General features: G+C 71.2%; 51 protein-coding genes and 1 pseudogene (1 of these 52 cut by a window edge). 37 read left to right on the top strand and 15 right to left on the bottom strand.

Features of this window, described 5'->3' with window-relative positions; all coding sequences use genetic code 11:
* The 3 genes from dprA to BFF76_RS03145 all read left to right on the top strand — a co-directional run.
* Positions 1-487: the end of a DNA-processing protein DprA gene (dprA, locus tag BFF76_RS30890; protein ID WP_079122295.1), read on the top strand. It extends 686 nt beyond the left edge of the window; 487 of the gene's 1,173 nt are visible here — the last part of the coding sequence; the start codon falls outside the window, past its left edge; its stop codon occupies positions 485-487.
* A gap of 261 nt (positions 488-748) precedes the next feature.
* Positions 749-1,585 (top strand): RNA polymerase sigma factor WhiG, encoded by an 837-nt coding sequence (whiG, locus tag BFF76_RS03150; protein ID WP_053929028.1) that lies wholly within the window; start codon positions 749-751, stop codon positions 1,583-1,585.
* Between the two features lie 96 nt (positions 1,586-1,681).
* A complete protein-coding gene (locus tag BFF76_RS03145) occupies positions 1,682-2,239 on the top strand; it encodes a TetR/AcrR family transcriptional regulator (RefSeq protein WP_031100539.1) in 558 nt (185 codons plus the stop codon).
* A gap of 155 nt (positions 2,240-2,394) precedes the next feature.
* Here the strand turns inward: BFF76_RS03145 and BFF76_RS30885 are convergent.
* Positions 2,395-2,757, bottom strand: a pseudogene (locus BFF76_RS30885) (peptidoglycan DD-metalloendopeptidase family protein); the annotation flags it as partial.
* A gap of 434 nt (positions 2,758-3,191) precedes the next feature.
* On the opposite strand from BFF76_RS30885, the gene rpsB reads away from it, so the two are divergent.
* The 10 genes from rpsB (at position 3,192) to BFF76_RS03095 (ending at position 13,740) form a co-directional block, all read left to right on the top strand.
* On the top strand, positions 3,192-4,148 hold the full coding sequence (gene rpsB, locus BFF76_RS03140; protein WP_031100536.1) for a 30S ribosomal protein S2: 957 nt from the start codon (positions 3,192-3,194) through the stop codon (positions 4,146-4,148).
* A gap of 100 nt (positions 4,149-4,248) precedes the next feature.
* Positions 4,249-5,085 carry a translation elongation factor Ts gene (gene tsf / locus BFF76_RS03135; RefSeq protein ID WP_031100535.1) on the top strand — a complete coding sequence of 279 codons (837 nt, stop codon included), beginning with the start codon at positions 4,249-4,251 and terminating at the stop codon, positions 5,083-5,085.
* A 157-nt stretch (positions 5,086-5,242) separates the two neighbouring features.
* Positions 5,243-6,019 (top strand): UMP kinase, encoded by a 777-nt coding sequence (gene pyrH / locus BFF76_RS03130; RefSeq protein WP_031100533.1) that lies wholly within the window; start codon positions 5,243-5,245, stop codon positions 6,017-6,019.
* Positions 6,020-6,133: 114 nt separating this feature from the next.
* A complete protein-coding gene (gene frr / locus BFF76_RS03125; protein ID WP_031100531.1) occupies positions 6,134-6,691 on the top strand; it encodes a ribosome recycling factor in 558 nt (185 codons plus the stop codon).
* The gene (locus tag BFF76_RS03120) at positions 6,691-7,776 is read left to right on the top strand and encodes a phosphatidate cytidylyltransferase (protein ID WP_031100529.1); all 1,086 of its coding nucleotides are present in this window, start codon (positions 6,691-6,693) and stop codon (positions 7,774-7,776) included. The genes frr and BFF76_RS03120 overlap by 1 nt, the downstream gene beginning before the upstream one ends.
* A 239-nt stretch (positions 7,777-8,015) precedes the next feature.
* Positions 8,016-9,122, top strand: a complete 1,107-nt coding sequence (rlmN, locus tag BFF76_RS03115; RefSeq protein ID WP_031100527.1) for a dual-specificity RNA methyltransferase RlmN — start codon at positions 8,016-8,018, stop codon at positions 9,120-9,122.
* 265 nt (positions 9,123-9,387) lie between these two features.
* Positions 9,388-10,485, top strand: a complete 1,098-nt coding sequence (locus BFF76_RS03110) for a thiamine ABC transporter substrate-binding protein (protein WP_053929029.1) — start codon at positions 9,388-9,390, stop codon at positions 10,483-10,485.
* 74 nt (positions 10,486-10,559) lie between these two features.
* Positions 10,560-12,176: an ABC transporter permease gene (locus BFF76_RS03105; protein ID WP_065847130.1), complete on the top strand. Its 1,617-nt coding sequence runs from the start codon at positions 10,560-10,562 to the stop codon at positions 12,174-12,176.
* A gap of 2 nt (positions 12,177-12,178) precedes the next feature.
* Positions 12,179-13,204 (top strand): ABC transporter ATP-binding protein, encoded by a 1,026-nt coding sequence (locus BFF76_RS03100; protein ID WP_053929031.1) that lies wholly within the window; start codon positions 12,179-12,181, stop codon positions 13,202-13,204.
* 83 nt (positions 13,205-13,287) lie between these two features.
* Positions 13,288-13,740 (top strand): SRPBCC family protein, encoded by a 453-nt coding sequence (locus BFF76_RS03095; protein WP_065847103.1) that lies wholly within the window; start codon positions 13,288-13,290, stop codon positions 13,738-13,740.
* Between the two features lie 15 nt (positions 13,741-13,755).
* Here the strand turns inward: BFF76_RS03095 and BFF76_RS03090 are convergent, their stop codons facing one another.
* The 5 genes from BFF76_RS03090 to BFF76_RS03070 form a co-directional block, all read right to left on the bottom strand.
* Positions 13,756-14,874 carry an LOG family protein gene (locus BFF76_RS03090; RefSeq protein WP_065847101.1) on the bottom strand — a complete coding sequence of 373 codons (1,119 nt, stop codon included), beginning with the start codon at positions 14,872-14,874 and terminating at the stop codon, positions 13,756-13,758.
* Between the two features lie 34 nt (positions 14,875-14,908).
* Positions 14,909-16,072: a hypothetical protein gene (locus tag BFF76_RS03085; RefSeq protein WP_078958789.1), complete on the bottom strand. Its 1,164-nt coding sequence runs from the start codon at positions 16,070-16,072 to the stop codon at positions 14,909-14,911.
* On the bottom strand, positions 16,054-16,791 hold the full coding sequence (locus tag BFF76_RS03080; protein ID WP_031100514.1) for an ABC transporter ATP-binding protein: 738 nt from the start codon (positions 16,789-16,791) through the stop codon (positions 16,054-16,056). The genes BFF76_RS03085 and BFF76_RS03080 overlap by 19 nt, the downstream gene beginning before the upstream one ends.
* A gap of 217 nt (positions 16,792-17,008) precedes the next feature.
* Complete coding sequence (locus BFF76_RS03075) at positions 17,009-18,388, bottom strand: aspartate aminotransferase family protein (protein WP_031100512.1); 1,380 nt, start codon at positions 18,386-18,388, stop codon at positions 17,009-17,011.
* Positions 18,373-18,864, bottom strand: coding sequence for an Lrp/AsnC family transcriptional regulator (locus BFF76_RS03070; protein ID WP_031100511.1), 492 nt, complete (start codon positions 18,862-18,864; stop codon positions 18,373-18,375). Before BFF76_RS03070 ends, BFF76_RS03075 begins: the two co-directional genes overlap by 16 nt.
* Positions 18,865-19,041: 177 nt before the next feature.
* Between BFF76_RS03070 and BFF76_RS03065 the strand changes: the two genes are divergently transcribed.
* The gene (locus BFF76_RS03065) at positions 19,042-20,481 is read left to right on the top strand and encodes a gamma-aminobutyraldehyde dehydrogenase (protein ID WP_031100509.1); all 1,440 of its coding nucleotides are present in this window, start codon (positions 19,042-19,044) and stop codon (positions 20,479-20,481) included.
* Positions 20,482-20,705: 224 nt separating this feature from the next.
* On the opposite strand, the gene BFF76_RS03060 is transcribed toward BFF76_RS03065, so the two are convergent.
* Genes BFF76_RS03060 through BFF76_RS03050 form a run of 3 tightly spaced genes read right to left on the bottom strand, consistent with a single transcriptional unit; the run spans position 20,706 to position 23,326 of the window.
* Positions 20,706-21,512 carry an SAM-dependent methyltransferase gene (locus BFF76_RS03060; protein ID WP_031100507.1) on the bottom strand — a complete coding sequence of 269 codons (807 nt, stop codon included), beginning with the start codon at positions 21,510-21,512 and terminating at the stop codon, positions 20,706-20,708.
* Positions 21,513-21,564: 52 nt separating this feature from the next.
* Positions 21,565-22,269 carry a glycerophosphodiester phosphodiesterase gene (locus BFF76_RS03055; RefSeq protein WP_031100504.1) on the bottom strand — a complete coding sequence of 235 codons (705 nt, stop codon included), beginning with the start codon at positions 22,267-22,269 and terminating at the stop codon, positions 21,565-21,567.
* A 22-nt stretch (positions 22,270-22,291) separates the two neighbouring features.
* Entirely contained in the window at positions 22,292-23,326 is a 1,035-nt protein-coding gene (locus BFF76_RS03050; RefSeq protein ID WP_031100502.1) for an adenosine deaminase, read from the bottom strand.
* A gap of 118 nt (positions 23,327-23,444) precedes the next feature.
* Between BFF76_RS03050 and BFF76_RS03045 the strand changes: the two genes are divergently transcribed.
* Complete coding sequence (locus tag BFF76_RS03045) at positions 23,445-24,185, top strand: DUF4190 domain-containing protein (protein WP_031100500.1); 741 nt, start codon at positions 23,445-23,447, stop codon at positions 24,183-24,185.
* Between the two features lie 66 nt (positions 24,186-24,251).
* Here BFF76_RS03045 and BFF76_RS03040 read toward each other — a convergent pair whose 3' ends face one another.
* Positions 24,252-24,791, bottom strand: a complete 540-nt coding sequence (locus BFF76_RS03040; RefSeq protein WP_053929033.1) for an NADAR family protein — start codon at positions 24,789-24,791, stop codon at positions 24,252-24,254.
* 217 nt (positions 24,792-25,008) lie between these two features.
* On the opposite strand from BFF76_RS03040, the gene BFF76_RS03035 reads away from it, so the two are divergent.
* From BFF76_RS03035 to BFF76_RS03005, 7 genes are all read left to right on the top strand, one after another.
* Entirely contained in the window at positions 25,009-26,523 is a 1,515-nt protein-coding gene (locus BFF76_RS03035) for a gamma-aminobutyraldehyde dehydrogenase (protein ID WP_065847099.1), read from the top strand.
* Positions 26,524-26,571: 48 nt separating this feature from the next.
* Positions 26,572-27,819: a polyamine ABC transporter substrate-binding protein gene (locus BFF76_RS03030; protein ID WP_065847097.1), complete on the top strand. Its 1,248-nt coding sequence runs from the start codon at positions 26,572-26,574 to the stop codon at positions 27,817-27,819.
* Between the two features lie 50 nt (positions 27,820-27,869).
* A complete protein-coding gene (locus BFF76_RS03025; RefSeq protein WP_065847096.1) occupies positions 27,870-29,021 on the top strand; it encodes an ABC transporter ATP-binding protein in 1,152 nt (383 codons plus the stop codon).
* Positions 29,018-29,941, top strand: coding sequence for an ABC transporter permease (locus tag BFF76_RS03020; protein ID WP_065847094.1), 924 nt, complete (start codon positions 29,018-29,020; stop codon positions 29,939-29,941). Before BFF76_RS03025 ends, BFF76_RS03020 begins: the two co-directional genes overlap by 4 nt.
* Positions 29,941-30,744: an ABC transporter permease gene (locus BFF76_RS03015; RefSeq protein ID WP_031100314.1), complete on the top strand. Its 804-nt coding sequence runs from the start codon at positions 29,941-29,943 to the stop codon at positions 30,742-30,744. Before BFF76_RS03020 ends, BFF76_RS03015 begins: the two co-directional genes overlap by 1 nt.
* A gap of 21 nt (positions 30,745-30,765) precedes the next feature.
* Positions 30,766-32,181 carry an NAD(P)/FAD-dependent oxidoreductase gene (locus tag BFF76_RS03010; RefSeq protein WP_031100315.1) on the top strand — a complete coding sequence of 472 codons (1,416 nt, stop codon included), beginning with the start codon at positions 30,766-30,768 and terminating at the stop codon, positions 32,179-32,181.
* Positions 32,182-32,346: 165 nt separating this feature from the next.
* On the top strand, positions 32,347-32,808 hold the full coding sequence (locus tag BFF76_RS03005; protein ID WP_031100317.1) for a hypothetical protein: 462 nt from the start codon (positions 32,347-32,349) through the stop codon (positions 32,806-32,808).
* Between the two features lie 76 nt (positions 32,809-32,884).
* On the opposite strand, the gene BFF76_RS34530 is transcribed toward BFF76_RS03005, so the two are convergent.
* Positions 32,885-33,682: a phosphatase PAP2 family protein gene (locus BFF76_RS34530; protein WP_078958790.1), complete on the bottom strand. Its 798-nt coding sequence runs from the start codon at positions 33,680-33,682 to the stop codon at positions 32,885-32,887.
* Positions 33,683-33,831: 149 nt separating this feature from the next.
* Entirely contained in the window at positions 33,832-35,172 is a 1,341-nt protein-coding gene (gene gabT, locus BFF76_RS02995) for a 4-aminobutyrate--2-oxoglutarate transaminase (protein ID WP_053929036.1), read from the bottom strand.
* A 246-nt stretch (positions 35,173-35,418) separates the two neighbouring features.
* On the opposite strand from gabT, the gene BFF76_RS02990 reads away from it, so the two are divergent.
* The 11 genes from BFF76_RS02990 to BFF76_RS02940 all read left to right on the top strand — a co-directional run bounded on the left by BFF76_RS02990 (position 35,419) and on the right by BFF76_RS02940 (position 51,975).
* Positions 35,419-37,788 carry a hypothetical protein gene (locus tag BFF76_RS02990; protein WP_053929037.1) on the top strand — a complete coding sequence of 790 codons (2,370 nt, stop codon included), beginning with the start codon at positions 35,419-35,421 and terminating at the stop codon, positions 37,786-37,788.
* A gap of 120 nt (positions 37,789-37,908) precedes the next feature.
* Positions 37,909-39,483 (top strand): PucR family transcriptional regulator, encoded by a 1,575-nt coding sequence (locus BFF76_RS02985; protein ID WP_065847092.1) that lies wholly within the window; start codon positions 37,909-37,911, stop codon positions 39,481-39,483.
* A gap of 156 nt (positions 39,484-39,639) precedes the next feature.
* Complete coding sequence (locus BFF76_RS02980; protein WP_065847090.1) at positions 39,640-41,085, top strand: aldehyde dehydrogenase family protein; 1,446 nt, start codon at positions 39,640-39,642, stop codon at positions 41,083-41,085.
* A gap of 186 nt (positions 41,086-41,271) precedes the next feature.
* Positions 41,272-43,218 (top strand): acyl-CoA dehydrogenase family protein, encoded by a 1,947-nt coding sequence (locus BFF76_RS02975; protein WP_031100331.1) that lies wholly within the window; start codon positions 41,272-41,274, stop codon positions 43,216-43,218.
* 78 nt (positions 43,219-43,296) lie between these two features.
* The gene (aroA, locus tag BFF76_RS02970; RefSeq protein WP_031100333.1) at positions 43,297-44,541 is read left to right on the top strand and encodes a 3-phosphoshikimate 1-carboxyvinyltransferase; all 1,245 of its coding nucleotides are present in this window, start codon (positions 43,297-43,299) and stop codon (positions 44,539-44,541) included.
* Positions 44,542-44,694: 153 nt separating this feature from the next.
* Complete coding sequence (gene dxr, locus BFF76_RS02965) at positions 44,695-45,948, top strand: 1-deoxy-D-xylulose-5-phosphate reductoisomerase (RefSeq protein WP_042837365.1); 1,254 nt, start codon at positions 44,695-44,697, stop codon at positions 45,946-45,948.
* Positions 45,945-47,255, top strand: coding sequence for a M50 family metallopeptidase (locus BFF76_RS02960; protein WP_031100337.1), 1,311 nt, complete (start codon positions 45,945-45,947; stop codon positions 47,253-47,255). Before dxr ends, BFF76_RS02960 begins: the two co-directional genes overlap by 4 nt.
* Positions 47,256-47,435: 180 nt before the next feature.
* Complete coding sequence (ispG, locus tag BFF76_RS02955) at positions 47,436-48,593, top strand: flavodoxin-dependent (E)-4-hydroxy-3-methylbut-2-enyl-diphosphate synthase (RefSeq protein ID WP_031100339.1); 1,158 nt, start codon at positions 47,436-47,438, stop codon at positions 48,591-48,593.
* A 152-nt stretch (positions 48,594-48,745) separates the two neighbouring features.
* Entirely contained in the window at positions 48,746-49,591 is an 846-nt protein-coding gene (locus BFF76_RS02950) for a GNAT family N-acetyltransferase (protein WP_031100341.1), read from the top strand.
* A 29-nt stretch (positions 49,592-49,620) separates the two neighbouring features.
* The gene (locus BFF76_RS02945; protein WP_031100342.1) at positions 49,621-50,199 is read left to right on the top strand and encodes a GNAT family N-acetyltransferase; all 579 of its coding nucleotides are present in this window, start codon (positions 49,621-49,623) and stop codon (positions 50,197-50,199) included.
* A 72-nt stretch (positions 50,200-50,271) separates the two neighbouring features.
* Positions 50,272-51,975 carry a proline--tRNA ligase gene (locus BFF76_RS02940; RefSeq protein ID WP_031100344.1) on the top strand — a complete coding sequence of 568 codons (1,704 nt, stop codon included), beginning with the start codon at positions 50,272-50,274 and terminating at the stop codon, positions 51,973-51,975.
* Positions 51,976-52,036: 61 nt separating this feature from the next.
* Here the strand turns inward: BFF76_RS02940 and BFF76_RS02935 are convergent, their stop codons facing one another.
* The 3 genes from BFF76_RS02935 to BFF76_RS02925 form a co-directional block, all read right to left on the bottom strand.
* Positions 52,037-52,951, bottom strand: coding sequence for an aminoglycoside phosphotransferase family protein (locus tag BFF76_RS02935; RefSeq protein WP_065847088.1), 915 nt, complete (start codon positions 52,949-52,951; stop codon positions 52,037-52,039).
* Positions 52,952-53,018: 67 nt separating this feature from the next.
* Complete coding sequence (locus tag BFF76_RS02930; RefSeq protein ID WP_031100350.1) at positions 53,019-53,513, bottom strand: ferritin-like domain-containing protein; 495 nt, start codon at positions 53,511-53,513, stop codon at positions 53,019-53,021.
* The gene (locus BFF76_RS02925) at positions 53,510-54,031 is read right to left on the bottom strand and encodes a hypothetical protein (RefSeq protein WP_065847086.1); all 522 of its coding nucleotides are present in this window, start codon (positions 54,029-54,031) and stop codon (positions 53,510-53,512) included. Before BFF76_RS02925 ends, BFF76_RS02930 begins: the two co-directional genes overlap by 4 nt.
* Positions 54,032-54,202: 171 nt before the next feature.
* Between BFF76_RS02925 and rimP the strand changes: the two genes are divergently transcribed.
* From rimP to BFF76_RS02910, 4 genes are all read left to right on the top strand, one after another.
* Complete coding sequence (rimP, locus tag BFF76_RS02920; RefSeq protein ID WP_031100354.1) at positions 54,203-54,700, top strand: ribosome maturation factor RimP; 498 nt, start codon at positions 54,203-54,205, stop codon at positions 54,698-54,700.
* A 2-nt stretch (positions 54,701-54,702) separates the two neighbouring features.
* Complete coding sequence (gene nusA, locus BFF76_RS02915) at positions 54,703-55,743, top strand: transcription termination factor NusA (protein WP_031100357.1); 1,041 nt, start codon at positions 54,703-54,705, stop codon at positions 55,741-55,743.
* 151 nt (positions 55,744-55,894) lie between these two features.
* On the top strand, positions 55,895-56,173 hold the full coding sequence (locus BFF76_RS30880) for a YlxR family protein (RefSeq protein ID WP_078850801.1): 279 nt from the start codon (positions 55,895-55,897) through the stop codon (positions 56,171-56,173).
* Positions 56,174-56,321: 148 nt separating this feature from the next.
* Positions 56,322-56,794 (top strand): translation initiation factor IF-2 N-terminal domain-containing protein (locus BFF76_RS02910; protein ID WP_208604809.1); only part of this gene is annotated, 473 nt, incomplete at its 3' end.

Genomic DNA, 56,794 nt, shown 5'->3' with positions numbered 1-56,794 from the left:
CAGGGTGATCGCGGCGCTCACGCGAGGCACCGTGGTGGTGGAGGCGGAATACCGCAGCGGCTCACTGGCCACCGCGAGGAACGCGGAACGGCTGGGCCGCTTCGTCATGGGGGTGCCGGGCCCCGCCACCAGCGGTCTCTCTTCCGGGGTCCATGAACTCCTGCGCGGAGAGGGCGTCCTGGTCACCGACGCCGCTGAAGTCGTCGAGCTGGTGGGGGAGATGGGCGAACTCGCCCCGGCCAGAACCGGCCCCGTCCTGCCCCGGGACCTGCTCGACGCCGCCTCCGCACGGGTGCTGGACGCACTGCCCGGCACAGGGGTCATGGACGGGCGTGACGTGGCCCGGAGCGCCGGAGCGTCAATGGACGAAGCCCTCGGGAGGTTGTACGAACTGCACTCACTGGGGTTCGTCGAACGCCAGGGCGATGGATGGCGGTTGACGCCGGGACGCACACGCAACGGGGACGCGCGGCGAGCCGTTACTTGACCCGGAGCATTCGGGTGAAAAGGTGATGCCGACGACCTCGGCGGCACCCGTCCGGGCGTCAGGGGGCGGTGCGAGTGGTGACGGCCCCCGTCGTCGGCCCTGCCCGACGGCAGGAGGACGACGAGAGATTTGGAACGTAATCGCACAGCACGGCTCCCTTGTCCTGCGCGCACCGCAACAGCTCAGTCACGCTACGCTCACGAGGAATCCGCCCCAGAGACACGTCCCAGCACTTCACAGCAGAACGGCTCAAGGCACCACATGCCCCAGCACACCTCCGGGTCTGACCGCGCGGCAGCGCCACCGGCTGCGCGTGGCACTGTGCGCCCTCCCGCCCCCTCCTCGCTCGACGAGTTGTGGCGTTCGTACAAGGCCACCGGCGACGAGAGGCTGCGGGAGCAGCTGATCCTGCACTACTCGCCGCTCGTGAAATACGTCGCTGGCCGGGTCAGTGTGGGGCTGCCGTCCAACGTGGAGCAGGCGGACTTCGTCTCGTCCGGCGTCTTCGGGCTGATCGACGCCATCGAGAAGTTCGACATCGAGCGGGCCATCAAGTTCGAGACCTACGCGATCACCAGGATCCGCGGCGCGATGATCGACGAACTCCGGGCGCTGGACTGGATTCCCCGGTCCGTGCGGCAGAAGGCGCGCAACGTCGAGCGTGCGTACGCCACGCTGGAGGCGAGGCTGCGGCGCACACCCTCGGAGCCCGAGGTCGCCGCCGAGCTGGGCATCGCGCTGGAAGAACTGCACGCTGTTTTCAGCCAGTTGTCGCTCGCCAACGTGGTGGCGCTGGAGGAGCTGCTCCATGTCGGCGGCGAGGGCGGCGACCGGCTGAGCCTCATGGACACCCTGGAGGACACCGCGGCCGACAACCCGGTCGAGGTCGCCGAGGACCGCGAGCTCAGACGGCTGCTCGCCCGCGCCATCAACACCCTCCCGGAGCGGGAGAAGACCGTGGTCACGCTCTACTACTACGAAGGCCTCACCCTCGCGGAGATCGGCAATGTCCTCGGGGTCACCGAGAGCAGGGTCAGCCAGATCCACACCAAGTCGGTGCTGCAGCTCCGGGCGAAACTGGCCGACGCCGGGCGCTGAGCGGGAGCGGCTTCGGCCAAGGGGCGGCAGACGCGACCCCGCTCCGCCCCGATGCCGCCGTAGAGTGGACGGGTGCCCAGGATTCGAGCGGCCTCCGTGGCCGAGCACCGGACCATGCAGCGCGGCGCCCTCCTGGACGCCGCACGCTCCCTGCTGTCCGAGGGCGGTACGGAGGCGCTGACCTTCCCCGCCCTCGCCGAGCGCACCGGCCTCGCCAGGTCCTCCGTCTACGAGTACTTCCGTTCCCGCGCGGCCGTGGTCGAGGAACTCTGCGCCGTCGACTTCCCCGTCTGGGCCGCCGAGGTCGAGAACGCGATGGAGCGGGCCGGCGCACCCGAGGCGAAGATCGAGGCCTATGTGCGCAGGCAGCTGGATCTCGTCGGAGACCGGCGGCACCGCGCGGTGGTGGCGATCTCGGCGAGCGAGCTCGACGCGGGCGCGCGGGAGAAGATCCGCGCCGCGCACGGCGGGCTGATCGCGATGATCGTCGAGGCCCTCGCCGACCTGGGCCACACCGAGCCGAGGCTCGCGGCCATGCTGCTGCAGGGCTCCGTGGACGCCGCGGTGCGCAGGATCGAGCTCGGCGCGGCCGAGGAACCGGGCATCGTCGCGGACACGGCCGTCGCCATGGTCCTGCGGGGCGTGCGCGGCTGAGCGGGACTCCGGACCGTCCCGGCGAGCGGTACGCCGAACACCGGCAGCAGCCGGGAGGGCCCCCGTCGCAGCAGCGCCGGAGGAAGCAGCGACAGCGGATCCAGATAGACGCCACCGCGCCGCAGCCCCCAGTGCAGACAGCCCGGGGCGCAGTGGGACGGCTCGGGCCCGACCACTCCCACCACCTGCCCGGCGGCCACCTCGTCGCCCTCGGTGACCTGTGACCGCACCGGTTCGTAGGTGAAGCGGAGCGGGGGTTCCCCGCTCCCGGTCACGTCGACGGAGACCACCCCGCGCCCCGCCACAGGACCGGCGAAGGCGACCCGGCCGGGGGCGGCCGCGCGCACCGGGGTGCCCGGCGGGGCTGCCAGGTCGACTCCGCGGTGGCCCGCTCCATAGGGGCCGGGGGGCGGCTGCCAGCCCCGCACGACCAGGGGGCGGTCCGCGAGCGGCCAGACCCGGTCGCCGTCCGGCGCTCCCGTCGCGGCCTCGGCGGTGGCGGGGCCCAGCAGGACCATGAGCAGTCCGGCCACCAGCCCGGCCACCAATGCAGCCACCAGTGCGGCCGGCAGGGGCGGCGTCCGCGCGGACGGCCGGGGTCCGGGCGCGGGGGCCGCCGCCGGACGGGCGTGGCGGAGCCGGGCGGCGAGCGGGTTCTCGGGTGAGCGGCACATGAGGGGAACGATCCTCCGACGGCCCGTTTCCCGGGGATCATGGTCCGCATCTGTGGACGGCCGGGGCCTTGTGGACATCGCCGTCACCCGGGACCCGACGGGTCCCGTACACTTCTTCTGGCGATCCGGGTCACCGGGTCGACTTCGCACGCCCCTCCACCTCCCTCTCTGCGGACGGTGGCCGCGCTCCTCGGTCCCTCGTGGCACGGCGCGTCGGGGCGTCAGGCGCGACAGCAAACCTGCGGTCGCGACAACCGAGTACCTCAAGGAGTACGGCCATGGCCGTCGTCACGATGCGGGAGCTGCTGGAAAGCGGCGTCCACTTCGGTCACCAGACCCGTCGCTGGAACCCGAAGATGAAGCGCTTCATCTTCACCGAGCGCAACGGCATCTACATCATCGACCTGCTCCAGTCGCTGTCGTACATCGACCGCGCCTACGAGTTCGTCAAGGAGACCGTCGCCCACGGCGGCTCCGTCATGTTCGTGGGTACGAAGAAGCAGGCCCAGGAGGCCATCGCCGAGCAGGCGACGCGCGTCGGCATGCCGTACGTCAACCAGCGTTGGCTCGGTGGCATGCTCACCAACTTCTCCACCGTCTACAAGCGCCTTCAGCGTCTGAAGGAGCTCGAGCTCGTCGACTTCGAGGACGTGGCCGCCTCCGGCCTCACCAAGAAGGAGCTCCTGGTCCTCTCCCGCGAGAAGGCCAAGCTGGAGAAGACCCTCGGTGGTATCCGCGAGATGCAGAAGGTGCCCAGCGCCGTCTGGATCGTCGACACCAAGAAGGAGCACATCGCCGTCGGTGAGGCGCGCAAGCTCCACATCCCGGTCGTCGCGATCCTCGACACCAACTGCGACCCCGACGAGGTCGACTACAAGATTCCGGGCAACGACGACGCGATCCGCTCCGTCACCCTGCTCACCCGCGTGATCGCCGACGCCGTCGCCGAGGGCCTCATCGCCCGTTCCGGTGCCGCGACCGGTGACTCGAAGCCGGGCGAGAAGGCCGCCGGCGAGCCCCTCGCCGAGTGGGAGCGCGACCTGCTCACGGGCGAGAAGAAGGACGACGCAGAGGTCCAGTCCTCCGCCGAGACCGAGAAGGCCGCCGACGCCGAGCCGGCCGCCGCCGCCGACGAGCAGGCTGCCGAGCAGGCTGAGACCCCGGCCGCTGCCGAGGCCCCCGCCGCCGAGGCCCCCGCTGCCGAGGCTCCGGCCGCGGACGCCGAGCAGGCCTGACACCCGTCAGTCACGGCTGAATGACGGCGGGGGCCGGTGCACCGGCACCGTCCCCCGCCGTTCACCCGTATCTTTCAGACTTCGAGAGAGAAACAGACTCATGGCGAACTACACCGCCGCTGACGTCAAGAAGCTCCGCGAGCTCACCGGCGCCGGCATGATGGACTGCAAGAAGGCCCTCGACGAGGCCGACGGCAACGTCGACGGCGCCGTCGAGGCGCTCCGCATCAAGGGCCAGAAGGGCGTCGCCAAGCGCGAAGGCCGTTCTGCCGAGAACGGTGCCGTCGTCTCCCTCATCTCCGAGGACAAGACGTCGGGCGTCCTGCTCGAGCTGAAGTGCGAGACGGACTTCGTCGCCAAGGGCGAGAAGTTCCAGAACGTCGCCAACACGCTCGCCGCGCACGTCGCCGCGACGTCCCCGGCCGACATCGAGGCGCTTCTCGCCTCGGAGATCGAGCCCGGCAAGACCGTCCAGGCGTTCGTGGACGAGGCCAACGCCAACCTCGGCGAGAAGATCGTCCTGGACCGCTTCGCGCAGTTCACCGGCGGTTACGTGGCTGCGTACATGCACCGCACCATGCCCGACCTCCCGCCCCAGGTCGGCGTCCTCGTCGAGCTGGACAAGGAGAACGCCGAGGTCGCCAAGGACGTCGCGCAGCACATCACCGCCTTCGCCCCGAAGTACCTCAACCGCGACGAGGTCCCGGCCGAGACGGTCGAGAACGAGCGCCGCGTCGCCGAGGCCACCTCGCGCGAGGAGGGCAAGCCCGAGGCCGCCCTCCCGAAGATCGTCGAGGGTCGGGTCAACGGCTTCTTCAAGGAAGTCGTCGTCCTCGAGCAGGCCTTCGCGAAGGACAACAAGAAGTCGGTCCAGAAGGTACTGGACGAGGCCGGAGTCAGCCTAAAGCGCTTCGCGCGCATCAAGGTCGGCATCTGAGTCCGTCCGCGAACAACGGTGGACCCGATAGGGTCTGGTGCAGTCGTCGGCCGCACTCAGCCGTACGACCGCAGATCTGACGAGGAGGCCATTGCCGCTGAGGGACATCAGACCCACCGGCAATGGCCTTCTTCGTATGCGCACGAGGAGAATTCCCATGAACAAGGGCGCGGACGCCACACACGGTGACCACAAGCGCGACGACGGCACGATTTCCGGGCGCTTCATGCTGAAGCTCTCCGGCGAGGCCTTCGCCGGCGGCGGAGGCCTCGGCGTCGACCCCGACGTCGTGCACAAGATCGCCCGCGAGATCGCCGCGGTCGTGCGCGACGGCGCGGAGATCGCGGTCGTCATCGGCGGCGGGAACTTCTTCCGTGGCGCCGAGCTCCAGCAGCGCGGCATGGACCGGGCGCGGTCCGACTACATGGGCATGCTCGGCACGGTCATGAACTGCCTTGCGCTGCAGGACTTCCTGGAGAAGGAAGGCATCGACTCACGCGTCCAGACCGCCATCACCATGGGTCAGGTCGCGGAGCCGTACATCCCGCTCCGTGCCGTGCGGCACCTGGAGAAGGGACGCGTCGTGATCTTCGGTGCCGGCATGGGCATGCCGTACTTCTCCACCGACACGACCGCGGCCCAGCGCGCCCTGGAGATCGACGCCGAGGCGCTGCTGATGGGGAAGAACGGCGTGGACGGGGTCTACGACTCCGACCCGAGGGCCAACCCCGACGCGGTGAAGTTCGACGCACTGGAGTACGGCGAGGTGATCGCCCGCGACCTCAAGGTCGCCGACGCCACCGCCATCACACTCTGCCGCGACAACCAGCTCCCCATCCTGGTCTTCGAGCTGACCGCGGAGGGCAATATCGCCCGCGCGGTCAAGGGTGAGAAGATCGGCACGCTGGTGAGCGACCGGAGCACCCGGGCCTGACGGCCCGAACGACGGAAACGGCCTGCCGGTCGGACACCGGGCAGGTGAGGACGCGACGCAGGATCCGCAGGGCCCGGTGATGCCGGGTCCGCTCAAGACACGCAGGAGCACGTGGTGATCGAAGAAATCCTCCTCGAGGCCGAGGAGAAGATGGAGAAGGCCGTCGTCGTGGCGAAAGAGGACTTCGCCGCGATCCGCACGGGCCGTGCGCACCCGGCGATGTTCAACAAGATCGTCGCGGACTACTACGGCGCGCTGACCCCGATCAACCAGCTGGCCTCCTTCTCGGTTCCCGAGCCGCGGATGGCCGTGGTGACCCCGTTCGACAAGACCGCGCTGCGCAACATCGAACAGGCGATCCGTGACTCCGACCTCGGCGTCAACCCGAGCAACGACGGCAACATCATCCGTGTGACGTTCCCCGAGCTCACGCAGGACCGCCGCAAGGAGTACATCAAGGTCGCCAAGACCAAGGCCGAGGACTCCAAGATCTCGATCCGCTCCATCCGCCGCAAGGCCAAGGAGTCGCTGGACAAGCTCGTCAAGGACAAGGAGTCCGGCGAGGACGAGGTCCGCCGCGCGGAGAAGGAGCTCGACGACACCACCGCGAAGTACGTCGCGCAGGTGGACGAGCTGCTCAAGCACAAGGAAGCCGAGCTGCTCGAAGTCTGATGAACGACTCTTCCTGGGGCGCCCCGCAGGGAGCCGGTTACCGGGGCGCGCCCGAGATGCGGGCCGCTCCGGCGGGTCCTGCATACGATGTGCACGGCGCCCAGCAGACTCGGCCCATGCCCATCGTGCCGGACGTTCCCGACGCAGGTAGAGACGCTGACGACAGCGACAACCGGAACGGGGACGCCGCGCGGGCCGGCGGCCCCCTGTTCCGTGACGAGAAGCCGCAGGAGCCCATGTCCACCCCGCTGCCGTCCCCGCCGCCCAAGAAGCGTGCGGGGCGTGATCTGCGCGCCGCCATAGGCGTCGGGGTCGCGCTCGGTGCCCTCGTCGCCGGCTCGCTCTTCGTCGTCAAGGCGGTCTTCGTCGGCGTGGTCGTGCTGGCGGTGGTGGTCGGTCTCTGGGAGCTCACCTCCCGGCTCAAGGAACGCAAGGGCATCAACGCCCCCCTCGTTCCACTCGCCGTCGGCGGCGCCGCGATGGTCGTCGCCGGCTATGCGCGGGAGGCGGAGGGCGCCTGGGTCGCCATGGCGCTCACGACCCTCGCGGTGCTCGTGTGGCGGATGACGGAGCCTCCCGAGGGTTACCTCAAGGACGTCACGGCGGGTGTGTTCGCCGTGTTCTACGTGCCGTTCCTGGCCACGTTCGTCGCGATGATGCTCACGGCGGACGACGGCGCGTGGCGTGTGCTGACCTTCCTCCTTCTGACCGTGGTCAGTGACACCGGCGCGTACGCCGTCGGCTGGCGCTTCGGCACGCACAAGCTGGCTCCCCGCATCAGCCCCGGCAAGACACGCGAGGGTCTGCTCGGCGCGGTCGGCTTCGCGATGGTGGCCGGTGCCCTGTGCATGGAGTTCCTCATCGACGGCGGGACCTGGTGGCAGGGCCTGCTGATGGGCCTCGCCGTCGCCGCCAGCGCCACGCTGGGCGACCTGGGCGAGTCCATGATCAAGCGGGACCTGGGGATCAAGGACATGGGCACGCTGCTCCCCGGCCACGGCGGCATCATGGACCGGCTGGACTCGCTGCTGCCGAGCGCCCCGGTCGTGTGGCTGCTGCTGGTGCTGTTCGTGGGGTCCGGCTGAGTCCTGCGCGTCGCGGATTCACCAAGGGGCGGGTCGTCCATCTGGACGGCCCGCCCCTTCGCCGTATGCCGACGCGTACCTCGTGCGATCGGTCACCGTGTCCGCGCACCCCTGGGCCGTCCGTGGGCCGTGATACCCCCGCCGGCCTGGGCCGGAGCGGGCCGCGCGTGTTCCTCCCGTCCAGCCCGGTCCCTCGGCGGACCTGAGTACCACGGCGTGTCTGCGACACTGGACGAACCATGCCTAAGCCCGGAGAACTCACTTTCGTCGCGCCCCGCGGAGCCAAGCTGCCGCCGCGGCACCTCGCCGACCTCACGCCCGACGAGCGCAAGGAAGCAGTCGCCGCCACCGGCGAGAAGCCCTTCCGTGCCAAGCAGCTGTCGCAGCACTACTTCACGCGGTTCGCGCACGACCCGGCGGAGTGGACCAACATCCCCGCCGCCTCGCGGGACAAGCTCGCCGAGGCGATGTTCCCCGAGCTGATGTCGGTCGTCCGCCACATCAGCTGCGACGACGACACCACCCGTAAGACGCTCTGGAAGCTGCACGACGGGACGCTCGTCGAGTCCGTCCTCATGCGGTATCCGGACCGGGTGACCATGTGCATCTCGTCCCAGGCCGGCTGCGGCATGAACTGCCCGTTCTGTGCGACCGGGCAGGCGGGACTCGACCGCAACCTGTCCACCGCCGAGATCGTGCACCAGATCGTGGACGGCATGCGCGCCCTGCGCGACGGCGAGGTCCCGGGCGGGCCGGCGCGGCTGTCCAACATCGTCTTCATGGGCATGGGCGAGCCGCTGGCCAACTACAAGCGCGTGGTCGGTGCGATCCGCCGGCTGACGGACCCGGAGCCGGACGGCCTCGGTCTCTCGCAGCGCGGGATCACCGTGTCCACGGTGGGTCTGGTGCCGGCGATGCTGCGCTTCGCCGACGAGGGCTTCAAGTGCCGCCTCGCGGTCTCCCTGCACGCCCCGGACGACGAACTGCGCGACACGCTCGTGCCCGTCAACACCCGCTGGAAGGTCCGTGAGGTCCTGGACGCCGCGTGGGAGTACGCGGAGAAGTCCGGCCGCCGTATCTCCATCGAGTACGCGCTGATCCGCGACATCAACGACCAGGCATGGCGCGGCGACCGGCTGGGCCGGCTGCTCAAGGGCAAGCGGGTCCACGTCAACCTCATCCCGCTGAACCCCACCCCGGGCTCGAAGTGGACCGCATCGCGTCCCGAGGACGAGAAGGCGTTCGTCGAGGCGATCGCCGCCCACGGCGTGCCGGTCACCGTCCGGGACACCCGCGGTCAGGAGATCGACGGGGCCTGCGGGCAGCTGGCGGCATCCGAGCGCTGAGGCGGTCCGGCCGACGGGCGCGATCCGGCCGGTCCGACGGGTTCCGGCCGGTGTAGCCTGGCCGGGAAATCAACTTCATATTCCGACAGGGGAGCGCCACAGCGCTGAGAGTGCGGCACCGATTAAAGGTCGGCCGCAGACCCTCTGAACCTCGCCCGGGTCATTCCGGGTAGGAAGTTCGGACCTTACTCAAGCTGTTGCGCCCTGCCCGCTCGCCGAGCGGGCAGGGCCGCGTCTCTTCCTGGTCATCTCCAGGAGGAATCAGATGAACACCACCACGAAGTACGTGGCGACGGCGCTCGCCGCCGCGCTCGGCATAGGCGCGCTCGCCGGCTGCGGCGGGGCCGACGACGAGTCCGCGGGCGGTGACGGTTCCAGGAGTTCCAAGACCGTCACGCTGGTCAGCCACGACTCGTTCAGCGCCTCGGACGAAGTCCTGAAGGCGTTCACCGAGGAGACCGGCTACAAGATCAAGGTACTCAAGAGCGGTGACGCCGGAGCGGCGCTCAACCAGGAGATCCTGACCAAGGGGTCCCCGCGGGGCGACGTGTTCTTCGGCGCCGACAACACGCTGCTCTCCCGTGCCCTCGACAACGGCCTGTTCACGCCGTACGAGGCGAAGGGCCTCGACCGTGTCGCCGCCGACACCCGGCTCGACGCCGAGAAGCACCGGGTCACGCCCGTCGACACCGGTGACATCTGCGTCAACTACGACAAGAAGTACTTCGCCGACAGGAAGCTCGAGCCGCCGAAGACCTTCGACGACCTGCTGAAGCCCGCGTACCGGAACCTCCTCGTCACCGAGAACGCCGCCACCTCCTCGCCCGGCCTCGGTTTCCTGCTGGGCACCGTCGCCGCCCACGGGGAGACCGGCTACGAGGACTACTGGAAGAAGCTGAAGGCCAACGGCGTCAAGGTCGTGGACGGCTGGGAGCAGGCATACAACGAGGAGTTCTCCGGCTCCGCGGGCGGCAGGAAGGCCAAGGCCGACCGCCCGCTCGTCGTCTCGTACGCCTCCAGCCCGCCCGTCGAGGTGCTGTACGCCGATCCGCAGCCCACCGAGGCCCCGACCGGTGTGGCCACCGGCACGTGCTTCCGCCAGATCGAGTTCGCCGGTCTGCTGGACGGCGCGAGGAACGAGGCGGGCGGCAAGGCGCTGCTGGACTTCCTGATCAGCAAGAAGTTCCAGGAGGACATGCCGCTGAACATGTTCGTGAACCCGGTCGTGAAGGACGCGAAGCTGCCGGAGCTGTTCACGAAGTTCGGTGCGACCGTCGACAAGCCGGCGACCCTGGCCCCGGAGGAGATCGCCGAGAACCGTGAGCAGTGGGTCCAGTCGTGGTCCTCGCTCGTCGTGAAGTAACCGCGCGGCCCTCGGGCAAGGGCGGGCGCACCGGCAAGGGTGACGCGCGCGGGAACGCGGTGCGGCTCGGCCTCATGGCCGTGCCCGTCGCGTTCTTCGCGCTGTTCTTCGCCTACCCGGTCGTCGCGATCGTCGGCCGGGGTCTGAAGGCGGACGGCCACTGGCAGTTCGGCCGGATCGGCACGGTGCTGAGCCGGCCGGACATCCTCGACGTCCTCTGGTTCACCACCTGGCAGGCCCTCGCCTCGACCGTGCTCACCCTGCTGATCGCGCTGCCCGGTGCCTATGTCCTCGCGCGGTTCGACTTCCCCGGCAAGCAGTTGCTGCGTGCCGTGGTGACCGTGCCGTTCGTCCTGCCGACGGTCGTGGTGGGTACGGCGTTCCTGGCGCTGCTGGGGCGTGGCGGGTTCCTCGACGAGCTCTGGGGCGTACGCCTCGACACCACGGTGTGGGCGATCCTGCTCGCCCATGTGTTCTTCAACTACGCGGTCGTCGTACGCACCGTGGGCGGACTCTGGTCCCAGCTCGACCCCCGCCAGGAGGAGGCCGCACGGGTCCTCGGGGCCGGCCGCCTCGCCGCCTGGCGGCGGGTGACCCTGCCCGCCCTGGCCCCGGCCGTCGCCGCCGCGGCGCTCATGGTCTTCCTCTTCACCTTCACCTCCTTCGGCGTCGTCCAGATCCTCGGCGGTCCGGCCTACTCCACGCTGGAGGTGGAGATCTACCGGCAGACCGCGCAGCTCCTCGACCTGCCGACGGCCGCCGTCCTGACCCTGGTGCAGTTCGCGGCGGTCGCCGGAATCCTCGCCGTCCACGCCTGGACGGTGCGGCGCCGGGAGACGGCGTTGAAGCTCGTCGACCCGGCGCAGACGTCCCGGCCTCCACGCGGTGCGGGGCAACGGGCGCTGCTCGGCGGCGTCCTGCTGACGGTGCTGCTGCTCATCCTGCTGCCGCTCGGCGTGCTGGTGGAACGTTCCCTGGACACCTCCGGCGGCTACGGATTCGGCTTCTACCGCGCGCTGCAGTCCGCGGACTCCAACGGCTCCACCTTCCTGGTGCCGCCGCTCGACGCCATCGGCAACTCCCTGCGCTACGCGCTGGTCGCGACACTCATCGCCCTCGTGATCGGCGGCCTGGCCGCCGCCGCGCTGACCAGGCGGCGCGCGGGACGGCTCGTACGAGGCTTCGACGCCCTGCTGATGCTGCCGCTCGGGGTGTCGGCGGTGACCGTCGGCTTCGGCTTCCTCATCACGCTCGACAAGCCGCCGCTCGACCTGCGCACCTCCTGGATCCTCGTGCCGCTCGCCCAGGCACTGGTGGGCGTCCCCTTCGTCGTACGCACCATGCTGCCCGTCCTGCGCGCGGTGGACGACCGGCTGCGTGAGGCCGCCGCGGTCCTCGGTGCCTCGCCGCTGCGGGCCTGGCGCGAGGTCGACCTGCCGCTGGTCCGGCGGGCGGTGCTGGTGGCCGCGGGGTTCGCCTTCGCCGTGTCGCTCGGTGAGTTCGGGGCGACCGTGTTCATCGCCCGCCCGGACAACCCCACGCTGCCCGTCGCGGTCGCCAGACTGCTGGGGCGCTCCGGAGAGCTCAACTACGGCCAGGCGATGGCACTCAGCACGATTCTGATGCTCGTCTGCGCGGTGTCGCTGCTCCTGCTCGAACGTATCCGCACCGACCGATCCGGGGAGTTCTGAAGATGCTGGCAGTGGAGTCGGCCACGGTCCGGTTCGGCCGGCGGACCGCCCTGGACGCGGTGGACCTGGAGGTCGCGGACCACGAGATCGTCTGTGTTCTGGGTCCCAGCGGCAGCGGAAAGTCGACGCTGCTGCGGGCCGTGGCCGGGCTGCAGCCCCTGGACGGCGGGCGGGTGTTCCTGGACGGTGTGGACCAGGCGTCCCTGCCCGTGCACCGTCGCGGGCTCGGCCTGATGTTCCAGGACCACCAGCTGTTCCCGCACCGGGACGTCGGCGCCAACGTCGCCTTCGGACTGCGGATGCACGGTGTCCCCCGCGCCGAGCGCGACCGCAGGGCCGGTGAACTCCTGGACATGGTCGGCCTGCCGGGAGCGGGCCGGCGAGCCGTCGCCGCGCTGTCCGGCGGCGAACAGCAGCGGGTGGCACTCGCCCGTGCCCTGGCGCCCCGGCCCAAGCTGCTGATGCTCGACGAACCGCTCGGCCAGCTGGACCGGAGCCTGCGCGAACGCCTCGTCGTCGAACTGCGCACCCTCTTCGGCCGGCTGGGCACCACGGTGCTCGCCGTGACCCACGACCAGGGCGAGGCCTTCGCGCTCGCCGACCGGGTCGTGGTCATGCGCGACGGCCGGATCGCTCAGCAGGGCACCCCGCTGGAGGTCTGGCAGCAGCCCGCGTCGGCCTTCGTCGCCCGTTTCCTCGGCTTCGACAACCTGGTGGACGCCACGGTCACCGGTTCGGCCGCCGACACGGTCTGGGGCAAGGTACCGGTGCCCGAGGACTCGTCCCAGGGCGAGTGCGAGCTGCTCGTGCGGCCGGGCGGTGTGCGGATCGGCGGCCCGAAGGAGGGCCTGCGCTGCACGGTGGGCGTCCGTACCTTCCGCGGCCACCATGTCACCGTCGCCCTGCACCCCGGAGACGGGCCGTCCCTGCAGGCGGAGTGCGGTCTGCGGGACACCCCGGAGGAGGGGGACGTCGTGGGCGTGACGTTCGACCCGGCGGAGACGGTGGTGCTTCCCCCGGCCGGCTGACGCAGGCAACGGCACACCGGCTGGCGGCGCCCGTCGGACCGTGGTGCCCTTGGAACCGGAAACATCCGGAAGGGGCAGGCACCATGACGCGGTCGGCGCGCGAGGGCATCGACATCACCCGTCGCGTCGCGGCGCCGCGGGAGCGGGTCTTCGAAGCCTGGACGGTCCCCGAGGACTTCGCCGCCTGGTACGGAGGCGACGCCGACGTGCCGCTCGACCGGGTGTCGATGGACGTCACGCCCGGCGGTGGGTGGAGCCTGGTCATCGTCGTACCCGGCGCGGAGATGCCCTTCCACGGCGTCTACCGGGAGGTGGCCGCCCCCGAGCGGCTCGTGTTCACGCTGAAGGACCGGAGCGCGCCCCCCGACGCGGAGGGCGAGACCGTCACGGTGACCTTCACCGAGAAGAGCCGGAAGTCCACCGAGATGGCCTTCCGGCAGCGCGGCGGCAACCTCACGCCCGAGCAGTACGCCGCGGCCGAGGACGGCTGGGAGGCGTTCTTCGACGCCCTCGACGCGCGGCTCGCCGCCCGCTGAGTCCGTCCCGCCCGGTCAGCCCGTCAGCCGGGCGAGCGCCGGGGCCGCCTCCTCCACCGTGTCGACGAGTGCGATACGGGACTCCATCGCCCGGCCCGCCGCCAGTGCGCCGAGCAGCGGCCAGGCGGGGAGTTTCTCGGTCCAGTGCGCGCGGTTCACCAGCACCATCGGGGTGGGCGCGGACCGGGACTCGTAGTAGTTCGGCGTCGCGTTGTCGAAGATCTCCTGCACGGTGCCCGCCGCACCCGGCAGGAAGATCACCCCGGCGGTCGAGCGGGCCAGCAGCCCGTCCTCGCGCACGGCGTTCGCGAAGTACTTGGCGATGTGGTCCGCGAAGGCGTTCGGAGGCTCGTGGCCGTAGAACCAGGTGGGGATCGCGACCGAGGACCCTCCCTCGGGCCAGCGCTCCCGTACGGCGAAGGCGGCGCCCACCCAGTCGGTGACGGACGGGCTGAACGACGGTGTGGCCGCGAGGAGTTCGCATGCCTTGAGCAGCATCGCGTCGGAGTGCGGAGCCGCGTACGCGCCGAGGTTGGCGGCCTCCATGGCGCCGGGACCGCCGCCCGTCGCCACGGTCAGACCACTGCGGGTCAGCTCCCTGCCGAGCATCGCCGCCCCGTGGTACGCCTCGGAGCCGCGGGCCAGTGCGTGGCCGCCCATCACACCCACCACCTCTGCCCCGGTGAGGTGTTCGTCCAGGGCGTCGGAGACCGCGTCGTCGTGGAGCGCCCGCAGCATCGACGCGAAGACGTCGCCGTTCGACTTGGTCAGCTGGAACCAGTCGTACGCCCGCGCGTCGGGGGTCGCCGCGTAACCGCCCTTCGCCAGACCCTCGTACAGGGCCTCCGGGGTGTAGAGCAGCCCGCGGTACGGGTCGAAGGGAAGCCCGGGGACCGGCGGGAAGACGAAGGCACCGTCCGCGCGTATCTTCGCCTCGGCGCGGGGTTCCATGCGGCAGCCGAGGAAGACGGCGCCCCGGGCGCCGGTCGTGAGCAGTGCGTCGCCCCGCTCCGTCAGGTCGACTGACTGGACACGGTGGTTGGCCAGCGTTCCGCCCGCGACCGCCCTGTCGAATGCGTCGAGCGTCTCTATCTCGACGCCTGGTGCGTAGGTGTTCTCGTCCGGATTCTCCACGCCGTCATGCTACGTACCGCCCCCGCTGCGGGTGTCACCCCGTCAGAGGCAGTGCCGCCAGCTCCGCGATCGCCCAGGTCAGCGGGACGAAGACGACCAGCAGCACCAGCGCCCGCAGGATGGCGGCGGTGCGGAGCGCGGAGGCCGGGGCCCCCAGCCGAAGCAGGGTACCGGCCGTGCGGGCACGGGCCTGCCTGGCCTCCAGGGCGGTGGTCAGCAGGGTCGCGGTGGTGCAGCCGAGGACGAGGACGGCGCCGAGCGCGGTGAGCGGGCCGAAGGGGCGGGGGCCGCCGGTCCAGAGCACGGAGGCGGCGATCACCCCGGACAGCACCGCGCAGACGATACCGAGCGGACGGCCGATCCGGGACGCCTCGTCCATCAGGACGCGGCCCGCCAGCAGCCGTACGGCTCCGGGGCGTACGGCCTGGAGCAGCCGCCCGCACAGATGGGTGAGGCCGGGCCCCGCCATGGCCAGGCCGATCGCGGTGAGCGTCCAGCCCGCGAGGACGGCGGCGGGGGTGGAGTCCAGCCTGCCGGGCAGCGGGAAGGGGTTGCCCGCGGAGCCGCGGCTCGCGTACGCCTCGACCGCGAGTCCGGCCGCGGTGAGTGCGACTCCCCAGGGCAGCCCCGTCGGCGCCGGCGCGGGCGCCAGATCGTCCTCGGCCTCCTGGGCGTCGGTCGGCGCCACCGGCCTGGAGCGAAGCGCGAGCCCGCCGGCCGCCGACGCGGTCAGCGGTACCAGCGCCAGCAGCGTCAGAGCCGCGGCGAGCGGCAGCGGGGTGCCGGCGCCCAGGAACTCGGCCGCCCCGCCGTCGAACGGAAGGCCGGTCAGATCGCCGCGCAGATGGAGGAAGACGAGCAGCGCCACCATCGACCCCAGGGTGGTGGACACCGCCGTCGAGATCGCCGCCAGAAGGGCGAGCCGGGCGGGGCCGAGCCCCGAGGCGAAGAGCCCGGGCCGCGGACGGGTACTCGGGTCCGTACGGGCGACCGCCACCGCGAACTGCACGGTCGCGGCGAGCGGGACGGCGCACCACAGCAGCCGCAGCACGGAGCTCGACGCGTGCGCCGGGTGCCCGGAGGCGTATCCCAGGGTGCACAGGAGCAGGAAGCCCACCCCGGCCGACGCGGCGGCGAGGAGCAGACGCCGCATCAGGACCAGGGGGTGCGAGCCGCGGGTCAGACGGAGAGCGAGCACGCCGAGCGGCCTTCCGTATCGGACGCGGCGGGCAGGGAGACGTTCGTGACGCGGCGGCCGTCCAGCATGCCGACCACACGGTCGGCGAGTGCGGCGACCTCCGCGTCATGCGTGGCGAGTACGACGGTGATCCCGTGGGACCGTGCCGCCGTGGTGAGAGTGCGCAACAGCTGTGTGCGCTCGGTGTGGTGCAGCGTCGCGGTCGGCTCGTCCGCGAAGATCACGGACGGCGACCCGGTCAGCGCGCGGGCCACGGAGATCCTCTGACGCTGGGACTGGAGCAGCGTGTGGGGCCGTTTCCTGGCGAGCGGACCGATGTCCAGGCGCTCCAGCCACTCGGTGGCGGCCTTCTTCGCCGCCCGGTGGGAGACGCCCCGCAGCAGCAGCGGCAGGGCGGCGTTCTCCCAGGTGCTGAGCTCGGGCACGAGCTGCGGTTCCGCCGCGATCCAGCCGAATCTGTCCCGGCGGAGCTGCTCACGCAGCCGGGGGCCCATGGTGTGCACGGGCACGCTGTTGAACCAGACCTCGCCCTGCTGGGGCACCAGCTGGCCGGAGAGACAGTTCAGCAGTGTCGTCTTGCCGCACCCGCGGCGCCCGGTGACGGCGAGGACCTCGCCGTCGCGGACGCCGAGCGATACACCGCTGAGCCCCGGAGATCCGTTGTAGGAGTGGTGCAGGGAACGTGCCCAGATCACGTCGTTGTCGGGCGGGGCCACCATGGCGTACACCTCGGTTCGGATCAGATTTCCCATTCCCCCGTATGGGGGAACGAAGGCAAGGCCGATCGGTCACTCGGCACGCTAGGCAGCCGGACCGGGGTGTCGGGACAGCACACGGCCCGGATGCACCCCTTCTCACTCGAACGGGTGCATCCGGGCCATGTAGAACGTATGAAATGCCTTTCCGGGCGGTGTTTTCCGGCGCTCGGGGCGCCGGTCAGAGCTTCGCCCAGGCCTCCGTCAGCACACCGCGCAGGATGCCCTCGATCTCGTCGAAGGTCGACTGGTCGGAGATCAGCGGAGGCGCGAGCTGGACGACCGGGTCGCCGCGGTCGTCGGCCCGGCAGTAGAGGCCGTTCTCGTACAGGGCCTTGGAGAGGAAGCCGTAGAGGACGCGCTCGGTCTCCTCGTCGGTGAACGTCTCCTTGGTGGCCTTGTCCTTCACCAGCTCGATGCCGTAGAAGAAGCCGTTGCCGCGCACGTCGCCGACGATGGGCAGGTCGTGCAGCTTCCGCAGCGTCGTCAGGAACGCGTGCTCGTTGTCCAGGACGTGCTGGTTGAGGCCTTCACGCTCGAAGATGTCGAGGTTGGCGAGAGCGACCGCGGCGGACACCGGGTGGCCGCCGAAGGTGTAGCCGTGCAGGAAGGTGTTGTCACCCTCGTAGAACGGCTCGGCCAGGCGGTCGGAGACGATGCAGGCGCCGATGGGGGAGTAGCCCGAGGTCATGCCCTTGGCGCAGGTGATCATGTCCGGTACGTAACCGAACTTGTCGCAGGCGAACATCGTGCCGAGGCGGCCGAACGCGCAGATGACCTCGTCGGAGACGAGCAGCACGTCGTGCCGGTCGCAGATCTCCCGCACCCGCTGGAAGTAGCCGGGCGGCGGCGGGAAGCAGCCGCCGGCGTTCTGCACGGGCTCCAGGAAGACGGCCGCGACGGTGTCCGCGCCCTCGAAGAGGATCTCCTGCTCGATCTGGTCGGCGGCCCAGCGGCCGAACGCCTCCGGGTCGTCGCCGAAGAGCGGTGCGCGGTAGATGTTGGTGTTAGGCACCTTGCGCGCGCCGGGTACCAGCGGCTCGAACGGGGCCTTGAGCGCGGGCAGTCCGGTGATCGACAGGGCGCCCTGAGGGGTGCCGTGATAGGCGACGGCGCGTGAGATGACCTTGTACTTGGTCGGCTTGCCCTTGAGCTTGAAGTACTGCTTGGCGAGCTTCCAGGCCGTCTCGACGGCCTCGCCGCCGCCGGTGGTGAAGAAGACCTTGTTGAGGTCGCCCGGGGCGTGGTGGGCGAGCCGCTCGGCGAGCTCGACGGCCTTGGGGTGGGCGTAGGACCACACCGGGAAGAAGGCCAGCTCCTGCGCCTGCTTGTACGCCGTCTCGGCGAGCTCGTGACGGCCGTGTCCGGCGTTGACCACGAAGAGGCCGGAGAGGCCGTCGAGGTAGCGCTTGCCCTTGTCGTCGTAGATGTAGGTGCCTTCGCCACGCACGATGGTGGGAACGGGCGCGTTCTCGTAGTCCGACATGCGGGTGAAATGCATCCACAGGTGGTCGTACGCGGTGCGGCTGAGGTCCTTGCTCACGGCTATCGGGTTCCCCACATATAGGTCTGCTTCTTGAGCTTGAGGTAGACGAAGCTCTCGGTGGAGCGCACCCCGGGGATGGCCCGGATGCGTTTGTTGATCGTCTCCAGCAGGTGGTCGTCGTCCTCGCAGACGATCTCCACCATCAGGTCGAAGGAGCCCGCGGTCATCACCACGTACTCGCACTCGTCCATGGCCGCCAGGGCCTCGGCCACCGGGTCGAGGTCGCCCGCGACGTTGATGCCCACCATCGCCTGGCGCCGCAGTCCCACGGTGAGGGGGTCCGTGACGGCGACGATCTGCATCACGCCCTGGTCCAGCAGCTTCTGGACGCGCTGGCGCACGGCGGCCTCGGAGAGGCCAACGGCCTTGCCGATCGCGGCGTACGGCCGACGGCCGTCCTCCTGGAGCTGCTCGATGATCGCGAGGGACACGGCATCGACGGCTGGTGTCGATCCGTTCCCGGTCCTGGAGTCTGCGCTGCGACTGGCCACAACCCCACTTTGCACCGCGCCTCGTCTGTCTGGCAAGCCTGAATCGATGAAATTCGTTGTCTGGGACTCCCGATCGCACTGAATCCGAAGTTCGCGGCGGGTGGGTATGTCGAAAGCGTCACCCAACGGTTTAGGGTGGAAGTCTCACCCATCGGACAGCCGACAGGAGGGGTGGTTGTGACCACCGAGGTGCGCCGTCTGCGCAACTACATCAACGGAGAGTTCCGGGACGCCGCGGACGGGCGGACCATCGACGTGGTCAACCCGGTGACGGAAGAGGTCTACGCGACCTCCCCGCTCTCCGGACAGGCCGACGTCGACGCCGCCATGACCGCCGCGGCCGCCGCGTTCCCCGCGTGGCGTGACGTGACGCCCGCCGAGCGCCAGAAGGCACTGCTGAAGATCGCGGACGCCTTCGAGGAGCGTGCGGAGGACCTCATCGCGGCCGAGTCCGAGAACACCGGCAAGCCGCTGGAGCTCACCCGCACCGAAGAGATCCCTCCGATGGTGGACCAGATCCGCTTCTTCGCGGGCGCCGCCCGGCTGCTGGAGGGCCGCTCGGCCGGCGAGTACATGGAGGGACTCACATCCATCGTCCGCCGCGAGCCCGTGGGTGTCTGCGCCCAGGTCGCGCCGTGGAACTACCCGATGATGATGGCCGTGTGGAAGTTCGCCCCGGCGCTGGCCGCGGGCAACACCGTCGTCATCAAGCCGTCCGACACCACTCCGGCGTCGACCGTGCTGATCGCCGAGATCATCGGGCAGATCCTGCCCAAGGGCGTCTTCAACGTCATCTGCGGTGACCGCGAGACCGGCCGCGCGATGGTCGAGCACCCGACCCCGGCGATGGCCTCGATCACCGGCTCCGTACGGGCCGGTATGCAGGTCGCCGAGTCCGCGGCCAAGGACGTCAAGCGCGTCCACCTGGAGCTCGGCGGCAAGGCGCCCGTCGTCGTGTTCGAGGACACCGACATCGCCAAGGCCGTCGAGGGCATCTCCGTCGCGGGCTACTTCAACGCCGGCCAGGACTGCACGGCCGCGACCCGTGTCATGGTCCACGAGTCCATCCACGACGAGTTCGTCACCGCGCTCGCCAAGGCTGCGGCCGACACGAAGACCGGTCTGCCGGACGACGAGGACGTGCTGTACGGCCCGCTCAACAACGCCAACCAGCTGGCGCAGGTCAGCGGGTTCATCGAGCGGCTCCCCGCGCACGCCAAGGTCGAGGCGGGTGGCCACCGGGTCGGCGACAAGGGCTACTTCTACGCCCCGACCGTCGTCTCCGGCCTCCGGCAGGACGACGAGATCGTCCAGCACGAGGTCTTCGGGCCCGTCATCACCGTCCAGTCCTTCACGGACGAGGCCCAGGCCGTGGAGTACGCCAACGGCGTCGAGTACGCGCTGGCCTCCTCGGTGTGGACCAAGGACCACTCCCGCGCGATGCGGATGTCCAAGAAGCTCGACTTCGGCTGTGTGTGGATCAACACCCACATCCCGCTCGTCGCCGAGATGCCGCACGGCGGGTTCAAGAAGTCGGGCTACGGCAAGGACCTCTCCGCGTACGGGTTCGAGGACTACACCCGCATCAAGCACGTCATGACGTCGCTCGACGACTGACCCGCGCACAGCGGCGACCACGGCCCCGGGCCCTGCCCGGGGCCGTTGGCGTGTCCCCTGATCTGCGGGCCGATCCGGGACATCCCCTTCCGGTGGGCCGTCGTCGACATGTTCTTCGAGGTCTTCGGCGTCATCCCGCTCCTCGTCGTCCGGCGCATGATCAAGCAGCTGGTGGCGATGGGTGACGTGCCCGTCGCCGTGCCCGCCTCATTCGCCGTCCGCGCTTACGGCTTGCGGCCCACCGCGCCGAACTGGGCCACCTCGGGGGTCCGCGCGGTCGGACCGGACCGCCAGCGGGAGCAGGACACGATGCCCGGTTCCAGGACGTCCAGGCCGTCGAGGAACGAGGCGAACTCCGAGCGGCTGCGGGCGGTGATCGGCGGGGTGGCGTTCTCGTTCCAGAAGCGCATCGCGGTCTCGTTGCCCGCGCCGCCCAGTTCCAGCGTCGGATGGGTGAGTACCAGGTGGCTCCCCGACGGCAGCGGGTCCATCAGCGTCCTCACGATGCTCCGCGCCTCCTCCGTGTCCAGGACGAAGTTGAGGATGCCCAGCATCATCACGGCGACCGGGCGCCGGAGGTCCAGGGTCCGGCCGGCCGCGCGCAGGATCCGCTCCGGATCCCGGGCGTCCGCTTCGATGTACCCGGTAGCGCCCTCGGGCGAGCTGGTGAGCAGGGAACGGGCGTGCGCCAGGACGATCGGGTCGTTGTCGACATAGACGACGCGGGCGTCGGGCGCCGTGTGCTGGGCGACCTCGTGGGTGTTGTCCGCAGTGGGCAGCCCCGTGCCGATGTCCAGGAACTGGCCGATCCCCGTGTCACCGGCCAGATGACGCACCGCCCGGCCGAGGAACGCCCGGTCGGCGCGGGCGACTTCGCCGATGCTCGGATACATGCCGGTGACCCGGTCGCCCACCACGCGGTCGACGGGGTAGTGGTCCCCGCCGCCCAGCCAGTAGTTCCACACCCGGGCGTTGTGGGCGATGTCGGTACGGACACGGGAGGGTGCGGTACGAGGGCCGGGCTCGGTCACGTCTGCTCCAGAGATCACGGGCGGTACGGACCGCCCATGATGCCGGTACCGATCAAGAGGCGCCACGGGAGCGGGAGTTGGCCAACTGCGCCCGGAGCGCGTCGATCCGGTTGGTGGTGATCGAGTCGACGCCGTACGCCAGCAGCCGGCGCATCGTGCGCCGGGTGTCCACCGTCCAGGCCGAGACCAGCAGCCCGTCGGCGTGGACGCGGCCCGTCAGCTCGCGGCTCAGCAGCCCGAAACGGTAGTTCAGCCAGCGCGGACGCACCGCTTCGAGCAGTACGGCACGCGGAGGGGCGAGCGTCGTCCAGGTCAGTGCGATCTCGGCGGACGGATCGGCAGCGCGCACCCTCAGCATCGCGTGCGTGTCCGCGCAGTAGTACACGCGCTCCCGCGCCCCGCACTCCCGCACCACGCCGACGATCTCCCGCACCGACGCGTCGGTCGCGCCGGGCAGGTCGAGCATGATCCGGCGGTCGCCGGCGGCGGACAGTGCCTCACGCAGGGTCGGCACCCCGCCGCCGCTCCTCTCCAGCAACTCCCGCCGGTCCAGCCGGTCGAGGCGGACGTCGTGGCCCCACAGGCGTTCCAGCGTGGAGTCGTGGAGCAGCACGGGCACCCTGTCCCGTGTGACGCGGACATCGATCTCGACCGCGTCCGCGCCCTGTTCCACGGCGGACCGGATCGAGGGCAGGGTGTTCTCGCGGGCACGGTAGGGATCGCCGCGGTGTGCCACGGCGGTGACGGTGGTGGTCATGGAGCCATTGTGACCGCCTGGGTCAGCGGCCGGGAGCCTCCAGCCAGTTCGTCGTGTACGTGTCGATCTCGGCGGCCAGCGTCCGCTTGCCGGCCGGGTCCAGGAACGAGGCCTCCACGGCGTTCTTCGCCAGGCCGGCCAGCCCGCGCTCGTCCAGGCCGAGCAGGCGGGCCGCCACCCCGTACTCGTTGTTGAGGTCGGTGCCGAACATCGGCGGGTCGTCGCTGTTGACCGTGACGAGGACGCCGGCCTCCACCATCTCCCTCATCGGGTGCCGGTCGAGGTCGGCGACCGCGCGGGTGGCGATGTTCGACGTAGGACAGACCTCGAGGGCGATGCGGTGCTCGGCGAGATGGGCCAGCAGCTTCGGGTCCTGGGTTGAGCTGGTGCCGTGGCCGATGCGCTCCGCGCGGAGCGCGGTGAGCGCGTCCCAGACGGTCTGCGGGCCCGTGGTCTCTCCGGCGTGCGGGACGGAGTGCAGACCCTCCGCGACGGCGCGGTCGAAGTAGGGCTTGAACTGCGGACGGTCCACGCCGACCTCGGGCCCGCCGAGTCCGAAGGAGACCAGCCCCTCGGGCCGCAGGTCCACGGCGAGCCGGGTGGTCTCCTCGGCCGCCTCGAGACCGGCCTCGCCCGGAATGTCGAAGCACCAGCGCAGGACGACGCCGAGCTCGGCCTCGGCGGCCTTGCGGGCGTCCTCGATGGCCTCCATGAAGCCCTGCTCGGGGATCCCCCGGCGGGTCGAGCTGAACGGGGTGACGGTCAGTTCCGCGTACCGGATGTTCTGCCGCGCCATGTCCCGGGCGACCTCGAAGGTCAGCAGACGGACGTCCTCGGGGGTGCGGACCAGGTCCACCACCGAGAGATAGACGTCGATGAAGTGCCCGAAGTCGGTGAAGGTGAAGAAGTCCGACAGTGCCTCGGGGTCCGTGGGGACCTTGGAGTCGGGGTGGTGTGCCGCCAGTTCGGCCACGATGCGGGGCGAAGCCGACCCGACGTGGTGGACGTGGAGCTCGGCCTTGGGCAGCCCCGCGATGAAGGGGTGCAGATCGCTCATCGGATACTCCCGGATCTCTGATTTCGGCCGGGTGCACCGGCTGCACCGATCATCGTAGGCGGGGCCCTGCGGCCGGAGACCGGGCCGTAGCATGGCGGGACCACGATGGGGGAGGCCCATGTCAGACAACACACAGCAGCCCGGGGGCGAGGGCGCGCCGCGCGATCCGTGGGCTCCGCCGGACAACAGGGTCGACCTGGGCAAGCAGCCCATGGACGCCGTCCCGCCCGCGGTGCACAACCAGCCCACGGTCACGTCCATGCCGAGCCCCGACTCGGGCAACGGGCCCATACCCGGACCCACCGGGGCTTTCGGCCCGCAGCAGCCGCCCGTGCCCGCGCCGCCGGTCGGGCCGAACGGACCCGGGCAGCCCGGCTACCCGTCCGCGCCCGCCGCGCCCTCGGCGTCGTACGGTTACCCGTCCGAGCCCGCCGCACCCGCCGCGTCCTACGGTTACCCGTCCGCGCCCGCCGCGCCCTCGGCGTCGTACGGCTACCCGGGATACCCGGGCTACGGCGGCCAGCAGCCCTGGGGTCCGGCGCCCGCGAACGGGCTGGGCATCGCCGCGATGGTCCTCGGCATCATCGCGGTGGTCGGCTTCTGCATGTACGGGCTCGGAGTCGTCCTGGGCGTCCTCGCCCTGATCTTCGGCATCATCGGCCGGGGCCGAGCCAGGCGGGGTGAGGCGAGCAACGGGGGCATGGCGCTCGCCGGGATCATCCTGGGGTCGATCGGAATCGTCATCAGCGCGGTCTTCCTGGGATTCATCATCTGGGCCATCGCCAACGACGAATCGGGAAGCGGCTACGACTACGACGATCCCTACTCCACGTCACTGGTCGTCGGCACCTCCCGCTGACCAGCGGTGAACGGCCGCCTGTGGCCGGGTCCGGGACGTACCTCCCGGACCCGGCCGCACGCCGTGTCACCCCGCGCGCAGCCGCGCACGCGCCTCCATGAGCGCGAAGCCCAGCAGATTGAGCCCACGCCACGAAGCCGGGTCCGCGGTGCGGGGATCGTCCTTGGTGAGCCCGATGCCCCATATCCGGTCCATCGGACTGGCCTCGACGAGCACGCGCTCCCCGGTGCCCAGCAAGTACCCACGCAGCGCCGGGTCCTGCCCGAACTTGTGGACGCTGCCCGCGACGACCAGGGCGAACCGCTCCCGTGCCCATAGGCCGTCGTCGAACCCCCTGACCAGCCGGCCCACCTCCTTCGCCGCGGCGGGACTGCCCGCCGCCACGGCCCGCGCCTCGGCCTCCGCGTCCCCGAACAGCCGCGCCTTGCCGGCCATCATCCAGTGCTCGGCCGAGGCGTAGGTCACCGAATCGACGGTGAACGGCGCCGGCCACCACTGGCTGAGGCAGCTCTCCCCGAGCCTGCCGTCCACGCGGGGCCGGTGCCCCCAGAACGGCAGGTACTTCAGGCTCTCCCCGCGTGCCGTACGCGCCAGGAGGAGGTCCATGTGTTCCTGTCCCATGGCAGCCGAGTCTGGCATCCGCCACTGACAGTCAGTACAGGGATTTCCGTACACGCGAGACACTTCGTCGACAGATTCCGTTGCGTAACCAAAAGGAAACAACGGAATCACTTGTTGGTAGAGGTCTGCTCTGTCAGGATCGGCACTCAATTCGACGAGAAGCTACGCCGGCCCTGGTCACGGCGCAGCGGAGGAGAACGTCATGGGCAAGGGCTTCCAGCCGCAGGACCGCTTCGCCGGGGGTGCGCAGTACATCGGCGGACGGCTGCGCCACGGCACCTCGGGTTGCCATCAGGACGTGGTCGACCCCGCCACGGGCAGCACGGTCCTGCGCTACGAACTGGCGGGCACCGACGACGTCGACGCCGCCGTGGCGGCCGCCCGTGAGGCGTTCCCCGGCTGGTCGGGGCTCACCCCCGCCGAACGGTCCGAGGCGCTGCACCGCTTCGCCGCCGTACTCGCCGAGCGGGCGGAGGACCTCGCGTACGCCGAGTCCCTGCAGTGCGGCAAGCCCGTCAAGCTGTCCGCCGGGTTCGACGTCCCCGGCACCGTCGACAACGCCTCGTTCTTCGCCGGTGCCGCCCGTCACCTCGAAGGGAAGGCGGCCGCCGAGTACAGCGGCGACCACACCTCCTGCGTACGCCGTGAGGCCCTCGGGGTCATCGGCTCGATCGCTCCCTGGAACTACCCGCTCCAGATGGCGGCCTGGAAGATCCTCCCGGCCGTCGCCGCGGGCAACACCATCGTGCTGAAGCCCGCCGAGATCACGCCGCTGACCTCGCTGATGTTCGCCCAGGCGGCCACGGAGGCCGGCATCCCCGACGGGGTGATCAACATCGTCTCCGGTGCCGGGAGGGACGCGGGCGAGCACCTCGTGAGCCACCCCGACGTCGTGATGACCTCCTTCACCGGATCCACCGCCGTCGGCAAGCGGGTCGCCGCGCTGGCCACCGCCACCGTCAAGCGCCTGCACCTGGAGCTCGGCGGCAAGGCGCCGTTCCTCGTGTTCGACGACGCCGATCTCGACGCCGCGGTCAACGGAGCGGTCGCCGGAGCCCTGATCAACACGGGCCAGGACTGCACGGCGGCCACCCGCGCCTACGTCCAGCGCCCCCTCTACGACGCGTTCGTGCGCGGGGTCGCCGCCCTGATGGAGACCGTGCGCCTCGGCGACCCCTTCGAGCCGTCGACCGATCTCGGACCGCTGATCAGCCGTCAGCAGCGCGACCGCGTCGCGGGCTTCGTCGACAGGGCCCGCGCCTACGCCACCGTCGTCACCGGCGGTGAGGCGCCCGGCGGCGAACTCGCCGCCGGCGCCTACTACCTGCCGACCCTGATCACCGGCGCCGCCCAGGACAGCGAGGTCGTCACCTCGGAGATCTTCGGTCCCGTCCTGGTCGTGCTGCCCTTCGACACCGACGACGAGGGAATCCGCCTCGCCAACGACACCCCGTACGGACTGGCCGCCTCCGCCTGGAGCACCGGTCTGTACCGGGCCAACCGCGCCACCCGTGAGCTCAGGGCGGGCTGCGTGTGGATCAACGACCACATCCCGATCATCAGCGAGATGCCGCACGGCGGATACAGGGCCAGCGGCTTCGGCAAGGACATGTCGTCGTACTCGTTCGAGGAGTACACGCAGGTCAAGCACGTCATGTACGACAACACCGCGGTGGCCCGGAAGGACTGGCACCGCACCGTCTTCGGGGACCGATAGCAGCGGCCGCCGCCCGGCGGCCCCACCCACCCGGAAGGGCACACGCGTATGGAGCAGTACGAGCCCGAGCGCCTCTCCGCGCCGCAGCTGGCCGCCATGAGGCGCAGCCTCACCCATGGCAGGGGCGCCCTCACCCGCCGTTCGCTTCTCCGGGCGTCGGGCATGGGAGCCCTCGCGCTCGGCGGCCTCGGAGCGCTGAGCGCCTGCGGCATCCCGCCCGCGAAGCGGGAGGGGGACACCGCGGCCTCCGACGACCACTCGGCAGCGGAGAAGCAGATCAACTTCTCCAACTGGACCGAGTACATGGACGTCAGCGAGGACGAGAAGAGCCGTCCGACCCTCGACGCGTTCACGAAACGCACCGGGATCAAGGTCAAGTACACCGAGGACATCAACGACAACGTCGAGTTCTTCGGGAAGATCAAGCCGCAGCTCGCCGCGGGCCAGGACACCGGACGCGACCTCGTCATCGTGACGGACTGGCTGGCCGCCCGCATCATCCGGCTCGGCTGGGCACAGAAGCTCGACCAGGCGAACCTGCCGCACGCCTTCGCCAACCTCTCGTCCCAGTTCCGTACGCCCGACTGGGACCCGGGAAGGGCCTACTCCTATCCGTGGACCGGTATCCCGACCGTCATCGCCTACAACGAGAAGGCGACCGGCGGCCGGAAGGTCGATTCCGTCACCCAGCTGCTCGACGACCCGAAACTGAAGGGGAAGGTCTCCTTCCTCTCCGAGATGCGCGACTCGGTCGGCATGACGCTCCTCGACATGGGCAAGGACCCCGGGTCTTTCACCGACGCCGACTTCGACGCGGCCGTCGGCCGGATGCAGAAGGGCGTCGACACGAAGCAGATACGCCGCTTCACCGGCAACGACTACACCGCGGACCTGAGCAAGGGCGACATCGCGGCCTGCGTGGCCTGGGCGGGAGACATCATCCAGCTCCAGGCCGACAACCCCGCGATCAAGTTCTCGATCCCGTCCGCCGGCTACATCACCTCGAGCGACAACATGCTGGTCCCGGCCAGGGCACGGCACAAGACCAACGCCGAGAAGCTCATGGACTACTACTACGAACCCCCCGTCGCCGCCCAGCTCGCCGCCTACATCAACTACGTCTGCCCCGTGGACGGGGTCGCCGGGGAGCTCGCGAAGATCGACGAGTCGATGGCGTCCAACACGCTGATCCTCCCCGACAGGGCGATGGCCGCGAAGTCGCGGGCGTTCCGTTCCCTCAGTGCCGAGGAAGAGACGGCGTACGAGGAGAAGTTCGCCAAGCTCATCGGCGCCTGACCTGCCCGTCCCCTTCCCGTTCCCCTCCGACACCACTGGGACCGCGACCCATGACACAGCAGCAGACAGAGGGCGGCGACGTCCGTCTCACCGGGATCAGCAAGACCTACGGCTCCTTCACCGCAGTGCACCCCCTCGACCTCACCGTCCCGCAGGGCTCCTTCTTCGCGCTGCTCGGCGCGTCCGGCTGCGGCAAGACCACCACCCTGCGCATCATCGCGGGCCTGGAGGACACCACCACCGGCACGGTCTCGCTCGGCGGCCGGGACATCACGGACCTGCCCCCGTACAAGCGGCCGGTCAACACCGTCTTCCAGAGCTACGCCCTGTTCCCGCACCTCGACGTCAGCGAGAACATCGCCTTCGGGCTGCGCCGCCGCGGCATCAGGTCCGTCGGCAAGCAGGTCGGCGAGATGCTCGACCTCGTCCAGCTCGGCGACTTCGCCCGACGCAAGCCGCACCAGCTGTCCGGCGGCCAGCAGCAGCGCGTCGCCGTGGCCCGCGCGCTCATCAACCACCCCCAGGTGCTCCTCCTCGACGAGCCGCTCGGCGCCCTCGACCTCAAGCTGCGACGTCAGATGCAGCTCGAACTCAAGCGGATCCAGACCGAGGTCGGCATCACCTTCGTCCACGTCACCCACGACCAGGAGGAGGCCATGACCATGGCCGACACCGTCGCGGTGATGAACGGCGGCCGGGTCGAACAGCTCGGCGCCCCCGCCGAGCTGTACGAGAACCCCCGGACCACCTTCGTGGCGAACTTCCTCGGCACCTCCAACCTCATCGAGGGGCGGATCGTCTCCACGGGTACGGACGTCGTCGTCGCGGCCGGCGGCGGGAAGCTCAGGCTGCCCGGCGGGCGGTGTCCGTCCTCCGCGGAGAGCGGGGGCAAGGTCCTCGTCGGCGTGCGCCCCGAGAAGATCTCCCTCACCCACACCGATGACGCGGCCGCGATACCCGACGGCCGCAACCGGGTCGCCGGCCGCATCACCGACTCCAGCTTCATCGGCGTCTCCACGCAGTACGTCGTCGAGAGCCCGGCCGGCACGGCGCTCCAGGTCTACGAGCAGAACATCGAGCGCGACGGCAGGCTCGTACCCGGGGCCGAGGTCGTCCTGCACTGGAACCCCGAGCACACCTTCGGACTCGACGCGGCCCAGCACATCCACGCCGGCGCCGAAGCCCTCGAGGAAGCGGCGTGAGCGCCACCGAGGCGCCACCGGCGCCCCCCGAGAAGCCCGACGTACGCAAGCCGTCCGCCCGCAGGCGGCTCGTCCCGTACTGGCTGCTGCTCCCCGGCATCCTGTGGCTGCTCGTCTTCTTCGCGCTGCCGATGGTCTACCAGGCGTCGACCTCCGTACAGACCGGATCCCTGGAGAAGGGCTTCGAGGTCACCTGGCACTTCCGGACCTACTGGGACGCACTCGCCGAGTACTACCCGCAGTTCGTCCGTTCCCTGCTGTACGCGGGCACCGCCACGCTGCTGTGCCTGCTGCTCGGCTACCCGCTCGCGTATCTGATCGCGTTCAAGGCGGGCCGGTGGCGCAACCTGGTGCTCGTGCTCGTCGTCGCACCGTTCTTCACCAGCTTCCTGATCCGGACGCTGGCCTGGAAGACGATCCTCGCGGACGGCGGTGCGGTCGTGGACGTGATGAACACCCTGCACGTCCTGGACGTCACCGCCTGGCTCGGCTGGACGGAGAGCAACCGGGTCCTGGCCACCCCCATGGCGGTCGTCTGCGGTCTGACGTACAACTTCCTGCCGTTCATGATCCTGCCGCTGTACACCTCGCTGGACCGGATCGACGGCCGCCTGCACGAGGCCGCGCGCGACCTGTACGCCACCCCCGCCACCACCTTCCGCAAGGTGACGCTGCCGCTGTCCATGCCGGGGGTCGTCTCCGGCACCCTGCTGACGTTCATCCCGGCCAGCGGCGACTACGTCAACGCGGAGCTCCTCGGCTCCACCGACACCAAGATGGTCGGCAGCGTCATCCAGACCCAGTTCCTGCGGGTCCTGGACTACCCGACGGCGGCCGCCCTCTCGTTCATCCTCATGGCGGTCGTCCTGCTCGTGGTCACCGTCTACATCCGCCGCTCCGGTACGGAGGACCTGGTCTGATGCCCGTACTCCGATGGATCCGCCGGAACCTGGTCGTGCTCGCCGGTCTGCTGACCCTCGCGTACATGATCCTCCCGAACATCGTCGTCATGGTGTTCTCCTTCAACAAGCCGAACGGACGCTTCAACTACGCCTGGCAGCGGTTCTCCCTGGACGCCTGGAAGGACCCCTGCGGCGTCGCCGACCTCTGCGGTTCGCTCTCGCTCTCGCTGCGGATCGCCTTCTGGGCGACGATCGGCGCGACCGCGCTCGGCACGATGATCGCCTTCGCGCTGGTCCGCTACCGCTTCCGGGCCCGCGGCGCGATCAACTCGCTGATCTTCCTGCCGATGGCGATGCCCGAGGTCGTCATGGCCGCCTCGCTGCTCACCCTCTTCCTCAACATGGGTGCGCAGCTGGGCTTCTGGACCGTGCTGATCGCCCACATCATGTTCTGTCTCAGCTTCGTGGTGACAGCCGTCAAGGCACGGGTGATGTCCATGGACCCGAGGCTGGAGGAGGCAGCCCGCGACCTCTACGCGGGACCCGTGCAGACCTTCGTCCGGGTGACCCTCCCGATCGCCGCCCCGGGGATCGCCGCGGGAGCGCTGCTCGCCTTCGCGCTCTCCTTCGACGACTTCATCATCACCAATTTCAACGCGGGTTCCACGGTGACGTTCCCCATGTTCGTCTGGGGATCCGCGCAGCGTGGAACACCGGTTCAGATCAACGTCATCGGCACGGCGATGTTCGTCATCGCCGTGGCGGTGGTCCTCGCCGGACAGCTCGTCGCGAACCGGCGGAGGAGCAACGCGCGAAAGTAGAACCCGAAGGAGTTGGAAACCATGGCCCCGGATGCCATGCGTACTGCCGCACATTCACTCTCCGGCGCACGGCCCCTGTCCTACTGGCTCGACGACCCGGGGAAGCCGGCGGCCCTTCCCGCGCTGACCGGCGACGAGCGGTGCGATCTCCTGGTCGTCGGCGGCGGTTACAGCGGCCTCTGGACCGCTCTGATCGCCAAGGAACGGGACCCCGGGCGCGACGTCGTCCTCATCGAGGGCCACGAGGTGGGCTGGGCCGCCTCGGGCCGCAACGGCGGTTTCTGTGCCGCCTCGCTGACCCACGGCCTGGCCAACGGGCTGGAACGCTGGCCGGACGAGATCGGGAAGCTGGAGGAGCTGGGCGCGCGGAACCTCGACGCCATCGAGACGGCCGTCGCCCGCTACTCCCTCGACTGCGACTTCGAGCGCACCGGCGAGATCGACGTCGCGACGCAGCCCCACCAGCTCGACGAGCTGCGGGAATGGCATCGCAGGACCCAGGAACTCGGCCTCGGGGGGATGGAGTTCCTCGACCGGGACCAGGTGCGCGCGGAAGTCGACTCACCGACATTCCTCGGCGGTCTGCTGGACCGCCGCGGCGTCGCCATGCTGCATCCTGCGAAGCTCGCCTGGGGGCTGAAGGAGGCATGCCTCGGCCTCGGCGTACGCATCCACGAGCACACCCCCGGCCTCGGACTCGCCCCGTCGGGCGCCGGCATGGCCGTGCGCACCCCGTACGGCAGGGTGTTCGCCCGTGACGTCGCTCTCGGCACGAACATCTTCCCGTCCCTGGTGCGGCGGGTGCGCCCGTACACGGTCCCGGTGTACGACTACGCGCTGATGACGGAGCCCCTCGACGCGGATCAGCTCGCCTCGGTCGGCTGGCGCAACCGCCAGGGTCTGGGTGACAGCGCGAATCAGTTCCACTACTTCCGGCTCTCCGCGGACAACCGGATCCTGTGGGGCGGATACGACGCGGTCTATCCGTACGGCGGCCGGCTGGATCCCTCGCTGGACCAGCGGCCGGAGACCTTCCTGAAGCTCGCCGGGCAGTTCTTCGAGTGCTTCCCCCAGCTGGCCGGTGTGCGTTTCAGCCATGCCTGGGGAGGCGCGATCGACACGTGTTCCCGCTTCTCCGCGTTCTTCGGCACGTCCCATCGCGGGCGGGTCGCGTACGCCGCCGGATACACCGGGCTGGGTGTCGGGGCCACGCGCTTCGGTGCCGAGGTGATGCTCGACCTGCTGTCGGGGCGGGAGACCGGGCGGACCGCTCTGCGGATGGTCCGCTCCAGGCCCGTGCCCTTCCCGCCCGAGCCCTTCGCCTGGGCGGGGATTGAGCTCACCAAGAGGTCCCTGGCGCGTGCGGACACCCACGGCGGACACCGCAATCTGTGGCTGCGGGCCATGGACCGGCTGGGTCTGGGCTTCGACAGCTGAACCGGGCGGGCGGCCGGGGCGCGGTCCGGCCGCCGGTCCCGGGTGATCCAGATCACTGCCGGCCGGTGGGGGGACCCGCGTCATGACCGGGCGCCATCCCTCTCTCTCCCGTGAACGCACCGGCAGGACCCTGCCGGTGCCCACGGGGAGACAGGGAGGCAGTCCATGACCGGCACGGGGGCGAAAGCCGCGGTCGCATGGCTCGCATCGGTGGCACCGGATCCGGGCAGGTGCCGGAGGGAGTGGGAGCGCAACCCGCACGGGATGGCGCTCCTGCCGGCCGGGAAGCGCTGGGACGTGCTGATCGTTCCCGGTGAGCTGGGCCATCCGACGCTCGATGTGCTCACCCGGCTCCTCGACAGTCCGGGTCCCGTCCTCGCGGACTTCGGAGACTCCCGGATGGGCTTCCTCGTGCCTCCGGGAACGGCGGCCCGCTGGAGCGGTACGGGTATCCGCGGCGTGGGGGAGGGGGCGTGGATCGTCGTCCCCCGGCCGGGCGCCGTCGTGGGCGGGGTGCGATGGCTGATCCCGCCGGACGGCTCGGGCACGCTCACCGACGCGGCCCTCCTGGAGCTCGCCCTGCACGAGGCCGCGGCCGCACGCGGCGTGCGCGGTGACGGGAGGTGAGGCGCCGCCGGAGGTCTGACGGCCGATCAACCGGGACCGCTTCGGCGACCGGGAGTTCTCGAAGAACGTTCGACGCCTACTCCGGCGGCTGACCGCTCCTCGTGCCGGCCCGCAGCGCGAGCAGCAGCACCCCGCTCAGGCACCAGGCGGCCACCACGTCCAGCGGCCAGTGGTAGCCGCGCAGCACCAGACCGGCGCTCGTCGCCGCCGTCAGCAGGACGGCGGCGACGAGCGTCACCCATGTCCGCCTCAGATGCCGGGCGAGCAGCAGGGCCGCGGCGCCGTACGCCACCATCGCCGTCGTCGTGTGACCCGAGGGGAAGTAGCCCGTCGCCTGTGTCAGCGGCCCCTGGCGGTCCGTCCACAGCTTGAGCGGTACGACGAGCGCCGGGACGGCGGCCATGGCCAGGACCGCGTACACCGCCGCGCGTCTGTCGTGCCGCAGCCAGGCGACGAGGACCGCGCACGCCAGTACGGGGACGGCGACCTGCATGTTGCCCAGATCGGCGAAGAGGTCCGCGAGCGGAGCCGGACCGCGTCCCGCCAGCTCCAGGCCGAGCCGTTCGTCGGGATCCAGCAGCGGGCCGTCGGCCAGCACCTGCCAGGTGATCACGAGGAAGAGCGCGAGCAGCGCTCCGGCCGTCGAAACGAGAAGAACCGGCCACCGGGGAACAGGGGGGATTGTTCCGAGGTGGCCGGTCGGACCGGTTTGCCGCGCGCCCCGGGGGGTGTGGGGCGGGCGGCCATCCGATCGGTGAGGAGTCCCGGAGCCCGAAGCTCCAGCGGTGTGCGCGATGGCACGGCCGGGACGGCGCTGGGGGAGCTCCGGCCCGGCATCGCCCGCAGTCCCCTGCGGGCGGGGTGTTTCTCTCATCTGGGAAAACCGTACGTCAGAGGGAGGAGGCGCCGGAAGTGGCAACGGTATCCCGCCATCGCCCCCGCACACCTTCTTCACACGCCCTCACCCGGGCGCCGTTCGGAGCCGTCGTGAACCCCGCCCGGCGCCCCGTTCGTTCGCACGCGTCATAGGCGCGCGAACGCCTGCTCGATGATGTCGAGGCCCTCGTTCAGCAGGTCCTCGCCGATGACGAGCGGCGGCAGGAAGCGCAGGACGTTGCCGTAGGTGCCGCAGGTCAGCACGAGCAGCCCCTCGCCGTGGCAGGTCTTGGCCAGCGCCCCCGCGGCGGCCGCGTCGGGCTCCTTCGTGCCCGCCTTCACCAGCTCGATCGCGATCATCGCGCCGCGGCCGCGGATGTCCCCGATGATGTCGCCGTTCGGGAGCTTCGACCGCATCTCGGCGAGCCGGCCCTTCATGACCTCCTCGATGCGCTTGGCCCTGCCGTTCAGGTCCAGCTCGCGCATCGTCTCGATGGCACCGAGCGCACCCGCGCAGGCCACCGGGTTGCCCCCGTACGTGCCGCCCAGGCCACCGGCGTGCGCGGCGTCCATGATCTCGGCGCGGCCGGTCACCGCGGAGAGCGGGAGGCCGCCCGCGATGCCCTTGGCCGTGGTGATGAGGTCGGGCACGATGCCCTCGTCCTCGCAGGCGAACCACTGGCCGGTGCGGCAGAAGCCGGACTGGATCTCGTCCGCGACGAAGACGATGCCGTTGTCCTTCGCGAACTGCGCGATCGCCGGCAGGAAGCCCTTGGCGGGCTCGATGAAACCGCCCTCGCCGAGGACCGGCTCGATGATGATCGCGGCGACGTTGTCCGCGCCGATCTGCTTGGTGATCTCGTCGATGGCCTGCGCGGACGCCTCGGCACCGGCGTTCTCCGCGCCGGTCGGCCAGCGGTAGCCGTACGCCACGGGCACGCGGTAGACCTCGGGCGCGAACGGACCGAAGCCCTGCTTGTACGGCATGTTCTTCGCCGTCAGCGCCATCGTGAGGTTGGTCCGGCCGTGGTAGCCGTGGTCGAAGACCACGACCGCGGTGCGCTTCGTGTAGGCGCGGGCGATCTTCACCGCGTTCTCGACGGCCTCGGCGCCCGAGTTGAACAGGGCCGACTTCTTGGCGTGGTCGCCCGGCGTCAGCTCGGCGAGCTGCTCACAGACCTCGACGTACCCCTCGTACGGCGTGACCATGAAACAGGTGTGGGTGAAGTCGGCGAGCTGGGCCGACGCGCGGCGCACGACCGCCTCGGCGGAGGCGCCCACCGACGTCACGGCGATACCGGAACCGAAGTCGATCAGCCGGTTGCCGTCCACGTCCTCGATGATTCCGCCGCCCGCACGGGCGGTGAAGACCGGCAGCGTGGAACCCACGCCCGCGGCGACCGCCGCGACGCGGCGGGCCTGCAGCTCCACCGACTTCGGGCCGGGAATGGCGGTGACGACGCGGCGCTCCTGCGGGATGTCGGACATGCGGGGCTCCTGGGGGTGTTTCGGACGCTTCTCTTTCTGCAGGCTAGGGGCGGGTGCGGGCAGCGGTCATGCTCCGATCGGGAGTGGTGGGGGCGTGTCCTTGTCCGCGGCGGACAGGTGCCCCGGCGGGGCCGCCCGGCGACGCCCGGGCCGGGTCATACGGCCGCATGGCTGAACTCCCGGTGTCCGGGCACTAGATTGGCCGGTGCAGAGGGCGGGACGTGGCTGGTCAGGGGGCAGCGGTTCATGGACACCGAAGGCACGTACGACGCACGGGGCACGGGCGCGGACCGGGTGCCCCGGCCGGCCGGGCCACCGCCCGCCGCGCCACCGCCTCCCGCGTACGCCCCGGACCCCCGGCGGCCACCTGCGGGCGACGCCGGTGTCGGGGAATGGCTGCGCACCCCGCGCCCCGTGCGGGAACCGGGCGTGTGGCGCTACGGGCACACCCCGCGCCCGCCCGAGAAGCCCGAGGGGGTGTCCGACCGCTCACTGCTGGTCGGCGTGCTCATCTCCGTACTCAGCGGGCTGCTCCTGTGGTCCCTCTGGCGCAACGGGTACATCCCCTACCGGCTGGTCCCGCTGAAGCTCTTCACCCCGGGCGACTGGTGGTACGCGGGCACGTTCGGCGGGCCCCGGACGATCGAGGGCGCCGACGCCCTCACGGTCTACGAGGCCGTCCTCTTCGGGCTCCTCGTCTACGGCTGCGGGCGGCTGGGCAACTGGTCCGAGATCTTCCGGCGCCATGTGGCGGGCCGGGGGCAGCCCTTCCTCGCGCTGGCCACCGCCGCCGCAGGTGCCCTGGCCGAGTTCCTCGTGTGGAAGGACGCCGTGCCGGTGGTCCGGCCGGTGCTGATCCTCGTCGCGGCCGTCGCCGGCGGCGAGATCTACCAGAGCCAGGCCGTCGTCAACGTGCTCTACACACTGATCGCCGTCGCGGTGCTCTGGCCGTTCGCCCGCCTCGGCCACTGGCGCGCGCTGCTCGCCACCCGGCTCGGCAAGGGCGCCGCCACGGAGCCCCGGGTCCCTGCCGGGCCGCCGGCTGCTCCCACCCCCGACCAGTGGCCGGAGCTCCGCGCGGCCGGCCTGACCGACGCGGCCGACGCCCTCACCGCCGAGGTGCGCACCGGCCGCATGAACGACGTCGACGTGGCGCGGCTGCGCCACGCCTGGACCGTGGGCACCGGGCACCCCGAGCGGCTCGCCGCGCTCACCGAGGCCGTCCTGCGCGCCGGCGGCGCCGCCGCGCTCCACCCCTCGGGCGCCCGGGACCTGCCGCGCCGCACCGCCCGGCACGATCTGCTCACCGGCCAGGTCCGCCTCGGCGGCTGCGCCGACGACCCGCGCAACCCGTACGCCCGACGTGGCTCGGGCATCGCCATGGAACCCGCGCTGCTGGGCACCTCGCTGCTGGCGGTCGGCCCGCCGGGCGCGGGCAAGACCGCCCGGCTGGTGCGGCCCGTCGTCGAGTCGCTCGCCCTGCAGGCTCTCGCGGGCCGGGCCGCGGTGCTGGCCGTCGGCGGCGCCGGAGGCGAGCTCGGCCCGGACGACGCCTTCGACGTCGTGGTGCGGATCGGCGACCCGGCCTCCGTGCACGACTTCGACCTCTACGGCGGCACGACCGACCCCGACGAGGCGGCGAGCGTCCTCGCGGAGGGCCTGGCCGGCGATGTGACCCACCTGGACAGCAGGCGTGCCGCCACCGTGCTCGCCCAGCTGCTCGGCCCCTACCGCGCCGTCCACGGGCACTTCCCCGGGGTGCCCGAGCTCCGCGAGCTCCTCGACGGCGACCTGGCCGCGACCGGCGCGCTGCGGGAGGCACTCGGGGCGGGCGGCCACCACGCCATGCTGCGCGAGCTGGAGGCCCGCACCCGGCAGAAGGGCGGCGCCGGAGACCCCGGGCCGGTGCTCGCCGACCGGATCGCACTGCTCGACCGGCCCGCCTTCGCACCGTTCTTCGCCACCGGGGAGGACGCCCGGCCCTTCTCGCTGCGTTCCCTCGAACACCTGCCGCTCCGGGTCAGGATCGACCTTCCCGAGCGGGCACACGCCGAGGCGTCGCGGCTGCTCACCCGGCTCGTCCTCGCCCAGTTCACCGCGATCGCCGCCGCCCGCACCGACCGGTCGCTCTTCGCCTGCCTGGTCCTCGACGACGCCACGCACACCGTCACCCCTGAGACCGTCCGGGGCATCCGGCGGCTGCGGTCCGTCAACGCGGGCGCGCTCCTCACGCTGCGCACCGTCGACGACGTACCCGAGGGGCTGCACACCGCGCTGCTCGGCGCCGTCGGCTGCTGCATGGTCTTCAGCGGGGTCACCACCTGGGACGGCAAGCGTTTCGCCGAGGTCTGGGGCAAGGAGTGGGTGGAGACCCGCGAGGTCGCCCAGCACGCGGTCTTCGCGGACCAGCCGTTCACCCGTGCCCTGCACGGGCTGCGCAAACTCGTCACCGGCAAGGCGGTGACCAGGGACGCCGTGACCGTGCGGCGGGTCGAACGGGAGCGCTGGTCCGCTTCGGAGCTGGCGTACCAGCTGCCCGCGGGCCATGCGGTCCTGTCGCTGACGACGGTGGACGGCGAGCACGCGCCCCCGCTGCTGGTCGAGCTGGGCGGCTGAGCGGGAGGTTACGGGGACCCTGCCGCCCTGGCAGAATCGAAACCGGTCGTCTGTACGGGGCGGCGCATTCGAGCCGTCCGCACGGACGGTGCCCTCGACTCCCGGAGGTCCGGCGGTCCCATGCCTCCCACCCTCGCCTCGCTCGTCCAGCACTCGGCGCTCAAGCTCACCGTCCGGGCGGGCGCCGACCGGCTCGGTACGCCCGTGCGCTGGGCGCATGCCAGCGAGCTCGCCGACCCGGTCCCGTACATGGACGGCGGTGAGCTGCTCCTCGTCACCGCGACCAACCTCGACGCCCGGGACCCGGAGACGATGCGCCGGTACGTACAGCGGCTGGCCGGCGCCGGTGTCGCGGGGCTCGGCTTCGCGGTGGGAGTGACGTACGACGAGATCCCGCCGGCACTCGTGGACGCCGCCGAGGAGGCGGGGCTGCCGCTCCTGGAGGTGCCCCGGCGCACACCGTTCCTCGCCATCAGCAAGGCGGTGTCCGCGGCGATCGCCGCGGACCAGTACCGGTCGGTCACGGCCGGCTTCGAGGCCCAGCGGGAGCTGACACGCGCCGCCGTCGCAGGCGACGGCCCCGGGGCGCTGCTCACCCGCCTCGCCGCGCACGTCGACGGATGGGCCGCGCTGTACGACACCTCGGGTGCCGTCGTCGCCGCCGCGCCCGGCTGGGCCGCGCGCCGCGCCGCCCGGCTCACCCCCGAGGTGGAGCGGCTGCGCGACCGCCCCGCCCCGGCGAGCGCGGTCGTCGGTGACAGCGACAGCGACGACCGGGTCGAGCTCCAGTCCCTGGGCGCCGGGCGCCGGAACAGGGGTGCGCTGGCCGTCGGCACCGGGGCGGCGCTCGGCACGGCGGAGCGCTACGCGGTGCACTCCGCGGTCGCCCTGCTGACCCTGACCACGGCCCGCTCCCGCGCGCTCCAGGGCGCGGAGCAGCGACTGGGCGCCGCGGTACTGCGCATGCTGCTGGCCGGTGAGTCCGACCACGCCAGGGCCGTCGCCGGCGACCTGTACGGCGGGCTGCTCGACGCCCCCTTCCGGCTGCTGATCGCCGAGGCGCCGGAGCCCTCCGGGAAGGAACTGCTCGCCGAGGCGATGGAGGCCGCCGCCTCGCGGTCCGGCGAGCCCCTGCTGACGGTGCCCGAGAGCGAACGCCTCGTGGTGCTGGCCGTGGACGGGGGCGCGGCCGTCGAGGCCTGCGCGGCCCATGCCAGGGCCGCTGACGGAAAGCCGGTGCGCGAGGGCGCCGACGACGCCGGCGTGGTCGTCGGCATGTCCGCGCCCTCCGGCCCCATCGCCGTCTCCGCCGCCTACAAGCAGGCCGAGCAGGCGCTCTCGGTCGCCCGCCGCCGGGGCAGGACCCTGGTCGAGCACGAGGAGCTCGCGGCCGGCTCCGTCCTGCCGCTCCTCGCCGACGACGCCGTACGGGCCTTCGCCGACGGGATGCTCCGGCCGCTCCACGAACACGACGCGAAGGGCCGGGGCGATCTGGTCGCCTCCCTGCGCGCCTGGCTCTCCCGGCACGGCCAGTGGGACGCGGCCGCCGCCGACCTGGGCGTCCACCGCCACACCCTGCGTTACCGGATGCGCCGGGTGGAGGAGATCCTCGGTCGCTCACTGGACGATCCGGACGTCCGGATGGACCTGTGGCTGGCCCTGAAGACGACGGCCGCGTCCTCCGGGGCGCAGTAGCCCGGTCCGGCTGCGACAAACCGGAGTATCCGTCCCGCGCTCCACTCCACGGCGGACAAGCCTCATTCGTACCGGGTCGCCCTACGGTGGGGCCGAAGGGTGCCCGCGTGGCGCCCGGCGATCGTCGTACACCACCCCCGAAGGGCCGGAACCGCCATGACTTCCACCCACGCCTTCTGGCTGGCCGGCCGCCAGGCCACCGGCGAGGACAGCTTCGACGTCACCAACTCCTGGGACGGACGCCTCGTCGGCACGGTGTCCGTGCCCACCGACGCCCAGGTCGAGGAGGCCGTCGCCGCCGCGTACGCGGTGCGCGAGGAGTTCGCCGCGACCCCGGCGCACGTACGGGCCGCCGCGCTCGACCACGTCGTACGCCGCCTCACGGAGCGCACCGAGGAGATCGCCCAGCTGATCTCCGCCGAGAACGGCAAGCCCGTCAAGTGGGCCCGCGGCGAGGTCGGCCGGGCCGTCTCCGTCTTCCGGTTCGCCGCCGAGGAGGCCCGCCGTTTCAACGGCGGCGACGCCCAGCGGCTGGACACGGACGCCGGCGGCACCGGCCGTCTCGGACTCACCCGGCGCTTCCCGCGCGGCCCCGTCCTCGGCATCGCGCCCTTCAACTTCCCGCTCAACCTCAGCGCCCACAAGGTCGCCCCGGCCATCGCCGTCGGTGCGCCGATCATCCTGAAGCCCGCGCCGGCCACCCCGATCTCGTCGCTGATCCTGGGCGAGCTGCTGGCCGAGACGGACCTGCCCGCCGGGTCCTGGTCCGTGCTGACGGTGCCCAACGACAAGATGCCCGCCCTGGTCCAGGACGAGCGGCTGCCGGTGATCTCCTTCACCGGGTCCGGTCCGGTCGGCTACTCGATCATGGAGTCGGTGCCGCGCAAGCACTGCACCCTCGAGCTCGGCGGCAACGGCGCCGCGGTCGTGCTCGGTGACTGGGCCTCCGAGGAGGACCTGGACTGGGCCGCGACCCGCATCGCGACGTTCTCCAACTACCAGGGCGGCCAGTCCTGCATCTCGGTGCAGCGGGTCATCGCCGACGCCGCCGTCCACGACCGGCTCGTCCCGAAGATCGTCGCGGCCGTCGAGGCCCTGGTGACCGGTGACCCCTCCGACGCGGCCACCGACGTCGGCCCGCTCGTCAGCGAGGACGCCGCCCGCCGCGTCGAGTCCTGGGTCGACGAGGCCGTCACCGCGGGCGCCACGCTGCTGACCGGCGGCAAGCGCGACGGCGCCACCTACGCCCCGACGGTCCTCGCCGACCTCCCCGACACCACGACGATCGCCTGCGAAGAGGTCTTCGGCCCGGTCCTGTACATCCGGAAGACGGACGGCGAGGCAGAGGCCTTCGCCGCCGTCAACGACTCCAAGTACGGACTGCAGGCCGGCGTCTTCACCCACGACCTGCAGACCGCCTTCCGCGCCCACCGCGCCCTGGAGGTGGGCGGCGTGGTCATCGGCGACGTGCCCTCCTACCGCGCCGACCAGATGCCGTACGGCGGCGCCAAGCAGTCCGGAGTGGGCCGCGAGGGCGTGCGTTACGCCATGGACGACTACACCTACGAGCGGGTGCTGGTCCTCACTGGCCTGGCCCTGTAGTCCGGACACCGCGACGGACCGGCCGGAGCCCGCAGTGCGGGGGCTCCGGCCGCTTCCGTGTGCGGCCTGAGGCCTGCCGCAGAGGTGGTGGGGGTGACGCGGATCGGGTAGATACGTGACGAGTGGTACCGATCGGCACGCGTACGGCCCGACCCCTACCCCGACTCGCGGCGAGGTGAGCTCCTCATGTCCGCCCCATCCGACATTCCCCAGGCCCCCAAAGTCACCGAGCGCGAAGCGCGGCAGGTGGCCGAGGCCGCCCGTGAACAGGACTGGCGCAAGCCGAGTTTCGCCAAGGAACTCTTCCTCGGACGCTTGCGGCTGGACCTGATCCACCCCCATCCCCAGCCCGCCCCGGACGACGTACGGCGCGGCGAGGCCTTCCTCGCCCGGCTGCGCGACTTCTGCGAGGCCCACGTCGACGGCGCCCTCATCGAGCGCGAGGCCAGGATCCCCGACGAGGTGATCAACGGCCTCAAGGAGCTCGGCGCCCTCGGCATGAAGATCGAGACCAAGTACGGCGGTCTGGGCCTGACCCAGGTCTACTACAACAAGGCTCTCGCACTGGCCGGTTCGGCGAACCCCTCGATCGGCGCGCTGCTCTCCGCCCACCAGTCCATCGGCGTACCGCAGCCGCTGAAGATGTTCGGCACCCAGGAGCAGAAGGACGCCTTCCTGCCCCGCCTCGCGCGGACGGACATCTCGGCCTTCCTCCTCACCGAACCCGACGTCGGCTCCGACCCGGCACGGCTCGCGACCTCGGCCGTGCCCGACGGCGACGACTACGTCCTGGACGGAGTGAAGCTCTGGACGACCAACGGGGTCGTCGCCGACCTGCTCGTGGTCATGGCCCGGGTCCCCGAGTCCGAGGGCCACAAGGGCGGCATCACCGCCTTCGTCGTCGAGGCCGGCTCCCCGGGCATCACCGTGGAGCACCGCAACGCCTTCATGGGCCTGCGCGGCATCGAGAACGGCGTCACCCGCTTCCACGAGGTCCGCGTGCCCGCGGCCAACCGGATCGGCCCGGAGGGCGCCGGACTCAAGATCGCCCTCACCACGCTCAACACCGGCCGCCTCTCGCTGCCCGCCATGTGCGTCGGCGTCGGCAAGTGGTCCCTGAAGATCGCCCGCGAGTGGTCGGCGGTCCGTGAGCAGTGGGGCAGGCCGGTGGCCCGGCACGAGGCGGTCGGCGCCAAGATCTCCTTCATCGCCGCCACCACCTTCGCCCTCGAAGCGGTCGTGGACCTCTCCTCGCAGATGGCCGACGAGAGCCGCAACGACATCCGCATCGAGGCCGCGCTCGCCAAGCTGTACGGCTCCGAGATGGGCTGGCTGATCTCCGACGAACTCGTCCAGATCCGCGGCGGACGCGGCTTCGAGACCGCCGCCTCGCTCGCGGCACGCGGTGAACGCGCCGTCCCCGCCGAGCAGATGCTCCGCGACATGCGGATCAACCGGATCTTCGAGGGCTCCACGGAGATCATGCACCTGCTGATCGCCCGCGAGGCCGTCGACGCCCACCTCAAGGTCGCCGGCGACATCATCGACCCCGACAAGCCGCTCTCCGACAAGGCGAAGGCGGGCGCCAACGCCGCCGGGTTCTACGCGCGCTGGCTCCCCAGGCTGGTCAGCGGCCCCGGTCAGCTGCCCAACGCCTACGGCGAGTTCCGCGTTCCCGGGCACCCCGACCTCTCCGCGCACCTGCGGTACGTCGAGCGCTCGTCCCGCAAGCTCGCCCGCTCCACCTTCTACGCGATGTCCCGCTGGCAGGGCCGCATGGAGACCAAGCAGGGCTTCCTGGGCCGGATCGTCGACATCGGCGCCGAACTCTTCGCGATGAGCGCCGCCTGCGTCCGGGCGGAGCACCTGCGGGCCGACGACGACCACGGCCGCGAGGCCTACCAGCTCGCCGACGTGTTCTGCCGGCAGGCCCGTATCCGGGTGGAGGAGCTCTTCAACCGGCTCTGGTCCAACACCGACGACATCGACAGGCGCGTCGTCGACGGTGTCCTCTCCGGGACCTACACCTGGCTGGAGGAGGGGGTCATCGACCCCAGCGGCGACGGCCCCTGGATCGCAGACGCCACCCCCGGCCCGGCCATCGGGGAGAACGTCCACCGCCCCATCCGCTGAACCCGGCACCCCGCGGGGCGCGTCCACTGCCTGGACGCGCCCCGCGGTCACGCCTCCCACCGGGCAAAATGGACTCCCGTGACCGTCATCGACATCCCCGGCTCCAAGTCCGTCACCGCCCGCGCCCTGTTCCTGGCCGCCGCGGCGGACGGCACCACCACCCTCCTGCGCCCCCTGCACTCGGACGACACCGAGGGGTTCACCGAGGGGCTGACCCGCCTCGGGTACGGGGTCGGCCGCGAGCCGGACCGGTGGCACATCGAGGGACGCCCCTCGGGGCCCGCCGTCGCGCAGGCCGAGGTCCACTGCCGCGACGGGGCCACCACCGCGCGCTTCCTGCCGACGCTCGCCGCCGCCGCGGCCTCCGGCACGTACCGCTTCGACGCCTCCGCGCAGATGCGCCGCCGCCCCCTCGCACCCCTCACCGAGGCCCTGCGCGCCCTCGGTGTGGACCTGCGGCACGAAGGAGCGGAGGGCCACCACCCGCTCACCGTCGAGGCGTCCGGCGTCAAGGGCGGCGAACTGACCCTCGACGCGGGGGAGTCGTCCCAGTACCTCACCGCGCTGCTCATGCTCGGCCCGCTCACCGCCGAGGGCCTCCGGATCGACGTCACGGAGCTGGTCTCGGCGCCGTACATCGGGATCACCCTCGCGATGATGCGCAGCTTCGGCGTCGACGTCGTCCGGGAGGGGAACACGTTCACCGTCCCTCCCGGCGGCTACCGCGCCACCACCTACGCCATCGAGCCCGACGCGTCCACCGCGAGCTACTTCTTCGCCGCCGCGGCACTGACCGGCCGTGAGGTCACCGTCCCCGGCCTCGGCACGGGCGCGCTCCAGGGCGACCTGCGCTTCACCGAGGTGCTGCGCCGCATGGGCGCCGACGTCGTCACGTCCGCGGAGTCCACGACCGTGCGGTCCTCCGGCCGGCTCTCCGGTCTGACGGTCAACATGCGCGACATCTCCGACACGATGCCGACCCTCGCGGCGATCGCGCCGTACGCCACGTCGCCGGTACGCATCGAGGACGTCGCCAACACCCGGGTCAAGGAGTGCGACCGGCTGGAGGCCTGCGCCCAGAACCTGAGGAACATGGGGATCACCGTGCACACCGGCCCCGACTGGATCGAGATCCACCCCGGTACCCCGCGCCCCACCGAGATCGTCACCCACGGCGACCACCGCATAGTGATGTCGTTCGCCGTCGCTGGACTGCGCACGCCCGGCATGAGTTACGACGACCCCGGCTGCGTACGGAAGACCTTCCCCGGGTTCCACGAGGAGTTCGCCGAGTTCGCGGCGAGGAGCACCGGCCGGAAATGACGGTGCGCTCCGGCGCGGGCGGCACCACGGTCTCCGCATGACGTCCCGGAACGATGTCCGGGTGGAGGAAATCCCGTACCGGGCAGGACCGGGGCAGGCGCCGACGGGGGAGTGCTGTCAACTCGCACAGCGGATGCGGCAACAATGGGGGCCATGAGCGACAGCCCCGCACCCCTCGCCGACCCGCATCTCGTCTTCGACGCGGCGGAAGGCCGCCGCGATCTGGTGATCCTCGGCTCCACCGGTTCCATCGGCACGCAGGCCATCGACCTGGTCCTTCGCAACCCCGGCCGTTTCCGCGTCACCGCGCTCTCCGCCGCGGGCGGCAGGGTCCGCCTCCTCGCCGAGCAGGCGCGGCAGCTTCGCGTACGTACGGTCGCGGTCGCGGACGGGGACAAACTGCAGGCGCTCCGCGAGGCCCTGGGTGAGGTCTACGGGGCGGGGGAGCCGCTCCCGGAGATCCTGGCGGGCCCCGACGCCGCCTCGGAGCTGGCGGCGAGCGACTGCCACACCGTGCTGAACGGGATCACCGGCTCCATCGGCCTCGCCCCGACGCTCGCCGCGCTGGAGGCGGGCCGCACGCTCGCCCTGGCGAACAAGGAGTCGCTGATCGTCGGCGGCCCGCTGGTGAAGGCGCTGGCGGCCCCCGGACAGATCATCCCGGTCGACTCCGAGCACGCCGCGCTCTTCCAGGCGCTCGCCGCCGGCAAGCGCGCCGACGTCCGCAAGCTCGTCGTGACCGCGTCCGGCGGGCCGTTCCGCGGACGTACGCGCGCCGAGCTGGCCGACGTGACCCGCGAGCAGGCCCTGGCGCACCCGACCTGGGCCATGGGCCCGGTCATCACGGTCAACTCCGCGACGCTGGTCAACAAGGGCCTCGAGGTCATCGAGGCGCATCTGCTCTACGACATCCCGTTCGACCGGATCGAGGTCGTGGTCCACCCCCAGTCGTACGTTCACTCGATGGTGGAGTTCACCGACGGCTCCACCCTCGCCCAGGCCACCCCGCCCGACATGAGGGGCCCCATCGCCATCGGTCTCGGCTGGCCCGAGCGGGTCCCGGACGCGGCCCCCGCCTTCGACTGGACGAAGGCCTCCAGCTGGGAGTTCTTCCCGCTCGACACCGAGGCGTTCCCGTCCGTCGGGCTCGCCCGGCACGTCGGCACCCTGGGCGGCACCGCACCCGCGGTGTTCAACGCGGCCAACGAGGAGTGCGTGGACGCTTTCCTGGCGGGACGGCTGCCCTTCAACGGAATCATGGATACGGTCACAGCTGTGGTGGCCGAACACGGCACCCCCGCCACGGGAACTTCGCTGACGGTCGCGGACGTCCTCGAAGCGGAGACCTGGGCCCGGTCCAGGGCCCGCGAACTCTCGGCGGAAGCGACAGCGGAGGCGCACGCATGAGCATGACGACGATCCTGATGACGATCCTGGGGATCGCCATCTTCGCCGTGGGTCTGCTGTTCTCGATCGCCTGGCACGAGCTGGGCCACCTGTCGACGGCCAAGCTCTTCGGTATCCGGGTGCCGCAGTACATGGTCGGCTTCGGCCCGACGATCTGGTCGCGCAGGAAGGGCGACACCGAGTACGGCATCAAGGCCATCCCGGCCGGCGGCTACATCCGCATGATCGGCATGTTCCCCCCGGGCCCGGACGGCCGGCTGGAGGCGCGCTCCACCTCCCCCTGGCGCGGGATGATCGAGGACGCCAGGTCCGCCGCCTTCGAGGAGCTCCAGCCGGGCGACGAGTCGCGCCTCTTCTACACGCGCAAGCCGTGGAAGCGCGTGATCGTGATGTTCGCCGGTCCCTTCATGAACCTGGTCCTGGCCGTCGCGATCTTCATGGGCGTCGCGATGACCTTCGGTTTCCAGACGCAGACCACCGAGGTGGCGGGCGTCCAGCAGTGCGTGATCGCCCAGAGCGAGAACCGCGACACCTGCAAGGCGTCCGACCCGGTCTCGCCGGCGAAGGCCGCGGGCCTGAAGGAGGGCGACACGATCGTCGCCTTCGACGGACAGAGGATCGACGACTGGGCCACCCTCTCGGACAGGATCCGCCGGACCATCGGCCCGGCCACCATCACCGTGCAGCGCGACGGGCAGGAGCAGACCCTGAACGCCGTACTGGAGAAGAACGCCGTAGCCAAGAAGGACGCGGACGGCCAGGTCGTCCCCGACCAGTACGTCACCGCCGGCTACCTCGGCTTCGCCGCCAGCACGGAGATCCTGCCGCTGTCCTTCGGCGACTCGGTGGTCCGCATGGGCGACATGATCGAGAACGGCGTCGATTCGATCATCGCCCTGCCCACCAAGATCCCCGACCTGTGGAACGCGGCCTTCAGCGACGGCGAGCGTGCCGACGACTCCCCGGTCGGTGTGGTCGGTGCGGCCCGGATCGGCGGCGAGGTCATGAACCTCGACATCCCGGCCCAGAACCAGGTCGCGATGATGCTGTTCCTGCTGGCCGGGTTCAACCTCTCGCTGTTCCTGTTCAACATGCTGCCCCTGCTCCCGCTGGACGGCGGGCACATCGCGGGCGCGCTCTGGGAGGCCCTGCGCCGCAACGTGGCCAAGGTCTTCAGGCGGCCCGACCCCGGCCCGTTCGACGTGGCGAAGCTCATGCCCGTCGCCTACGTGGTCGCGGGGATCTTCATCTGCTTCACGCTGCTGGTGCTGGTCGCCGACATCGTGAATCCGGTGAAGATCTCCTGACCTCCACCCGTCCGGTGGAGGGCGGCCGGCCGCACAGGTGGTGCTCCGGCCGCCCGCCCCGGGCGGTTCGACGGCCGGGGTGCGCCCCGATCGCCGCCGGTGCCGTAACCTCGAAGCCCGGAGCCCGCCGTTCTCGGGACCACGATCCACACTGATCCACACCTTGGGGATGCTCAGCGCATGACTGCGATTTCTCTCGGAATGCCGGACGTTCCGACCAAGCTCGCCGACCGGCGGGTCAGCCGCCAGATCCAGGTCGGGACGGTGGCGGTCGGTGGGGACGCACCGGTGTCGGTGCAGTCGATGACGACGACGCGTACGTCGGACATCGGTGCGACGCTGCAGCAGATCGCGGAGCTGACGGCCTCGGGCTGCCAGATCGTGCGGGTCGCGTGTCCGACGCAGGACGACGCGGACGCGCTCGCGACCATCGCGAGGAAGTCGCAGATCCCGGTGATCGCCGACATCCACTTCCAGCCGAAGTACGTGTTCGCGGCGATCGACGCGGGCTGCGCGGCGGTCCGGGTGAACCCGGGCAACATCAAGCAGTTCGACGACAAGGTCCGGGAGATCGCCAAGGCGGCCGGGGACGCGGGCACCCCGATCCGCATCGGCGTGAACGCCGGCTCGCTGGACGCGCGACTGCTGAAGAAGTACGGCAAGGCGACGCCCGAGGCCCTCGTGGAGTCGGCGCTGTGGGAGGCGTCGCTGTTCGAGGAGCACGGCTTCCGCGACATCAAGATCTCGGTCAAGCACAACGACCCGGTCGTCATGGTGAACGCCTACCGTCAGCTGGCGGCACAGAGCGACTACCCGCTGCACCTCGGGGTGACGGAGGCCGGCCCGGCGTTCCAGGGGACGATCAAGTCCGCGGTGGCGTTCGGCGCGCTGCTCTCGGAGGGCATCGGGGACACGATCCGGGTGTCGCTGTCCGCTCCTCCGGCCGAGGAGGTCAAGGTCGGGCTCCAGATCCTCGAGGCGCTGAACCTCAAGCAGAGGCGGCTGGAGATCGTGTCGTGCCCGTCGTGCGGGCGCGCCCAGGTGGACGTGTACAAGCTCGCGGACCAGGTCAGCGCGGGCCTGGAGGGCATGGAGGTCCCGCTGCGCGTCGCGGTCATGGGCTGCGTCGTGAACGGCCCGGGTGAGGCCCGCGAGGCCGACCTGGGTGTGGCGTCCGGCAACGGCAAGGGCCAGATCTTCGTGAAGGGCGAGGTCATCAAGACCGTCCCGGAGTCGAAGATCGTGGAGACCCTCATCGAGGAAGCCATGAAGATCGCCGAGCAGATGGAGAAGGACGGCATCGCCTCCGGCGAGCCCCAGGTCTCCATCGCCGGCTGACCCCACCCCGACGCCTCCCGCTGTGCCCCGCAGGCCCCGCCCTGCGGGGCACAGACGCGTTCGCGGGCCTTGGGCCCTCCCGCGCGGAGCGGCACCCGACAGCCTTCTTGGGTACAGTGCGGACATCAAGTAGACCGTTTGGTGAGGCCCCAGTGTTGACGCAGACCACTACCCGGGTCCTCGACCCCGGCGAACTCCCCGCCGCGCTCGCCATCCTCGAGAGCGAACCCGTGGACAACGCGTTCGTCACCTCACGCGTCCAGGTCGCCGGACTCGATCCCTGGCGCCTCGGCGGCGAGATGTGGGGCTGGTACGCCGACGGCCGGCTGCGCTCGCTCTGCTACTCCGGGGCCAACCTCGTGCCCATCTGCGCCACCCCCGAGGCCGTCAGGGCCTTCGCCGACCGCGCCCGGCGCGCCGGCCGCCGCTGCTCCTCGATCGTCGGCCCCGCAGGCCCCACGGCCCAGCTGTGGCGCCTCCTCGAACCGAGCTGGGGCCCCGCCCGCGAGGTCCGGCCCAACCAGCCGCTGATGGTGACCGAGCGCACCTCGGCCGAGGTGGCGCCCGATCCCCTCGTGCGCAGGGTCCGCAAGGAGGAGATCGACGTCCTCATGCCGGCCTGCGTGGCCATGTTCACCGAGGAGGTCGGCATCTCCCCGCTGGCCGGCGACGGCGGGCTCCTCTACCAGGCACGGGTCGCCGAACTGATCACCAGCCGCCGGTCCTTCGCGCGCATAGAGGACGGCAGGGTCCTCTTCAAGGCGGAGATCGGGGCGGCCACCACCCGCGCCTGCCAGATCCAGGGCGTGTGGGTCGCCCCCGAAGTCCGGGGCCGGGGACTCTCCGAGACGGGCATGGCCGCCGTCCTGCGCTACGCGCTCAGCGACGTGGCACCGGTCGTCAGCCTGTATGTGAACGACTACAACACCGCCGCACGCAGGGCCTACAGCCGCGTCGGCTTCCGTGAGACGGGCGCGTTCATGAGCGTGCTGTTCTGACCGGACGGCCCGGCCAGTAGGGTTCCCGCATGGCTGCAGCAACGCCCACGTCCCCCTGGGGCTCCGGGACCCCCGACATCGTGGTCGGACCGCTCGACCTCGCCGCCCGCGTCGACGAGGCCCTCGCCGTGCAGGCCCTCGCCTTCGGTCTCGGCCAGGACGAGATCGACGTACGCCGCCATATCGTGCTCCGGCACCTCGACCACCCGCAGGCCCGCGCGCTCGGCGCCACCGCCGCGGACGGGCGGCTCGTCGGATTCGTCTACGGCCTGCCGAACGACCGGGCGCACTGGTGGTCCACCGTCGTCGAGCCGTATCTGCGCGCCACGGGATCCGACGACTGGCTCGACGGCTCGTTCGTGATCACCGAGCTGCACGTCCACCCCGACTTCCAGCAGCGCGGCATCGGCCGCAGCCTGATCACCACCATCACGGACGCCGTCGGCCTGCCCCGCTCGATCCTCTCCGCGATCGACACCGAGAGCCCGGCCCGCGGCCTCTACCGCGCCCTGGGCTACCGGGACCTCGCCCGCCAGGTGCTCTTCCCGAGCGCACCCAAGCCGTACGCGGTGATGGGCGCGGCCCTTCCGCTGCGCCGGCCGGTCTGAGGAATCGATTTCCGCCCGCGCGGGCCCCCCGGCTAACCTCGGGCTCACCACCCTTCCGAGCAGGAGTTCACCATGGCCCAGGTCCAGCGCATGTCCCGATTGATGATCAAGACACTGCGCGACGACCCGGCGGACGCCGAGACGCTCAACCACAAGCTCCTCGTCCGCGCCGGTTACGTCCGCCGCACCGCGGCCGGCATCTGGTCGTGGCTGCCGCTCGGCAAGAAGGTCCTGGAGAACATCACCCGCGTCGTCCGCGAGGAGATGGACGCCATCGGCGGCCAGGAGGTCCTGCTCCCCGCGCTGCTCCCCAAGGAGGCGTACGAGGCGAGCGGCCGTTACGACGAGTACGGCGACCTGCTGTTCCGGCTCAAGGACCGGAAGGGCGCCGACTACCTCCTGGGCCCCACCCACGAGGAGATCTTCACCCAGGTCGTCAAGGACATGTGCTCGTCCTACAAGGACCTGCCCGTGATCCTCTACCAGATCCAGACGAAGTACCGCGACGAGGCCCGTCCCCGCGCCGGTGTGCTGCGCGGCCGCGAGTTCCAGATGAAGGACTCGTACTCCTTCGACACCACCGACGAGGGCCTGGCCGAGGCGTACCAGCTGCACCGCGCCGCGTACATCCGGATCTTCGAGCGCCTCGGTCTCGACCACCGCATCGTCTCCGCCGTCTCCGGCGCCATGGGCGGCTCGGCCTCCGAGGAGTTCCTCGCCCCCGCGCCCGCCGGCGAGGACACCTTCGTCGACTGCCCGAACTGCGACTACGCCGCCAACACCGAGGCGGTGACCTTCAAGGTCACGGCCGTCGCGGACGCCTCCGCGGTCGCCCCCGTCGAGGAGGTGGACACCCCCGACACCCCGACCATCGAGTCCCTCGCCGCCCACCTCGGCGTCCACGCCTCGGCCACCCTGAAGAACCTGCTGGTCAAGGTCGACGGCGAGATCGTAGCCGTGGGCGTGCCCGGCGACCGCGAGGTCGACCTCGGCAAGCTCGGCGAGCACCTCGCCCCCGCCGTCGTCGAGCTCGTCACCGCCGAGGACTTCGTGGGCCGCCCCGACCTGGTGCGCGGCTACGTAGGCCCGCAGGGCCTGGAGAAGGTCCGTTACATCGCCGACCCCCGTGTCGCCGCGGGCACCGCATGGATCACGGGCGCCAACAAGGAGGGCGTGCACGCGAAGAACGTCGTCGCGGGCCGTGACTTCGAGGTCGACGACTACCTCGACGTCGTCGTCGTCGAGGCCGGGGACCCCTGCCCCAACTGCGGCGCCGGCCTCCAGGTGGACCGCGCCATCGAGATCGGGCACATCTTCCAGCTCGGCCGCAAGTACGCCGACATCTTCTCCCTCGACGTCCTGGGCCAGCAGGGCAAGCCGGTCCGCGTCACGATGGGCTCGTACGGCATCGGCGTCTCCCGCGCGGTGGCGGCCCTCGCCGAGCAGACCGCCGACGACAAGGGTCTGTGCTGGCCCCGCGAGATCGCCCCGGCCGACGTGCACGTGGTCGCCGCGGGCAAGGCGCTCCAGACCGAACTGGCCCTCGACGTCTCCGAGAAGCTGAACGCGGCGGGGCTGCGCGTCCTGGTCGACGACCGCGCGGGCGTCTCGCCCGGCGTGAAGTTCACCGACTCCGAGCTCATCGGCGTCCCGAAGATCCTGGTCGCCGGACGCCGCTCGGCCGAAGGTGTCCTGGAGCTGAAGGACCGCCGCACGGGCGAGCGCGAGGAGCTCACCGTCGACGAGGCGATCGCCCGCCTGACCGACCAGGGCTGATCCCTTCCGGACACCGGCAGAGGGCCCCCGCGCACCGCGCGGGGGCCCTCTGCCGGTGTGCCTACAGCCAGCCCGCGAACTCCAGCGAGAGTTCGCCGTCCTGGGTGCGCCCCGCCGTCAGCGCGCGCGTCCCGGACTCGACCGCCCGGAACAGCGTCCAGCCGCGCAGCCGCGCCTGGTCGACGTCCAGCGAGTCGGCGAGCTTCTTGACCCGCCGGCGTGCCGTCGCGGCCCCTCCGGGTGAGGCGATCAGGTCCTCTACCCGGTCACGCACCAGCCGCGCCAGGTCGTACGCCCGCTCACCGGTCAGCGGCTCGGGGCCGACCGCCAGCCACGGTGCGCGCTCACCCGACAGGACCTTGCTCTGCCGGAAGTTGCCGTGCAGCAGGAAGAGTTCGGGGGAATCCCGGACCAGCTCCTCGCGCGCCGCGAGAGCGGCCGAGACGAGCGGTTCGAGCTCGGGGCCCCGCGCCGCGGCGGCCCGCATGCCCTCCACCTGTCGGGCGGTGCGCTCCGCGACGGTCTCGAAGGCGTGGCCGGCCGGCGGGTCGACCCACAGCCGCCGCATCGTGCCGGCGGCCTCCAGCAGCGCCTTCGCCTCGGGAAGGGAGCGCAGGGACACCTCGTGGTGCAGCCGTTCCAGCAGGACGGCCTCGCCGGGCACTACGCCCTCCGCAGCGGTCAGGAGCTCGACGGTGCCCCAGCCGTTCCAGTGTGCCAGCGCCGCCCGCTCGAGCGCGGGAGCGGCCCCGGAAGGCGCGATCTTCAGCACGGCGGGCGTGCCGTCCTCCCGGCGGACCAGGAGGACGAGGCTGCTGCGCCCGCCGGGGGCACACACCCGGTCGAGGGAGACCGAGTGCGCGGACAGCGCCTCGTCGGTGAGTGCGGGGAGCCGCCCGAGCCAGTCGGCCGCGGCCGTGTCCCCGTACGTCTCGCCGAGCGCTCGCACCAGACGCTGCGGCGGTTCGAAACCCATACGTGCCTTGTTCCCTTCCGGAGCGTGGTCAGCTGCGGCGTGGTCGGCCGCAGCTGCGCTCGGTTGCTCAGCGTGTGACGCCGGTGGCCCCTGCCTCCGCCGTGTTGTCCGGCGGGGCGGCCCTCTCGGTGAGCCCAGGAAAGGCTACGCCGGTGCCGCGCCAGCGCACCGCACGCACCGCCGCCTCCCTGAGCGCGCCCGCGGCATCCTGCCGCAGCGTCCCCCCGGCGGCCCGTACGAGATCGGAGTACACCCCCGCGACCCGGTCCTCCAGCACGGCGGCGAGCCGCATCGCGGTTGCCGGATCGCGCACGGCGAAGGGCAGAGCGTACGCCGCGTGCGCCGCCACCGGCGTACCGCCCAGGTCGCGAACCGTCCGTGCGAGCGTGTCGCGACGGGCCCGGTGGGCGTCGCAGGCAGCCGTCGCGTCCCTGCGGCGGTCCCCTTCCAGCCGGCCGCCCAGCACCCCGTACCCGTACACGGCGGCGTGCGCGGCGCGGAGTGCGGCCTGTGCTGCGCGCAGCGTTCCGTCCGCGTCGTCCGTTCCGGCCTCCAGTGTCATGCCGAGGTCTCCTTGGCCAGTTCGGTCAGCAGATACGCGTGGGCGGCGCCGGCCGCGGCGACCGAGGCCAGCAGCCTGGCCAGTTCCGGTTCGGCGGTCAGCAGGGCCGTGGCGCGGCGGTCCGCCAGCCGGCGCTCCTCGGCCGCGAGGTCCCTCAGGGCCGCCCGCGCCTCGGTGGGGGCAGCGGGCGGGGACGGTGCGGGGGAGCCGCTCGGGGCCTTCGCCGGGACGCCCAGCGCCGTCAGGTGCTCCCGCACCGAGGCGGTCAGTGGCGCGAGCCCGGCCTCCGTCACCGGGTGGGCGGCGGCGACCTGTTCGTAGCGGGAGAGCAGTGAGGCACTGTCACGGGCGGCCGAGGCCCGCAGTGCCTCCGCCCGGACCGAAGCGGACCGGGCGTCAGTACCCCCGGGGGTAGTTCGCGGCTCCGGCCCGCCCCCGCAGCCTGTGAGCACCGCACCCAGGGCGAATGCTCCCGTAGCGGTGAGCGCACCCCTGCGCGTCGTCCCCGTGCGGTGCACTTGTCTCCTTCAGCCTGGTTTTTGACAGTTTTTGACCTGAAGTGATCACCGGAAGTGAGCGTACCCGCGGCCGGCCGGGAGGCGGACGGCAACACCCCTGCGGACCGGATACCCTTTGACCTGACACGCGACGATCCCCACAACAGCACACGCGGCCGAGGAGTCACCCGGATGAGCACCACCCAGAGCGACAGGCTGCGCGAATTGCTGGAGCCGCTCGTCGGAGCCAAGGAGCTGGACCTCGAGGAGATCGAGCTGTCCAGAGCGGGCCGCCGCCGGGTGCTGAGGGTCATCGTGGATTCCGAGGACGGCGTGGAGCTCGACACCTGTGCCGAGCTGAGCCGCACGATCTCCGAGACGCTCGACGAGACCGACGTGATGGGCGACGACGAGTACGTCCTCGAAGTGAGCTCTCCGGGCGCCGACCGCCCGTTGACCGAGCACCGCCACTACGTACGCGCCATCGGCCGGCTGGCCAAGCTGAACCTGGCCGACGGCGGCGAACTGGTGGCCCGCGTCCTCGCCGTCGACGACGAGGGTCTCGATCTCGAAGTGCCGGGCGTCAAGGGCCGCAAGCCCACGGCGCGCCGTGTCGCCTTCGAGGAGATCGCCAGGGCGCGCGTGGAGATCGAATTCAACCGCAAGGACAAGAAGGAAGAGGAGGCGTAGCCGTGGACATCGATGTGAAGCTTCTGAAGGGCTTGGCGCAGGACAAGGAGATCCCCTTCGACGTGCTCGTCGGGGCGATCGAGTCGGCCCTCCTCATCGCGTACCACCGCACCGAGGGCAGCCACCGCCGTGCGCGCGTCGAGCTGGACGCCGCCGGCCACGTCACCGTGTGGGCGAAGGATGACCCGGCCGAGCTCGAGGAGGGCCAGGAGGCCAAGGAGTTCGACGACACGCCCTCCGGCTTCGGCCGTATCGCCGCGACGACCGCCAAGCAGGTCATCCTGCAGCGGCTGCGCGACGCCGAGGACGACAGGACGTTCGGGGAGTACGCGGGCCACGAGGGCGACGTCGTCACCGGCCTCGTCCAGCAGGGCAAGGACCCGAAGAACGTCCTGGTCGACATCGGCAAGATGGAAGCGATCCTGCCCGTGCAGGAGCAGGTGCCGGGCGAGGAGTACACCCACGGCCTGCGGCTGCGCACGTACGTCGTGCGGGTGGCCAAGGGTGTGCGCGGTCCGTCCGTGACCCTCTCACGCACCCACCCGAACCTGGTGAAGAAGCTCTTCGCCCTGGAGGTCCCGGAGATCGCGGACGGGTCGGTCGTCATCGAGGCCATCGCCCGCGAGGCCGGTCACCGCACCAAGATCGCCGTGCGGTCCACCCGGGCCGGCCTGAACCCGAAGGGCGCCTGCATCGGCCCGATGGGCAGCCGTGTGCGCAACGTCATGGCCGAGCTGCACGGCGAGAAGATCGACATCGTGGACTGGTCGGACGACCCCGCGGAGATGGTCGCCAACGCGCTGTCACCCGCGCGGGTGAGCGAGGTCGAGGTCGTGGACCTCGGCACGCGCTCCGCCCGGGTGACCGTGCCCGACTACCAGCTGTCGCTGGCGATCGGCAAGGAGGGGCAGAACGCCCGCCTGGCCGCCCGGCTCACGGGCTGGCGCATCGACATCCGCCCGGACACCGAGACCGAGGCCGAGCGCGACGTCGCCGACCGCGAGCGCGCCGAGCGCGCCCGGGAGCGTTCCCAGCGCGGCTGACCGACCACGCCCTGCCCCCGGAGCCGTCCCAGGGCGGATCCGGAGACAGGGCGAAGGAATAGATCGAGGCGCTGTGCCGCTGAGATCACGACAACATCCGTTCGATTCTTGCCCCAAAGGGGTGAGGTCGATGCGGGGAGGTAGACTTAGCGTGTCTGGCCGGACGCACGCCCGCGTTTGCCCCGAGCGAACCTGTGTGGGATGCCGGGAGCGAGCGGCCAAGAGCGAGCTGTTGCGCATCGTGGTGGACGAGGGAGAAGTCGTCCCTGATCCACGCGGTACGCTGCCCGGCCGGGGTGCGTATGTGCACCCGGCCTCTGTCTGTCTCGACCTGGCGGTTCGCCGCCGGGCATTCCCCCGGGCCTTCAAGGCCAAGGGGCCGTTCGACTCCGCGGCACTGCAGCGGTTCGTCGAGCGGGTGACACCGTAGGAAAGTGAACGGCACGGGTCCCCGTGCGGTCAGGTACCTCGCGAGTTGGAAGTAGGTCGAGATTGCGATGAGCACTCGATGAGTACGCGATGAGTACGCCCATGAAGTAGCGACGGTCCGGCGGTAACCCGGACCTAAAAGGAGCGAAGTGGCTAAGGTCCGGGTATACGAGCTCGCCAAGGAGTTCGGCGTAGAGAGCAAGGTCGTCATGGCCAAGCTCCAAGAACTCGGTGAATTCGTCCGTTCGGCGTCCTCGACGATCGAGGCGCCGGTTGTACGCAAATTGACTGACGCACTGCAGGGTCCCGGCGGCAACGCCGGCAAGTCCGCAGCAAAGCCTGGCGCGCCCCGCAAGGCCGCCCCCTCGAAGCCCGCTGCGCCGTCTCCGGCCGGCGCGGCACGTCCCGCTGCGCCGAAGCCCGGCGCCCCGGCCCCCAAGCCGGCCGCCGCGGAGACCCCGGCGAGCAGCACCCCCTCGGCGCCCTCCGCGCCGTCGGCGGGCCCGCGTCCGGGCCCCAAGCCCGCGCCGAAGCCGGCCCCGGTGACTCCGGTCCCCGCCGCCGAGTTCTCGGCTCCGGCTCCGGCCCAGCCGGCCGCGCCCCAGCAGCCCCAGGCCCCGCG

The sequence above is a fragment of the Streptomyces mutomycini genome, from assembly GCF_001700505.1.
Classification (GTDB): Bacteria; Actinomycetota; Actinomycetes; order Streptomycetales; family Streptomycetaceae; genus Streptomyces; species Streptomyces mutomycini.
Note: the sequence above shows the minus strand (reverse complement) of the source record. Positions and strands in the feature narration are given on the sequence as shown.

What these genes read in the sequence shown, in the direction of transcription:
- BFF76_RS02935 (WP_065847088.1), bottom strand. Translation starts at nt 52,951, where the DNA reads ATGGGTTTCGAACCGCCGCAGCGTCTGGTGCGAGCGCTCGGCGAGACG.
- pyrH (WP_031100533.1), top strand. Translation starts at nt 5,243, where the DNA reads ATGAACAAGGGCGCGGACGCCACACACGGTGACCACAAGCGCGACGAC.
- BFF76_RS02940 (WP_031100344.1), top strand. Translation starts at nt 50,272, where the DNA reads ATGGCCCAGGTCCAGCGCATGTCCCGATTGATGATCAAGACACTGCGC.
- BFF76_RS03025 (WP_065847096.1), top strand. Translation starts at nt 27,870, where the DNA reads ATGACACAGCAGCAGACAGAGGGCGGCGACGTCCGTCTCACCGGGATC.
- BFF76_RS02945 (WP_031100342.1), top strand. Translation starts at nt 49,621, where the DNA reads ATGGCTGCAGCAACGCCCACGTCCCCCTGGGGCTCCGGGACCCCCGAC.
- rimP (WP_031100354.1), top strand. Translation starts at nt 54,203, where the DNA reads ATGAGCACCACCCAGAGCGACAGGCTGCGCGAATTGCTGGAGCCGCTC.
- BFF76_RS03080 (WP_031100514.1), bottom strand. Translation starts at nt 16,791, where the DNA reads ATGGTGGCCCCGCCCGACAACGACGTGATCTGGGCACGTTCCCTGCAC.
- BFF76_RS03010 (WP_031100315.1), top strand. Translation starts at nt 30,766, where the DNA reads ATGGCCCCGGATGCCATGCGTACTGCCGCACATTCACTCTCCGGCGCA.
- rlmN (WP_031100527.1), top strand. Translation starts at nt 8,016, where the DNA reads ATGCCTAAGCCCGGAGAACTCACTTTCGTCGCGCCCCGCGGAGCCAAG.
- BFF76_RS03045 (WP_031100500.1), top strand. Translation starts at nt 23,445, where the DNA reads ATGTCAGACAACACACAGCAGCCCGGGGGCGAGGGCGCGCCGCGCGAT.
- BFF76_RS34530 (WP_078958790.1), bottom strand. Translation starts at nt 33,682, where the DNA reads ATGAGAGAAACACCCCGCCCGCAGGGGACTGCGGGCGATGCCGGGCCG.
- BFF76_RS03100 (WP_053929031.1), top strand. Translation starts at nt 12,179, where the DNA reads ATGCTGGCAGTGGAGTCGGCCACGGTCCGGTTCGGCCGGCGGACCGCC.
- dxr (WP_042837365.1), top strand. Translation starts at nt 44,695, where the DNA reads ATGAGCGACAGCCCCGCACCCCTCGCCGACCCGCATCTCGTCTTCGAC.
- BFF76_RS03120 (WP_031100529.1), top strand. Translation starts at nt 6,691, where the DNA reads ATGAACGACTCTTCCTGGGGCGCCCCGCAGGGAGCCGGTTACCGGGGC.
- gabT (WP_053929036.1), bottom strand. Translation starts at nt 35,172, where the DNA reads ATGTCCGACATCCCGCAGGAGCGCCGCGTCGTCACCGCCATTCCCGGC.
- BFF76_RS02960 (WP_031100337.1), top strand. Translation starts at nt 45,945, where the DNA reads ATGAGCATGACGACGATCCTGATGACGATCCTGGGGATCGCCATCTTC.
- whiG (WP_053929028.1), top strand. Translation starts at nt 749, where the DNA reads ATGCCCCAGCACACCTCCGGGTCTGACCGCGCGGCAGCGCCACCGGCT.
- BFF76_RS02930 (WP_031100350.1), bottom strand. Translation starts at nt 53,513, where the DNA reads ATGACACTGGAGGCCGGAACGGACGACGCGGACGGAACGCTGCGCGCA.
- BFF76_RS03030 (WP_065847097.1), top strand. Translation starts at nt 26,572, where the DNA reads ATGGAGCAGTACGAGCCCGAGCGCCTCTCCGCGCCGCAGCTGGCCGCC.
- BFF76_RS03035 (WP_065847099.1), top strand. Translation starts at nt 25,009, where the DNA reads ATGGGCAAGGGCTTCCAGCCGCAGGACCGCTTCGCCGGGGGTGCGCAG.
- BFF76_RS03040 (WP_053929033.1), bottom strand. Translation starts at nt 24,791, where the DNA reads ATGGACCTCCTCCTGGCGCGTACGGCACGCGGGGAGAGCCTGAAGTAC.
- BFF76_RS02975 (WP_031100331.1), top strand. Translation starts at nt 41,272, where the DNA reads ATGTCCGCCCCATCCGACATTCCCCAGGCCCCCAAAGTCACCGAGCGC.
- tsf (WP_031100535.1), top strand. Translation starts at nt 4,249, where the DNA reads ATGGCGAACTACACCGCCGCTGACGTCAAGAAGCTCCGCGAGCTCACC.
- BFF76_RS03105 (WP_065847130.1), top strand. Translation starts at nt 10,560, where the DNA reads ATGGCCGTGCCCGTCGCGTTCTTCGCGCTGTTCTTCGCCTACCCGGTC.
- rpsB (WP_031100536.1), top strand. Translation starts at nt 3,192, where the DNA reads ATGGCCGTCGTCACGATGCGGGAGCTGCTGGAAAGCGGCGTCCACTTC.
- ispG (WP_031100339.1), top strand. Translation starts at nt 47,436, where the DNA reads ATGACTGCGATTTCTCTCGGAATGCCGGACGTTCCGACCAAGCTCGCC.
- BFF76_RS02985 (WP_065847092.1), top strand. Translation starts at nt 37,909, where the DNA reads ATGCCTCCCACCCTCGCCTCGCTCGTCCAGCACTCGGCGCTCAAGCTC.
- BFF76_RS03110 (WP_053929029.1), top strand. Translation starts at nt 9,388, where the DNA reads ATGAACACCACCACGAAGTACGTGGCGACGGCGCTCGCCGCCGCGCTC.
- BFF76_RS03095 (WP_065847103.1), top strand. Translation starts at nt 13,288, where the DNA reads ATGACGCGGTCGGCGCGCGAGGGCATCGACATCACCCGTCGCGTCGCG.
- BFF76_RS03055 (WP_031100504.1), bottom strand. Translation starts at nt 22,269, where the DNA reads ATGACCACCACCGTCACCGCCGTGGCACACCGCGGCGATCCCTACCGT.
- BFF76_RS03005 (WP_031100317.1), top strand. Translation starts at nt 32,347, where the DNA reads ATGACCGGCACGGGGGCGAAAGCCGCGGTCGCATGGCTCGCATCGGTG.
- BFF76_RS03015 (WP_031100314.1), top strand. Translation starts at nt 29,941, where the DNA reads ATGCCCGTACTCCGATGGATCCGCCGGAACCTGGTCGTGCTCGCCGGT.
- BFF76_RS02990 (WP_053929037.1), top strand. Translation starts at nt 35,419, where the DNA reads ATGGACACCGAAGGCACGTACGACGCACGGGGCACGGGCGCGGACCGG.
- BFF76_RS03050 (WP_031100502.1), bottom strand. Translation starts at nt 23,326, where the DNA reads ATGAGCGATCTGCACCCCTTCATCGCGGGGCTGCCCAAGGCCGAGCTC.
- BFF76_RS02980 (WP_065847090.1), top strand. Translation starts at nt 39,640, where the DNA reads ATGACTTCCACCCACGCCTTCTGGCTGGCCGGCCGCCAGGCCACCGGC.